General features: G+C 58.4%; 53 protein-coding genes and 2 tRNA genes. 31 read left to right on the top strand and 24 right to left on the bottom strand.

Features of this window, described 5'->3' with window-relative positions:
* Positions 1-102 precede the first annotated feature (102 nt).
* Positions 103-441 carry a hypothetical protein gene (locus HKD28_RS15035; protein WP_194269025.1) on the bottom strand — a complete coding sequence of 113 codons (339 nt, stop codon included), beginning with the start codon at positions 439-441 and terminating at the stop codon, positions 103-105.
* Positions 442-710: 269 nt separating this feature from the next.
* On the opposite strand from HKD28_RS15035, the gene HKD28_RS15030 reads away from it, so the two are divergent.
* From HKD28_RS15030 to HKD28_RS15020, 3 genes are all read left to right on the top strand, one after another.
* On the top strand, positions 711-1,229 hold the full coding sequence (locus HKD28_RS15030; RefSeq protein ID WP_194269024.1) for a hypothetical protein: 519 nt from the start codon (positions 711-713) through the stop codon (positions 1,227-1,229).
* Between the two features lie 112 nt (positions 1,230-1,341).
* On the top strand, positions 1,342-1,701 hold the full coding sequence (locus tag HKD28_RS15025) for a hypothetical protein (protein ID WP_194269023.1): 360 nt from the start codon (positions 1,342-1,344) through the stop codon (positions 1,699-1,701).
* 22 nt (positions 1,702-1,723) lie between these two features.
* Positions 1,724-2,203, top strand: coding sequence for a hypothetical protein (locus HKD28_RS15020; protein WP_194269022.1), 480 nt, complete (start codon positions 1,724-1,726; stop codon positions 2,201-2,203).
* A 32-nt stretch (positions 2,204-2,235) separates the two neighbouring features.
* On the opposite strand, the gene HKD28_RS16080 is transcribed toward HKD28_RS15020, so the two are convergent.
* The 4 genes from HKD28_RS16080 to HKD28_RS15000 are packed head-to-tail and all read right to left on the bottom strand — an operon-like array spanning position 2,236 to position 5,939.
* Positions 2,236-2,562: an HNH endonuclease gene (locus HKD28_RS16080; protein ID WP_194269021.1), complete on the bottom strand. Its 327-nt coding sequence runs from the start codon at positions 2,560-2,562 to the stop codon at positions 2,236-2,238.
* Positions 2,555-3,094, bottom strand: a complete 540-nt coding sequence (locus HKD28_RS15010; RefSeq protein WP_194269020.1) for a hypothetical protein — start codon at positions 3,092-3,094, stop codon at positions 2,555-2,557. Before HKD28_RS15010 ends, HKD28_RS16080 begins: the two co-directional genes overlap by 8 nt.
* Positions 3,094-5,193: a phage tail tip lysozyme gene (locus tag HKD28_RS15005; protein ID WP_194269019.1), complete on the bottom strand. Its 2,100-nt coding sequence runs from the start codon at positions 5,191-5,193 to the stop codon at positions 3,094-3,096. The genes HKD28_RS15010 and HKD28_RS15005 overlap by 1 nt, the downstream gene beginning before the upstream one ends.
* A gap of 2 nt (positions 5,194-5,195) precedes the next feature.
* A complete protein-coding gene (locus tag HKD28_RS15000; RefSeq protein ID WP_268898573.1) occupies positions 5,196-5,939 on the bottom strand; it encodes a DNA circularization N-terminal domain-containing protein in 744 nt (247 codons plus the stop codon).
* A gap of 117 nt (positions 5,940-6,056) precedes the next feature.
* On the opposite strand from HKD28_RS15000, the gene HKD28_RS14995 reads away from it, so the two are divergent.
* The 8 genes from HKD28_RS14995 to HKD28_RS14965 all read left to right on the top strand — a co-directional run bounded on the left by HKD28_RS14995 (position 6,057) and on the right by HKD28_RS14965 (position 9,175).
* Positions 6,057-6,494: an HNH endonuclease signature motif containing protein gene (locus tag HKD28_RS14995; RefSeq protein ID WP_194269017.1), complete on the top strand. Its 438-nt coding sequence runs from the start codon at positions 6,057-6,059 to the stop codon at positions 6,492-6,494.
* A complete protein-coding gene (locus tag HKD28_RS14990) occupies positions 6,491-6,694 on the top strand; it encodes a hypothetical protein (RefSeq protein ID WP_194269016.1) in 204 nt (67 codons plus the stop codon). The genes HKD28_RS14995 and HKD28_RS14990 overlap by 4 nt, the downstream gene beginning before the upstream one ends.
* 630 nt (positions 6,695-7,324) lie before the next feature.
* Complete coding sequence (locus HKD28_RS15975; RefSeq protein ID WP_268898572.1) at positions 7,325-7,459, top strand: hypothetical protein; 135 nt, start codon at positions 7,325-7,327, stop codon at positions 7,457-7,459.
* A gap of 2 nt (positions 7,460-7,461) precedes the next feature.
* Positions 7,462-7,875 (top strand): hypothetical protein, encoded by a 414-nt coding sequence (locus HKD28_RS14985; protein WP_194269015.1) that lies wholly within the window; start codon positions 7,462-7,464, stop codon positions 7,873-7,875.
* A gap of 95 nt (positions 7,876-7,970) precedes the next feature.
* Complete coding sequence (locus HKD28_RS14980) at positions 7,971-8,330, top strand: hypothetical protein (RefSeq protein WP_194269014.1); 360 nt, start codon at positions 7,971-7,973, stop codon at positions 8,328-8,330.
* The gene (locus HKD28_RS14975) at positions 8,323-8,595 is read left to right on the top strand and encodes a hypothetical protein (RefSeq protein ID WP_194269013.1); all 273 of its coding nucleotides are present in this window, start codon (positions 8,323-8,325) and stop codon (positions 8,593-8,595) included. Before HKD28_RS14980 ends, HKD28_RS14975 begins: the two co-directional genes overlap by 8 nt.
* Complete coding sequence (locus tag HKD28_RS14970; RefSeq protein WP_194269012.1) at positions 8,585-9,049, top strand: phage GP46 family protein; 465 nt, start codon at positions 8,585-8,587, stop codon at positions 9,047-9,049. Before HKD28_RS14975 ends, HKD28_RS14970 begins: the two co-directional genes overlap by 11 nt.
* A gap of 50 nt (positions 9,050-9,099) precedes the next feature.
* Positions 9,100-9,175 (top strand) — tRNA-Thr (locus HKD28_RS14965).
* A 4-nt stretch (positions 9,176-9,179) separates the two neighbouring features.
* Here HKD28_RS14965 and HKD28_RS14960 read toward each other — a convergent pair.
* The 3 genes from HKD28_RS14960 to HKD28_RS14950 form a co-directional block, all read right to left on the bottom strand.
* Entirely contained in the window at positions 9,180-10,451 is a 1,272-nt protein-coding gene (locus HKD28_RS14960; RefSeq protein ID WP_194269011.1) for a site-specific integrase, read from the bottom strand.
* A gap of 245 nt (positions 10,452-10,696) precedes the next feature.
* Positions 10,697-10,867 (bottom strand): hypothetical protein, encoded by a 171-nt coding sequence (locus tag HKD28_RS14955; protein WP_194269010.1) that lies wholly within the window; start codon positions 10,865-10,867, stop codon positions 10,697-10,699.
* Positions 10,864-12,063, bottom strand: coding sequence for an Mrp/NBP35 family ATP-binding protein (locus HKD28_RS14950; RefSeq protein WP_194269009.1), 1,200 nt, complete (start codon positions 12,061-12,063; stop codon positions 10,864-10,866). Before HKD28_RS14950 ends, HKD28_RS14955 begins: the two co-directional genes overlap by 4 nt.
* Before the next feature lie 125 nt (positions 12,064-12,188).
* Here HKD28_RS14950 and HKD28_RS14945 point away from each other — a divergent pair, with 125 nt between their 5' ends.
* From HKD28_RS14945 to HKD28_RS14935, 3 genes are all read left to right on the top strand, one after another.
* Positions 12,189-13,751, top strand: a complete 1,563-nt coding sequence (locus tag HKD28_RS14945; RefSeq protein WP_194269008.1) for a Do family serine endopeptidase — start codon at positions 12,189-12,191, stop codon at positions 13,749-13,751.
* A 25-nt stretch (positions 13,752-13,776) separates the two neighbouring features.
* Positions 13,777-14,844, top strand: coding sequence for an FUSC family protein (locus tag HKD28_RS14940; RefSeq protein ID WP_194269007.1), 1,068 nt, complete (start codon positions 13,777-13,779; stop codon positions 14,842-14,844).
* Positions 14,845-14,990: 146 nt separating this feature from the next.
* Positions 14,991-16,448: a mannitol dehydrogenase family protein gene (locus tag HKD28_RS14935; protein ID WP_194269006.1), complete on the top strand. Its 1,458-nt coding sequence runs from the start codon at positions 14,991-14,993 to the stop codon at positions 16,446-16,448.
* Between the two features lie 57 nt (positions 16,449-16,505).
* Here the strand turns inward: HKD28_RS14935 and HKD28_RS14930 are convergent, their stop codons facing one another.
* A complete protein-coding gene (locus HKD28_RS14930) occupies positions 16,506-16,658 on the bottom strand; it encodes a DUF3309 family protein (RefSeq protein WP_077803360.1) in 153 nt (50 codons plus the stop codon).
* 74 nt (positions 16,659-16,732) lie between these two features.
* Positions 16,733-17,563 carry a TerB family tellurite resistance protein gene (locus tag HKD28_RS14925; protein WP_194263170.1) on the bottom strand — a complete coding sequence of 277 codons (831 nt, stop codon included), beginning with the start codon at positions 17,561-17,563 and terminating at the stop codon, positions 16,733-16,735.
* Between the two features lie 170 nt (positions 17,564-17,733).
* On the opposite strand from HKD28_RS14925, the gene HKD28_RS14920 reads away from it, so the two are divergent.
* On the top strand, positions 17,734-18,051 hold the full coding sequence (locus HKD28_RS14920; RefSeq protein ID WP_235993554.1) for a hypothetical protein: 318 nt from the start codon (positions 17,734-17,736) through the stop codon (positions 18,049-18,051).
* Here the strand turns inward: HKD28_RS14920 and HKD28_RS14915 are convergent.
* Together HKD28_RS14915 and queG are read right to left on the bottom strand one after the other, a co-directional pair.
* On the bottom strand, positions 18,048-18,278 hold the full coding sequence (locus HKD28_RS14915) for a ribbon-helix-helix domain-containing protein (RefSeq protein ID WP_194269004.1): 231 nt from the start codon (positions 18,276-18,278) through the stop codon (positions 18,048-18,050). The two genes, HKD28_RS14920 and HKD28_RS14915, sit on opposite strands and share 4 nt — an antisense overlap.
* Positions 18,275-19,333, bottom strand: coding sequence for a tRNA epoxyqueuosine(34) reductase QueG (queG, locus tag HKD28_RS14910; RefSeq protein ID WP_194269003.1), 1,059 nt, complete (start codon positions 19,331-19,333; stop codon positions 18,275-18,277). The genes HKD28_RS14915 and queG overlap by 4 nt, the downstream gene beginning before the upstream one ends.
* Before the next feature lie 157 nt (positions 19,334-19,490).
* On the opposite strand from queG, the gene HKD28_RS14905 reads away from it, so the two are divergent.
* Genes HKD28_RS14905 through HKD28_RS14895 form a run of 3 tightly spaced genes read left to right on the top strand, consistent with a single transcriptional unit; the run spans position 19,491 to position 22,996 of the window.
* A complete protein-coding gene (locus HKD28_RS14905) occupies positions 19,491-21,029 on the top strand; it encodes an adenosine deaminase family protein (RefSeq protein WP_194269002.1) in 1,539 nt (512 codons plus the stop codon).
* Complete coding sequence (locus HKD28_RS14900; RefSeq protein WP_194269001.1) at positions 21,026-22,102, top strand: purine nucleoside permease; 1,077 nt, start codon at positions 21,026-21,028, stop codon at positions 22,100-22,102. Before HKD28_RS14905 ends, HKD28_RS14900 begins: the two co-directional genes overlap by 4 nt.
* A gap of 3 nt (positions 22,103-22,105) precedes the next feature.
* Positions 22,106-22,996 carry a DUF817 domain-containing protein gene (locus HKD28_RS14895; RefSeq protein WP_194269000.1) on the top strand — a complete coding sequence of 297 codons (891 nt, stop codon included), beginning with the start codon at positions 22,106-22,108 and terminating at the stop codon, positions 22,994-22,996.
* Here HKD28_RS14895 and HKD28_RS14890 read toward each other — a convergent pair.
* From HKD28_RS14890 to mazG, 5 genes are all read right to left on the bottom strand, one after another.
* A complete protein-coding gene (locus HKD28_RS14890) occupies positions 22,969-24,018 on the bottom strand; it encodes a purine-nucleoside phosphorylase (protein WP_194268999.1) in 1,050 nt (349 codons plus the stop codon). The two genes, HKD28_RS14895 and HKD28_RS14890, sit on opposite strands and share 28 nt — an antisense overlap.
* Positions 24,019-24,150: 132 nt before the next feature.
* Entirely contained in the window at positions 24,151-25,296 is a 1,146-nt protein-coding gene (tgt, locus tag HKD28_RS14885) for a tRNA guanosine(34) transglycosylase Tgt (RefSeq protein ID WP_194269028.1), read from the bottom strand.
* A gap of 29 nt (positions 25,297-25,325) precedes the next feature.
* Positions 25,326-26,369: a tRNA preQ1(34) S-adenosylmethionine ribosyltransferase-isomerase QueA gene (gene queA, locus HKD28_RS14880; protein ID WP_194268998.1), complete on the bottom strand. Its 1,044-nt coding sequence runs from the start codon at positions 26,367-26,369 to the stop codon at positions 25,326-25,328.
* An 85-nt stretch (positions 26,370-26,454) separates the two neighbouring features.
* Entirely contained in the window at positions 26,455-26,718 is a 264-nt protein-coding gene (locus tag HKD28_RS14875) for a hypothetical protein (RefSeq protein ID WP_174694489.1), read from the bottom strand.
* 157 nt (positions 26,719-26,875) lie between these two features.
* Entirely contained in the window at positions 26,876-27,679 is an 804-nt protein-coding gene (gene mazG / locus HKD28_RS14870; protein WP_194268997.1) for a nucleoside triphosphate pyrophosphohydrolase, read from the bottom strand.
* 147 nt (positions 27,680-27,826) lie between these two features.
* On the opposite strand from mazG, the gene argC reads away from it, so the two are divergent.
* The 7 genes from argC (at position 27,827) to HKD28_RS14835 (ending at position 35,123) form a co-directional block, all read left to right on the top strand.
* Complete coding sequence (gene argC / locus HKD28_RS14865) at positions 27,827-28,726, top strand: N-acetyl-gamma-glutamyl-phosphate reductase (protein ID WP_194268996.1); 900 nt, start codon at positions 27,827-27,829, stop codon at positions 28,724-28,726.
* 77 nt (positions 28,727-28,803) lie between these two features.
* A tRNA-Leu gene (locus tag HKD28_RS14860) sits at positions 28,804-28,887 on the top strand.
* A 54-nt stretch (positions 28,888-28,941) separates the two neighbouring features.
* Positions 28,942-30,099 carry a phosphoserine transaminase gene (locus HKD28_RS14855; RefSeq protein WP_194268995.1) on the top strand — a complete coding sequence of 386 codons (1,158 nt, stop codon included), beginning with the start codon at positions 28,942-28,944 and terminating at the stop codon, positions 30,097-30,099.
* Positions 30,096-31,235 carry an ATP phosphoribosyltransferase regulatory subunit gene (locus HKD28_RS14850; protein ID WP_194268994.1) on the top strand — a complete coding sequence of 380 codons (1,140 nt, stop codon included), beginning with the start codon at positions 30,096-30,098 and terminating at the stop codon, positions 31,233-31,235. The genes HKD28_RS14855 and HKD28_RS14850 overlap by 4 nt, the downstream gene beginning before the upstream one ends.
* Positions 31,236-31,293: 58 nt before the next feature.
* Positions 31,294-32,583 (top strand): adenylosuccinate synthase, encoded by a 1,290-nt coding sequence (locus HKD28_RS14845; protein ID WP_194255840.1) that lies wholly within the window; start codon positions 31,294-31,296, stop codon positions 32,581-32,583.
* 89 nt (positions 32,584-32,672) lie between these two features.
* Positions 32,673-34,643 carry a serine/threonine-protein kinase gene (locus HKD28_RS14840; RefSeq protein ID WP_194268993.1) on the top strand — a complete coding sequence of 657 codons (1,971 nt, stop codon included), beginning with the start codon at positions 32,673-32,675 and terminating at the stop codon, positions 34,641-34,643.
* A 9-nt stretch (positions 34,644-34,652) separates the two neighbouring features.
* The gene (locus tag HKD28_RS14835) at positions 34,653-35,123 is read left to right on the top strand and encodes a hypothetical protein (RefSeq protein WP_194268992.1); all 471 of its coding nucleotides are present in this window, start codon (positions 34,653-34,655) and stop codon (positions 35,121-35,123) included.
* A 30-nt stretch (positions 35,124-35,153) separates the two neighbouring features.
* On the opposite strand, the gene ftsY is transcribed toward HKD28_RS14835, so the two are convergent.
* Genes ftsY through dapF form a run of 3 tightly spaced genes read right to left on the bottom strand, consistent with a single transcriptional unit; the run spans position 35,154 to position 38,149 of the window.
* The gene (gene ftsY, locus HKD28_RS14830; RefSeq protein WP_194268991.1) at positions 35,154-36,116 is read right to left on the bottom strand and encodes a signal recognition particle-docking protein FtsY; all 963 of its coding nucleotides are present in this window, start codon (positions 36,114-36,116) and stop codon (positions 35,154-35,156) included.
* A gap of 60 nt (positions 36,117-36,176) precedes the next feature.
* Positions 36,177-37,379: a MiaB/RimO family radical SAM methylthiotransferase gene (locus tag HKD28_RS14825; RefSeq protein WP_194268990.1), complete on the bottom strand. Its 1,203-nt coding sequence runs from the start codon at positions 37,377-37,379 to the stop codon at positions 36,177-36,179.
* Entirely contained in the window at positions 37,376-38,149 is a 774-nt protein-coding gene (gene dapF / locus HKD28_RS14820; RefSeq protein WP_194268989.1) for a diaminopimelate epimerase, read from the bottom strand. The genes HKD28_RS14825 and dapF overlap by 4 nt, the downstream gene beginning before the upstream one ends.
* Before the next feature lie 85 nt (positions 38,150-38,234).
* Between dapF and HKD28_RS14815 the strand changes: the two genes are divergently transcribed.
* Positions 38,235-38,885, top strand: coding sequence for a class I SAM-dependent methyltransferase (locus HKD28_RS14815; protein WP_174694291.1), 651 nt, complete (start codon positions 38,235-38,237; stop codon positions 38,883-38,885).
* A gap of 127 nt (positions 38,886-39,012) precedes the next feature.
* Positions 39,013-40,830 (top strand): DEAD/DEAH box helicase, encoded by a 1,818-nt coding sequence (locus HKD28_RS14810; protein ID WP_194268988.1) that lies wholly within the window; start codon positions 39,013-39,015, stop codon positions 40,828-40,830.
* Between the two features lie 65 nt (positions 40,831-40,895).
* On the opposite strand, the gene HKD28_RS14805 is transcribed toward HKD28_RS14810, so the two are convergent.
* Genes HKD28_RS14805 through HKD28_RS14795 form a run of 3 tightly spaced genes read right to left on the bottom strand, consistent with a single transcriptional unit; the run spans position 40,896 to position 43,631 of the window.
* The gene (locus HKD28_RS14805) at positions 40,896-41,999 is read right to left on the bottom strand and encodes a glycosyltransferase family 61 protein (protein WP_194268987.1); all 1,104 of its coding nucleotides are present in this window, start codon (positions 41,997-41,999) and stop codon (positions 40,896-40,898) included.
* Between the two features lie 8 nt (positions 42,000-42,007).
* Positions 42,008-42,886: a polyphosphate kinase 2 family protein gene (locus HKD28_RS14800; protein ID WP_194263148.1), complete on the bottom strand. Its 879-nt coding sequence runs from the start codon at positions 42,884-42,886 to the stop codon at positions 42,008-42,010.
* Complete coding sequence (locus HKD28_RS14795; protein WP_194269027.1) at positions 42,876-43,631, bottom strand: SDR family NAD(P)-dependent oxidoreductase; 756 nt, start codon at positions 43,629-43,631, stop codon at positions 42,876-42,878. Before HKD28_RS14795 ends, HKD28_RS14800 begins: the two co-directional genes overlap by 11 nt.
* A gap of 143 nt (positions 43,632-43,774) precedes the next feature.
* Here HKD28_RS14795 and HKD28_RS14790 point away from each other — a divergent pair, with 143 nt between their 5' ends.
* Both HKD28_RS14790 and grxB read left to right on the top strand, forming a co-directional pair.
* The gene (locus HKD28_RS14790; protein WP_194268986.1) at positions 43,775-44,401 is read left to right on the top strand and encodes a YqgE/AlgH family protein; all 627 of its coding nucleotides are present in this window, start codon (positions 43,775-43,777) and stop codon (positions 44,399-44,401) included.
* Between the two features lie 30 nt (positions 44,402-44,431).
* Complete coding sequence (grxB, locus tag HKD28_RS14785; protein WP_194268985.1) at positions 44,432-45,085, top strand: glutaredoxin 2; 654 nt, start codon at positions 44,432-44,434, stop codon at positions 45,083-45,085.
* 63 nt (positions 45,086-45,148) lie between these two features.
* On the opposite strand, the gene HKD28_RS14780 is transcribed toward grxB, so the two are convergent.
* Positions 45,149-47,356: a S9 family peptidase gene (locus tag HKD28_RS14780; protein WP_194268984.1), complete on the bottom strand. Its 2,208-nt coding sequence runs from the start codon at positions 47,354-47,356 to the stop codon at positions 45,149-45,151.
* A 198-nt stretch (positions 47,357-47,554) separates the two neighbouring features.
* On the opposite strand from HKD28_RS14780, the gene HKD28_RS14775 reads away from it, so the two are divergent.
* Positions 47,555-48,634: an aldo/keto reductase gene (locus HKD28_RS14775; protein WP_194269026.1), complete on the top strand. Its 1,080-nt coding sequence runs from the start codon at positions 47,555-47,557 to the stop codon at positions 48,632-48,634.
* 91 nt (positions 48,635-48,725) lie between these two features.
* Positions 48,726-51,326: an ATP-dependent chaperone ClpB gene (gene clpB / locus HKD28_RS14770; protein WP_194268983.1), complete on the top strand. Its 2,601-nt coding sequence runs from the start codon at positions 48,726-48,728 to the stop codon at positions 51,324-51,326.
* The last annotated feature ends 144 nt before the right edge of the window (positions 51,327-51,470 follow it).

Here is a 51,470-nt window from a genome sequence, read left to right as displayed (position 1 = left end):
CGCTACGCTCACGCTCTGCGCTCCGTAAGGCTTGCGGCGCAGCCGCATTAATCGCTCGCGCTGAGCGCAGGTAAACCGGGCCACCCTGAATAATGACTTCGATTATCTCTTTTTGAAGAACCAATCTCGAGGAATAATAGTGACCCAATCTTGGGGTACTCTTTCCATAAGGTCTGGGCCTTCTAGGTACGCCTTAAGGATACTGTAGGAGTTATCCCGCTCATATTCATTCCTGATATATTGGAGGAATTCTATCTGGTAGCATGTTTCAAATTGCTCATTTATCAACTCATCCAGAATTTCATAGTCTTCTCTCCCACTTTCTTTCGCCTTATCTTTGCAATAAGCCAAGGTACCAGCCTTAAGGATATTGTTTAACCTGATGGCCTCTTTGTCGAGTTTCTCCATCATGCGGAGAAGGCTTTCATATTCTTCGCTCATAGACCCTCACAGAAGCCCAAAGGGGCAAGATGGACCTGTCTAGTACGGCCAGCATTTCGAAAGCGTTAAAGCTGGTGTTTCACCAGTCCATATCTGTTTGGGGAGGTAGGCTGGAAACACTATGTCACAAATATATTCTGGATTCGCGGATGGGTTCTGGTCTATATAGCAATCAACGGGCCGCATTTTTGCCTGAGATCGAACCACTGCGCCGACCATAGCGCGTTCGCCTGAACCCATAAGGGCCAGGAATCTCATTAGGCAAATTTATGCACTTCAATCCTAAGCTATTCGACAAAGTTAAGTTCCCATGTCCCGCTGATCGTATCGAGTGGGACAAGCCCTTGCTGCTCCCCACCGAAGATAATAACTTTTTTCATTATCGGGGACGGGTTAACGGGGAACGGTCAGTCTCTATGGCCATCCAATATTGCCCGCGGCTCTTTGCTCGTATGCCCGCTTTTATTAACTGTAGTCTCTACAGTGATGGTGCGGCGGGGATAATGTTCGGCCGGAAGTTCACCCTTAAGCCGGATGGCAAGTTTAGCCTGATGGTGGAGTGGATGGATTTTGTTTTGGAAGATAAGGGAATCACCAAAGCCCGGAAGGGTAAGAGCCTTCAAGGTTTAAAGACCAACAAGTGGCGTCGAGCCGCTAATGTTGATAGTTTCTACAGCGGATCAGTTGCCGAACCGGATTTTATCCGTAATTGCCAGCTTATTGGTATTCCGCCTGCTCCCGAATGGCAAACTCCTGATGAGCAGTTGCTCTACAAGCTGACCTTCTAACAGGAAGCCCTCAGAACGTCATACAGACGGACTGGGGGCTTTTTGCTTAACTTGTATGCGTGAGCAGAGAAGTCCTCTGTACGAGCTTATTCCAGCCCCAATAAATACCCGTATGGATATTATCGTACCAACACTCCGTCTGGATCAGGATGATCTGAAAGCTGCATTGAAAGAATGCGGTAAGGTATTCGTCATGGAAGCACGTTTGCTCCTGAACCAAGGAGGAAGCGATATCCCGCATACGGAGACTGGCTTGCTGGAACGTAAGCTCAAATGGACAGTTAGAACCCGTGGTAGTGTTTTGACATTGGTTGCTAAGGCAGACGTCCGATATGCAACAGCCCTATTCATGGGGAGTAAGAGGGGAGGGCATGTTGTAAAACCCAGACCCCTATTCGATGTCGCAATGGAACGCTGTGAGCCGAGATTCAAAGAGATAATCGCAAAGCATTTGAATATCACAATCGAATGATTTCTGTTTACAAGACGGATAAATGGTGACCTATATTCTCATGAAGGAGAATATCATGTCGTTCAGTTTCCTCGACCAGATCGAGTTTGTTCCTACGAGTGATAAGCCGAAGGGCAAGTCGGTCCGCGAGCAGTTTATCGCAAAGCTAGATGATCAGATTAAGCACTTCGAAGAAGAGGCCAATGGTCGCGAGTATGTCTTTACCCAAGGCGGTAAAGAGCGGACTGTTCGCCCTTGGTTCAGAAGCAAAGACAAAGAAGTTTTTGTTGGCGATTTGCGCTTTGGCGGTATGAAGATCGAACTGCCAGGGCAAAAGCAACAGTCCATCCGGGTTGCAGGTGGCTACGCGGGTATCGTGATGGTTCTCGAAGCCGTCAAGATTGACGCTATGAACGGAGCGTTCGACACTGAACTCGGACGCCTTCATGCCGCTATCAAAGCACGACGCGCACCGGTCGAAGCACCCGCACCCAAGAGACGGCGCGTCATACGTAAGGTTTAATCCCAAGGCGTATGCAATGCAGCCCCGAGCCCCTAGAACCTCTCTACGGGGCTCTCAGGGGCATGTAAGGTCTCCTTAGCTGTCTTGATCCCATGATGGCGACGGCAAAGAGATTGCAGGTTTTCTAGATCGTATTTCCTGTCTGGGGCTTTCTCCAACGGAACAATATGATCGACGTGGATATCCTTGCTGTTAAAGAGACCTTCTTCACGGCACTCCACGCAAAAGGGATTCCTCTTCCGATAGTTAGAAGAGAACTCCCGCCAAGTATTATCGTATTTGGCGGTTCTCTTTTGTGTGTGAGTTCGGTTGTAATGATAGTTCCTCTGCTGGCTGGAAGATTGGATACGATCAGCCATTGTCGATAATCTCAAGCGTGGTGTTCACGAACAGGGGATGAACAACCGTACTGTTGTTTCTCAAAAGTATCTCGTCCGACCTGCTGCCGTCTTGATAAATGTACTGGGCTAGGACCGGCAACGGAATGTCGTCGCTTGGGTCAACATAGAAGCTGACCACCTGCGGCAAGGTCGAGCCACGAGAGCTAATATCGGCCACTATCTTTCCGAAAAGCCTCTGTAGGCGATTGAAGCCATTCGCATCCAAGGTCTTATCTGTCATCTGGGCATTGAACAGCGGTCGGAGTGTGGACAGCAGGCTATTAGCTGAACTCGATGAATCAAATTCCACCTCACTGACTGCCGCTGACATATAGCTCAAGAGCATAATACGGAGACTTGTTGCCGTTGCCTCGTTCGCAGTTGGTACCAATACCCTATTATTCGGGTCATATCCCACTGATGCGAACATAGTTATCATAATGCTTATTCTCTGAACTGGGTCAGGGTATAGGCTTACGATGTTATCAAATACGTTAATGATACTTTCCATTATCTGCCTCCAATACGCGGCTGCGATGTTGATTGTGTTTTAATGTCTTTAATTTTTGGATTAACCGGCAATGTATGCGAATCAATGCGGGCTGACGCCTGACCCTTGTGATCAATAGTCACGCTTAGATTCAAATCACCTGACACATCCGCTTTCGCTGGAGTGTTGCTGTTCGATGCCAACATTGTATTGCTAGGAGCCGGGTTCTTATATTCAGGTAGGGTAGGGGCTTTCCCTGTGAAGTCCTGATATTGAGCTAGGGCCAACTGGGCGTTCTTGGTTCGGTTTGCGTACTCGGAACCAGCCGCACCGTTCTGGATATATTCGGCAGGACGTTCGGTATCGAGGAACCTCTTGCTGGCATCCCCGACATCATTGGACTTGAGGAAGCCTTTGGATTTTTCGGAGGTGCTTTGTTCCCAGATAGAAGCATCCAACTGCTCCTGCCATGTCATCTTATCGAGGCTCTTGCCGAACTGCTTTTCGATGGCTTTCTCGCGTGGTCTTTGTTCCTGCAAGATGCCGTATGCGTGACCATGATCACCTATGGCCTTTTCATTGAAGCCGGACTCTTGCTGGACATTGCCGACCATAACAGCCGCTTGTTCTGGCTTGAGACCTTTCTGTTTCACCAGATAGTCCATCATTTCCATCTTGCGCTCTTGCTGCTCTAGATGGGTGAAACGACTGCTGGAATGAAACTGGTGGTCAATCTTCAACTGCTTCTGACGGTTCTCGATAATTCCGTCTTCGCTGTGATCATGCTTGTATGTCTTGTAGAGTTCGTGGCCAGTGTAACCTGCTGCTAGTCCGGCTATGGCAACGCCTGCTGCTGCGCCACCTATTGCAGCGCCACCTGTTGTTGCTACTGCTCCTCCGACTTCTGCTGCCGTCGTGGTTGATCCTCCGACTTCTGCTGCTGTCGCAGTTGATCCACCGACTTTGAGGGCCTTGGCGGCGTTACCGGCTGTAGTCATAGCAGTAAATGCCTTGGTGATCTTCGCAATATCAGAAACAACCGTAATAGCCCAACTCGTAAAGCTAATAGCCTTTAGGGCAACGAAGATAGTTAAGAGCCCTTCAACTCCCCCGAGCTTGTCGTATAGTTTTTTGGCCTCTTTGAAGAATTTAGCGGTATCATTCGCGACAGTTTTCCAGTCGATATTCCTGATAGCGGTAGCAACGTCATTCGCTACTTCCTTGATATCGTCCATAATCGCATCGACGTTCTTGCCGTCTTTTGACCAGTCAATGAAAGCGTCCAGAAGTGAATCAACCGCAGGGGCTAGGGCTGCCTCCAGTTTGGTAGCGAGAACACCCACACGTCCTCCGGCGATATGAAACTTGTCCGATAGGTCTTCCGCCTGTTTGATAAACGGAGCCATTTCATTGGCGTTGTCTCGTGCGGCCTTCTGCATACGCTCGAAGCGAGCAATATCCTGATCCATAAGGGCAGGGTCCAGACCGGCAGCACTCAAGAGGTTACGACCACCGGCTTGATTGACCACGCCTTGACGTTGAAGTTCCTGAACCTTCTTCATTGCCTGCAACTGCGCGTCTTCGAATTTCATGTTCGGGTTGATACCGAGCATGTTGTCCGCGAACTGCGCTTGTGCGTTCATACCGGACGCGGCCTGAGCCTGCGTGTCCTGATAGTTCTTGAGGCCGCCAATCTGGTCCAATCCGGTCAGTTTGGACATCTGGTTCAGTTTGACTACCTGATCCCCTGCAACGCCTAAGAGAGCAGAAGCGTTACGGATCTCCTGACCCCAGTTGGCAAAGTTCTGTGTGAGTTTGACCACCCCCATGACAGAGCCGAGGCCGACAACTCCCATGAGGGTTTTACCCAATCCCGCGACGGGACCGATGACACTACCTACTGAACCCTTGAGGGAAGAGAAGCCCTTCTTCATGTCCGCCAGGTGTTGTTTCCTAGCCTTCATGGCATCGTCATAGCCGGACAGTTTATTGTACTGGGCTAATTCACGCTGGTACGCCTTCATAGGTGCTTGTGCAGCGCGAAACTCCTTGTTGAGTGTTTTGAGCTTTGCAGTGGCTTCATCCACCAGTTCGATTTTTGTTACGAATGATCCGGCCATGATTAGCCTCCTAGTTCTGCGTTAGCGGCAGCTAGTGAGGTGTTCAGGTTCGCCTTTGCCGTATTAACTGTGGTGATGGTTAGGGATTGTGCGGAATTGAATATCTGCTGATCCGTTGAGCCAGATACCTTGCTAATGACCGTTGATGTCGTCGAGAAAGGGCTCTGTGCATATCGGCCCAGTGTCGAATGGCTCATCACTGAATCAATGCCCGAAACTGCCGCTGTGGTAGCTGCTGTAGTCGCCATACCGACCATGCCATTGAGCAGCCCGTTAGCCGTATCCCCTAGGCCGAAATCAAGATCATCGAGCCCGCCCATTGCTTCTCCGAGCAAATCCCCGGCTGTGTCGATTAGACCTAAAGGCGTCATGGGAACTTGAGGCAAGAGTGTTGCAGCAACGAACTCCATCTCGACTTGGATTGGTCCCTTCTCATTCATCTTCTCTGAGAACTCGGCAAAAATGCAGGCCGCACGGAACATGCCTCTGCTCGGATGGAGCAATTCCCCAGTGCCTTTGGCTCTTAATGCAGCTTCAAGAAGGTCACGGCTCATATAGAGGTTGGAATTGTTTTCAACGAAGCCAGTAAATCGGAACCTCAATGTATTAGTTCCCATGTCTTCGATGTAGGGATTTTCCTGTTGTGGGAACTCATGAACAATAAAGTTTCGGTTCATACCGCTATCAGAGAAGTCTCTGATATGAAATGGCACACCCCTGAATGATCCAATCGGACTGATTGACATATTAATACCTCATAGAAATAACGATCGTATGGGTATTTAGTGCGGTATTTTCGGTCATTCTCATAAATAGAATGCGAATAGATTTGTATAGCTATTCGACATTTAAAGGAGATGGAAATGACTCGCAAAAAACTAACGGTCATTGAAAAGTTCAAACAAAGAACAGTTCGAAATACTGACACGCTTATTATTAACGGACATCATTGCTTGGATTATACAGGCGGATATTCAAACGTCGGATACGGATGGGTTCTCGACGATGATAACGTGATGAAACTAGCCCATCGCAAATCATACGAATTGCATTGTGGTTCGATCCCAGAGGGCATGTTGGTTCTTCATGCGTGTGATCGACGTTCATGTGTAGAGCCTAGCCATTTGAGAGCAGGCACCCAGAAGGACAATGCAGCAGATCGGAAAGCACGTCCGAAAACTATTCTAACTGACATTCAGAGAAACGAGATCAAGTTAGATATGGATAACTACAATGTTATTGCTCGTAAATACAACATCACAAGAAGCGATGTGAAATCAATTAAAGGAATTACAAAATGACAAACGAAGAGATTATTGGCCTGTATGCAACTGGCAGATTGGCGAAGGAACTATTCGTCAATATCCTCAACTTGAAGATTATCCTAGCCAGCATTGATAACGGCGCTGGTATCAGTAGCGAACATATCACTGCCCTAGTTAGCCGCCTGTTTCCAGAACCCGAAGCAAAGGCAGAAGTGAAGGGTAAAGGTAATGGATAAAGAGAAGTTCGATGAATCCTTAAAAGCATTCATTGAGTTTTGCCGTAAGGCAACAGAGGAACTTAAAGGAAAATAATATGGACTCTTATCAAATGCTATGCAGGAAAATAGACCGTCTTATGGAGGAACATGCCGAGTTCGTTTGGAAGAACACTCTTACGGAGAAAGAATTCAATAGTCGTAACAATGACCTTCTAACACGATATGTTCTCTTAAATGAACTGCGTGAGCGATATGAAGAAGACCAGTCCATAGATATCCTATATGAAATACTGCTCATACCTTAATAGGCTTAGGAATATTAAAAGTCAGAGCATATAACACAGATATTCAGAAGGAGAGTTATATGCTTTATCTAGTAGACCATGTGGGTATCTACTTTTTTATTATGATGTGTTTTGTGCTATTCGTCGGTGTTCTTATGGCTAGGATATTCGGTCCGATAATGTTGTTCATGTTTCAACATACATTTTTCATACTCGGAATATTCGTCGCATTGCTCACGGGTGGATATTTTTATATTACTTCATAATAGACAAAATCCGATGCAAAACAGTTGAACCCTATGTCGAAAGGCATAGGGTTTCTTTTTGTCCAATAAATACATGGTAACTTAACATGGAGGTTATCATGGAAACTATCGTAATAACGGCGGTTGTCGTCGAAGTTATTAATATCGCTGCTTTCGGAGCGGCTTATTTCTACCGTAAGAAGATCAAAGCAGGCGTCCAGACTGTAGTGGCTGACGTTAAAGCAGGTGCCTGATTATGGCGGCATTTCTATTACCCTTACTTGAGAAATTCGGGAAATGGATTGTCGTCGTTGGTGTGATTGTCGGCCTCTTTGTATGGGGTCGACATTACCAGTTGGATGATCGCCTCAAACAAACCCAACTGGCTCAAGCTAGTCAGACAATATCCCAGATGAAATCCGACTACGAAAAGTATCAAGAACAACAAACGGTCCTGCTGAAGCAAGAGCAAGCCAGACAGGCCAAAACAATAACCATCGTGAAAAGGATTTCAGATGCGAAAGAGACTAAATCCTGTGCTTCCAGCCCTGCTATCTCTGCCGTGCTTGACGGCCTGCGCGAGTCAAATACCGCAGCAGGCACCACTAACACTTCCGGCAAACATGCTGACCTGTCAGGAAGCCCCAATGGTTCCAGTAAGTCCAAATGACAGGGACTTGGCTTATTTCATGCTCGGATTGAGTAACGCAGGGAATGATTGTCGGGACAAACTACAGGCTATTAAGAATATAGAGGAGCCGAGTAATGAAAAGAGATGATTTAGCACTTGCCTTGGGACAACTGATCCTATGTCAGATGGATCATATCCATGAAGCCAATATGATCAACAATGATATCCTGCGTGATCATTATGAGAAGTATGCAGACCAAGTGAGTTCTAATTTAGTCTCCGACCCTTGGAGATATGTCTGTAACATCCAGAACGAATTAACAGAAGAAATGAAAGTCAATACCGAGAAGGCTTTCTTTGATAATGCAGCATTAGATGAAAAGATTGAGCAGTTGAAGGATGCTTATGACGAGCATCTTTTAACAGGTGATGATCTTCTGATGCTCGTCATCAAATACAAATCGCCTTCGCTGGATGACGAGGCTGATGAGTGACCCGCAACGACTGCGATTGCAGCTTCACCAAAGGCGAACAATCCTACAAGAGAAACGAGACTTCCTCGTCAACTGGATCGAGTTACAGGCCACGTCAAGGATTTATACGAAATACCCTAGAGGTGTTGTTGCTACTGTTGTTGGTAAAGTCGGTAAAACTATCGAAGACTTAGATCGAGATATAGAAAAATACCTGTTTATTTTAGGCCATCACGACTCAGAATTATTGATGGCGTATTTGATGTATTGGAGAAATGATGGCTGATTTGAAGATGATATATGATAACGAGAAACAAAGGGCGGATATAGAACTCGAAAGTCTGCTTGGGACAAACATCACTGTTGATGTCCAGACAGGCCATGACCTCGAAACAGCTTGTATGATTTCACTGATGTCTGATCGCGTTGCTGAATCGGATTGGACACTGACTGTTGATCAGAAGGGATGGTGGGCTGATGCTTACCGCCAGCAACCGATCGGTTCGAGAATATGGCAGCTTGGCGTGATGTCTGTCAGTGACCCAAATGAATATCTCATTCGTGCGAAGGCTTATTGCGAAGAAGCATTGCAATGGCTCGTTGATGACCGAATTGCTGCATCCGTATCAGCAACGGCTTATTTTACGGACACAAGCAAACGGAGTCTCGGTTGCGATATCAAGATCACCAAGGCCAACGGGGTTAGTCAGCAGTTCTCCTATGTATGGAATAACGACTGACTATATTGTCTTGACAGGGGATTCCTTGCTGTATAGGAACGGCCCCGAATGCCGGCGTAGCACAGCTGATAGTGCAGTCGATTTGTAATCGAAAGGTCGGGGGTTTGAATCCCTCCGCCGGCACCATTTCTCAATCCCTTCGCGTGACGTTTTTCCATTCGGGTCGCAGTCGATCCTTGATCATCGACAATCTTACGTCGCTGTAGAACTGCTCGATCATCTTCACGCCAGTTCCCATGTTCATCGCAACATCGTTAATGCTGACGTTCGCAAGAAGCATCTGCGTCGCGTAAAAATGCCTAAAGCTATAGGCAGTCCGCTTCATTCCCCGATAGTCAGTTGCGAGTCCTGTTTGCCGTAGCAGTTCCGAGAGGCCCGAACGGAATGTCGTTTGAATGTTGCCTCGGCTGTTGATGAAGATCGACTCGGAGGGCAGGGGATCGCGTCCCAAAACATTGCATTCGATGATCCACAGCATATCGAGAGCCGATTTCACTTCCGGCATGGCTTCAAGGGGTCTGGACTTGCTCTTGCCGTAAACCTTGAACACGATCTCATGATCGAACTTCGGCGGGCTGTTGGGATCGTATCGGTAGCCCTTGATGTGTTCCCATTTCAGGTGCTTGGCTTCTGTCGGCCTCATTCCCGTGTAGGCCATCAGTTCGATGTAGGCATACAGCCGGGCACGATCTTGCCTAACCCTCGGATGGATATCTGGCTCCTGCATTCTTGCAGCCGCCAGGGCGACAAGCTGTCCGTATTCCTCGGCTGATAAAGATGGTCGGGCATTAGGATCGACCTTAACGGCTTCGACCTCGACAACTTCTTTTGTGGAGCCATGCTTACGAGCCCAATCAAAAAAGGCTCGGATGGCCTGCGACTCGTTGGCTTTGCTTGAGGCGCTAGGCGGTTTTCTCGACCGAGGGCTGATTGGCATGTGAACCACTCGGCCCTGACGTTCATAGGATAGTTGCTTAATGGAGGCGCCGGGGCCTTCTGTCCAATAGGTGTCTCGCCAATGCCAGAAGTGGTCGATCTTGCCCGACGTGATCGTCGCAATGTTCTCGTCTTGAAAATATTCTCGGAGATATCGGTCGATGACCGCGTGATGCCTTTTCCGCTGGGTCTCTTTGATTCGCCCGTTGTCGCATCGCTTCTGTAGGTGTTCTAGGAACTCGTCGCAGTATTGTCCGAACTTCTTTTTCTTTGCGCTCAGTCCGATGCTGTCCCGGTGAATGGCCTCGCCATAAACCATTGGCGCTTTGCGATGGGCTTCACGTTCGTCTTTTGTTCCGAGACTCCTGACGATTTGTCCTTGGCCTTTGATCGAGAAGCGAACGTAGAAGTTGCTGCCCCTCGCAAACACCTGATAGGGCGCTATGCTACGCGCCGTAGTGCTCAACCCCACAATAGGTACTCCCTTTGCACTAGCACTGTGTTAGGCGCTTTTTAGCGCATTGCGCTGCTAAAGTGTTGAAAACACTAGCATTAAGGGCATTATAGCAAGGATTGGTGGTAGTTACAAAACCGCTGCACTACCACTGTGCTAACCCGGCATCGGCAGTGCGGCTTTTTCCATGTTCGGGGCTGTCAGGTCAAGCTCCCGAAAACGATTCTCTGTTCGCGTGCCGGATTTTCGTTTGGATTTTAGTGCGGGATAGGCGTGGTCAGATCGGCGGGCGGCGGCAGATGCTGCGAGTCTTTCGTAAAGCCATAGCCGTCGGAAGAAAGCCCCTGATGCGTCACCGTATGGGAGCAGCCAGCCAGCGTCAGGCCTGCTCCTGTCAGGCAGGCGCCGAGGAAAAGAAGACGGATCATGACGGCTCTTTCGTGCTGTGTTCGGAAGACAGGGAACGGGCCACAGCCTGCGCAAGCCGTGTATAGGCCTGAGCCGCTTCGCTATCGGGTGCAGACAGGATGATCGGAGTCCCGTCATCGCCACTGGCGCGGATATCGGCGAGCAGCGGGATCTCAGCGAGGAACGGGACGCCCATTTTTTCGGCCTCGGCCTTTGCGCCCCCGTGTCCGAACAGCTCCGTTCGGTGGTTGCAGTTCGGGCAGCAGAAATAGGACATGTTCTCGACCACGCCGAGGATCGGGGTTTCCATCCGCTCGAACATGGCCACCCCGCGTCTTGCGTCCAGCAGCGCGATATCCTGCGGCGTAGAGACGATGACCGCACCACCCGTCGCAAGTTTGGGGCCGAGCTTCTGGGCCAGCGTCAGCTGCGCGTCGCCGGTGCCGGGGGGCATGTCGATCACGAGAACGTCGAGTTCCCCCCATTCGACTTCGCCCAGAAACTGCGTCAGCGCGCCCATGACCATCGGACCACGCCAGATCATTGCCTGGTTTTCGTCCACCAGATAGCCGATGGACATGCTCTTCAGGCCCCAGGCTTCGATCGGCAGGATCGTTCCGTCCACGACGTCCGGACGGGTGTTGCGTCCCAGCATCCGGGGGAGGGAGGGGCCATAGATATCCGCATCCAGAAGTCCGGTCTTCAGGCCCTCGCGCGCAAGACCGACCGCAAGATTGACGGCCGTGGTGGATTTGCCGACGCCTCCTTTGCCCGATGCGACGGCAATAACGGCCTTCACGCCCGGCAGCAGCGTCTCGGGAGCATGTCGGCTCGCGGCGTTGCGACGTTTGTCGCCCAGATTGAAGGGATGGTGTCCTCCGCCCTGCGCGGGCGCGTTGGCGGCGGTCGGCGTTGCGGGGCGATGAGATGTGAAGGACAGGGTGGCGCCCGTAATGCCTGGCAGGCTCGCAATCGCGGCTTCGACCCGGGGCCGGAGCGGTTCCACGCGCGAAGCATTGTCCCGTGACGTCGCCAGCGAAACATGGGCGTGGCCATCGCGCACCGAGACGCTTTCGAGGGCTGCGAAGGACAGGACGTTCGAGCCCTGACTGTCCTGCTCGGATTTCAGGATATCAGCGATGCGGGTTTCGGCGCTGCGGGCGTCTGTCCCGGGGGAGGCGGGCGGCATGTCGTTGGGGGGCGTTGTGTCAGTCATGCCGGGCTCTCATCAAGGGAATTATTGTATCGGAAAGAGGCATGAGCCTAACATCAATGGTCTGAAAACGCATCCTGAATGGCGGGATGGTGACGAAGGGCCATGTTCTGCGTTAGCGTGGGGGTATGAAAAACCCGTCTGTCCGTCTTTCTGTTTCCGCTCTGGCGCTGTCCCTTTCCGCAGGTTGGGCGCTGAGCGCGGCTCCAGCGCTGGCTCAGGATGCTGCGCCGGTTGCAGGCCAGCCGTCTTCCGTACCGACTCCTGCGCCACGTTCGGTGCCGTCGAGCTTTGCGGATCTTGCAAACAGGCTTCTGCCGTCGGTCGTCAACGTCTCGACCTCCGCTGTGCTCAAGCCTGCGAAGACGGATGATAAAGGCCCCGATTCCAGCGATCCGGACGGCCCGCAGGTGCCCCCGTTCCAGCAGGGCTCACCGCTGGAAAAATTCTTTCATGATTACCTGAAACATAAACCGGCCCCGAACCATCCGCCGCGTCGTCAGCAGGCGCTGGGTTCGGGCTTCATCATTGATGCATCCGGTATCATCGTGACGAACAACCACGTGATTGAAGGGGCAGATCAGGTCAGCGTCACGCTTCAGGACGGGACCGAAATGCCGGCGCGGATCGTGGGAAGAGACAGTCAGGTCGATCTGGCCGTGCTGGAGGTCAAGCCCAAGCGTCCGCTTCCGACCGTCCCGCTGGGCCGGAGCGACAAAGCGCGGATTGGGGACTGGGTTCTGGCGATCGGCAACCCGTTCGGGCTGAACGGAACCGTGACGGCAGGCATCATTTCTTCGCGCGGACGAAACGTCGAACACGGTCTGTATGACGACTATATCCAGACCGATGCCGCTATCAATCGTGGTAATTCCGGCGGTCCGCTGTTCAACCTGTCCGGTGAGGTTATCGGTATCAACACGCTGATTTATGGCGGCTCGGGCGGCGATTCCATCGGGATTGGTTTTGCCATTCCGGCGGATGATGCGCGGGGGATCATCGACCAGCTTCGGCGCACCGGGCATGTCTCGCGCGGCTGGATGGGGCTGAAATTCCAGGATGTGACGAACGACATTGCCGAGACGCTCGATTTCCGCAAGCCGGACGGCTCCAACGGCAAGGGAACGCTGATTTCGGAAATCGATCCGAAAGGCCCGGCTGCAAAAGCGGGTCTTGAGGTTGGCGACATCATCACCCGCGTCAACGATCAGGACGTGACCGGCCAGACCATGCCGCGCATCATTGCCTCCATTCTGCCGGGGACGCAGGCGCAGTTGACGGTCTGGCACAAGGGTGCACTCAAAACGCTGCCGATCACGCTCGCGCAGTCCCCCACGCCGCCGGATATGCCGCCATCAGACACGCACCAGCCTGAACACCGCCATGCGGCTCTGGGTGAACTGGGGGTAACGGTCAGTGCGATCGACGCGGACGCACGCACGCAATATGCGCTGTCTGACGACCAGCGCGGCGTTCTCGTCTCGCGGGTCGAGGCGGGTAGCCCCGCCGCCTCGCGCGGGATTGTGGAAGGCAACGTGATTACGCAGGTCGGACAGGACCAGATCAACACCCCGGACGATTTCGCCAAGGCCGTGCAGGGTCTGCACGAGCGCAAGAAGACGGAAGCCCTGCTGCTGGTGCAGGACGACGATGGGCTGCGCTGGGTTCCGGTGCCCTTTCTGGGGAACTGATTTTCACCTGAACTGAAATGTGAGCATGAATGTTCTGATACGTCTGGGCCGGGCCTGGCTGCCTGCGCCGCCCCGGAACAGCAGTTGGCGCGAAGTCATGCGTCCCGCAATACGCCAGACCATCCGGGTTCTGGTGTCGGTGGTCGTGGCGTGGATCGTCGGATCGCTCATGCATCTGCAGGAAACGATCTGGGCGCTGGTTACGGCCCTGATCGTGACGCAGTCCCGCATCAGCCAGACCATGGCCACGGCCCGGGACCAGATCAGTGGAACGGTGATCGGGGCGCTGGCGGGCGGGTGCGCGGTCGTGCTGGAAATTACGACGGGTCTGCGCTGGGTTCCGTTCTGGATCATGCTGACGCCGCTGGTGTTCCTGACGGCCATTCAGCCGACGCTGCGTTTCGCCTGCATCACGCTGATGATCGTATATCTGTTTCCCAGTCAGGGCAGCCCGTTTTTGCCGCTGGTCACGCGGCTTCTGGCCATTGTCATGGGCGTGGCGGTGTCGATCGTCGTATCATTCCTCATTCTGCACAGCAGTGCGCGCAAGCAGGCATTCCATACCGCCGCCCGTCTGTTACGGCGCATGGACCAGCTTCTTAAAAGTGCGCTCGACCAGAATACGGGATGGACGGCCATCGAGCAGCAGAACGATGACTGTGTGGCCCTGCTGATGGAGCTTGAGGATGCCGTCACCGAAGCGCGGCGCGAGCGGCTGAAGGAACTGGAACAACGTGATCCAGTTCTGGCCGCTCTGCCCCGGCTCATGCGGCGCCTGCTGAATGATACGATGCTGGTCGCGCGGGCCATTGCGACGGGGCGCGCGGCGGGAAATACCGGTCTGATGCCGTTGTACAAGGGGCTGAGCCATGCGCTCCGGGCGCTGGCACATAGTTGTGAAGAACAACTGACCGCGAAAAACAGCCGGCATCCGCGACAGGCGCAGGATGAAGAAATTCTTCATCTCCTACCACGTCTGGAAGAACAGACCCGGCCGGAGATGCGCTTTGTGATGTCCCTTTTCCGGGAAGATCTGGAAAGAGCTGTCGGCGTGGTCATGCGCGAAGATGTGAGTGGCATGAAAGGGCTCTGACGCCTTTTTCCCAGATCTTTGCGGCGGACGGCTCCGGGGGCTGTTGAAACCGTTATTCGGCTTTTGCGTTGTTCGGAGGCTATGATGGCACATGCCCGGCCTTGTCGGTCCCCGTCAGCGACCGGCCCGAAACCACGGAGAAGTCCATGATTACGCGCGAAACCCTCAAATCTCTTCCTGCCAATGTCCAGGCGCCCCCTTACGACATTGACGGTGTGAAACCGGGGATCGTGCATTTTGGTGTGGGTAACTTTTTCCGGGCGCATGAAGCGTTTTATGTGGAGCAGATTCTCGAACACGCGCCTGACTGGGCGATTATCGGCGTTGGTCTGACGGGCAGTGACCGCTCAAAGAAAAAGGCCGAGGAATTCAAAAAACAGGACTGCTTGTATTCCCTGACCGAGACGGCACCTTCCGGCAAAAGCACGGTGCGCGTCATGGGGGCGCTGCGCGATTATCTTCTCGCCCCGGCAGATCCTGAAGCCGTGCTGAAGCATCTGGCCGACCCTGCCATCCGCATCGTGTCCATGACGATCACGGAAGGTGGCTACAACATCAACGAGACAACAGGTGCGTTCGATCTGGAAAATACAGCGGTGAAAGCCGATCTGCAGAACCCGGAAAAGCCGTCCACGGTCTTCGGTTATGTCGTCGAGGCTCTGCGTCGTCGCCGGGATGCCGGACACAAGGCGTTTACGGTCATGTCCTGCGACAACCTGCGCCATAATGGCAATGTCGCCCGCAAGGCTTTCCTCGGCTATGCGAAAGCGCGTGATCCGGAACTGGCGAAATGGATTGAGGAGAATGCGACCTTCCCGAACGGAATGGTCGATCGTATCACCCCGACTGTTTCGGCTGCCATTGCGAAGAAACTGAACACGGCCAGTGGGCTGGATGACGACCTGCCGCTGGTGGCCGAGGATTTCCACCAGTGGGTTCTGGAAGACCAGTTCGCAGATGGCCGTCCGCCGCTTGAAAAAGCCGGTGTGCAGATGGTCCGGGACGTGACGGATTGGGAGCACGTCAAAATCCGTATGCTCAATGCCGGGCACGTCACGCTCTGTTTCCCGGGCATTCTGGTCGGTTATGAGAATGTGGATGACGCCATCGAAGACGGCGAACTTCTCGGCAATCTGAAGAACTATCTCAACAAGGATGTCATCCCGACCCTGAAGGCGCCGTCAGGCATGACGCTTGAAGGCTATCGGGACAGCGTCATCAGCCGTTTCTCCAACAAGGCGATGTCGGACCAGACGCTCCGGATTGCCAGCGATGGCTGTTCCAAGGTTCAGGTGTTCTGGACGGAAACCGTGCGCCGGGCGATCGAAGGCAAGCGGGATCTGTCGCGCATTGCGTTCGGAATTGCGTCCTATCTCGAAATGCTGCGTGGACGGGACGAGAAGGGCGGGACGTATGAATCGTCCGAGCCGACTTATGGCGAAGCCGAATGGAAGCTTGCCAAGGCTGACGATTTCGAGAGTTCTTTGAAGCTTCCGGCATTTGACGGATGGCGCGATCTGGACACGTCCGAACTGGATCAGAAGGTCATCGCGCTGCGGAAGATCATTCGCGAAAAGGGTGTGAAGGCCGCCATTCCGGCCTGAAGACTCCTTTCGGGTCTAAAAAACCGCGCTCTGTGAGGAGCGCGGTTTTTTTTATGCTCAGATCTGTCCCATAAGGACAAGAATCACGACAATGACCACGATCAGGCCAAGGCCGCTGGACGGGTAGTAGCCCCATTTTGAGCTGTACGGCCATGACGGCAGCGCACCGATCAGCAGGAGAATCAGGATTACAAGAAGGATCAGTCCCATGGCACATCTCTCTTGCCGGTTGAGACTGCTTTACGCGCGTTAGTGAATAAAAGTTTCCGCAATATTGCGAAAGATCAAAGCTGCCGGTCGCGCTTGATGCGGTCCCAGGCGGCATTGATGCGGGCAACCTTGTCCTGCGCGCGGCGGCGCTCTGCTTCGGACATGGGTTTTTGCGCCAGAACGTCCGGATGGTGTTCGCGGATTAGAGTCCGCCAGCGGACACGCACTTCGGTATCGGTGGCGGTACGCGTGATGCCGAGAATGCGATAGGCGTCCGGTTCGTTCGAACTGGCAGCGCGGCTGTTGCCACTTTCCGCCCGATCCCACGCCCCTGCGGGGAGGCCGAAGGCGCGGTGGACACGCTGGAGAAAGTCGACTTCCTTAGGGTGCAGCTTGCGGTCTGGTCCGGCATCGGCTCGGGCAATGCGGAACAGGGCCGTCATGAGGTTTTCAAGCGGCGCCGTGTTGTCGGCATAGGCCGCGCCCATTTCGCGGGCATACATCTCGAAGTCGTCCGTCCGGTCGCGGGCGCGATCGAACAGCATGCCGACTTCCTTGACGTTGTCGGAAGGGAACTGGAAGCAGGTCTTGAAAGCGTTGATTTCGTGACGGTTGACCGGGCCGTCGATCTTGGCAAGCTTTGCACACAGCGCAACAAGCCCGATCGCGTAAAGCTGATCCCGCTTGCCCAGCGCTGCCGCAATCTTGGCCGCTCCAAAAAAGGCTGCGCTGTTGGGGTCAGGCCGACCATTTGCCGGGAAACGCTCGCTCCATCCTCCCGTCGAGGGTTTGAGCAGGGAGCCGCTATCGGCGGCATGTCCCAAGGCCGCGCCCATCAGCGCTCCGAAAGGACCACCAACCGCGAAACCCGCGACACCACCGAACATCTTGCCCCAGATAGCCATGAGTTCAGCCTAGCACGCCCATCCTCGGCGGCAAATGACAGATCGTACAGCCGCACGTCACGCGGTCTGAAAGCTTTTGCGTGAGGCGTGCTATGAAAGCGGAATGACGAACCCGGCCCCTCTTCAGGCTTTGTGGTGCTAGGGTTTCAGACTGTTTGACGGATATTTTCATGACTTCTTCGCTGCCCCCTCGTACTGACGATGAACTGATGGAGCTTCTGATCCGCCGGCTGCCCGAGAAGTTGCAGACGGTGCTGAACTGGCTGCGGGAACCGTCGCATAAATGGGTACGGATTCCGGCGGGCGTGCTGTTCATGCTGGGGGGCGTCCTGTCGATCCTGCCGGTTCTCGGATTGTGGATGCTGCCGGTTGGCATCATGCTCCTGTCACAGGATATTGCGCTGTTCCGCCGTTTGCAGGGCCGCGTCCTGCGTTGGGTCGAACGCAAGCACCCCGACTGGCTGGGGCTGCCAGCCGACAACACCTAGCCTGAGGTTTCAATCCGCTTTTGCAGGTGCAGAAGTGCGGCAACCCGAAGCGCAGACGCCAGCGGACGTTCGGGCGGCCGTGTTGCATCCAGCGAGGCGACGAGTGAGGCAAAGCTCTGTTGGCGCGTTGTGGCGATTATGTCCAGAACCGTCCAGAATTCGGGTTCGAGTGCCACGGACGTCCGATGGCCGGACAGGGACAGACTGCGTTTGACGAGATCGCTCATGCCGGATGTTCCTCAAGACGGGTGATGGCCCAGTGCGCTGTTTCGGAAATATCCGGGTCCGGGTCTGCCAGCAGGTCCCGCGCCGCGGGGAGGAGCGACGGATCGGCGGAGTTACCGATGGCGATCAGCACATTGCGTACAAACCGGTTGCGCCCGATCCGCTTGATGGGCGAGCCGGAAAAGAATGTCCGGAAGGTCGCATCATCCAGCCGGACCAGCTCATCAAGTTTCGGCGCCACCAGTTCGGGGCGGGCCTGAAGTTTGATATGCCGCGCGCTCTCGGCAAAGCGGTTCCACGGACAGACGGACAGGCAATCGTCGCAGCCATAGATGTGGTTGCCGATTTTCGGACGCAGTTCGTGCGGGATTGGGCCTTTGTGCTCGATCGTCAGATACGAAATGCAGCGGCGCGCATCCATCCGGTAGGGCGCCGTAAAGGCGTCGGTCGGGCAGGCGGTCAGGCAGCGCGTGCAGGAGCCGCAGCTTCCACCTTTGGGTGCGGAGGGCGCGAGTTCCAGCGTGGTGTAGATTTCGCCCAGAAGCAGCCAGGACCCATGCTCCCGCGAGACGAGGCAGGTGTGCTTTCCCGTCCAGCCGAGTTGCGCCTTCTCCGCCAGTGCGCGCTCAGAAACCGGCGCGGTATCGACGAACACCTTCACCTGCGTCTCCGGTCCGCCCAGCTTCACCACATACTGCGCCAGATGTTTGAGCATGCCCTTGATGACATCGTGATAGTCGCGGTTCCGGGCATAGACGGAAATATTGCCGCATTCGGGATCGGTCGTCGGGCCTTCCGCCGGGGCGTAGGACAGGCCCAGCGAAATCACGCTCCGCACTTCGGGCCACAGCGCCTGAGGATGGGCGCGTTCTTCGATGCGCGTCTCCATCCACTCCATCGTTCCGTGATGGCCCTGAGCGACGAATTCCCGCAGACCCTGCGCGACTTCGGGGCCAAGTTCGGCCTTGCAGAACCCGACCGCATCAAAACCCAGATGGCGCGCATGGTCCGCAATCCGGGTTTCGAGCCCTGTGTCGGCTTTTTGGGACGTGCGCATGGAAGGGAAGGATCTTGCCGGTGAACGGGGGGCCGTTATGCCATCGCAAGCGCGAACGGACCAGCTTTTCTGCTGTTGCGGATGGTGATGTCAGACAGGGTTTGTCACGATCTGAAAATGGCTTGCCACGTCGGGGGCGGAGCGGCATCGTTGAGCGATGCGACATCCTTTCCGCTCCCTTCTGCCCGCTGCTGTTCTGGGCATGACATCCGTTCTGGCACTGAATCCGGTCGCACAGGCTGCCTCGTCCGCCGCGCAGGTTTACGATCACGTCCGGAACGATCCGGTGCGTCTGAACATGTTCCTGCGGGATTTTCCCAAAGGGGCGGATCTGCACAATCATCTGGCTGGCGCGGTTTATGCCGAAAGCATGCTGGACTGGGCTGCGCGCGATGGGCTGTGCGTGTCCCTGACGGAAAAGCGCATTCTTGATCATGCCTGCACTCATCCGGGAGACGGCGAATTTCCTGCTGCCGACCTATCGCACCATGCGGGATCGGAAAATGCGCTGATCGATGCGCTGTCCATGCGCGACTTTGTGCCGTCGCCGGGGGATGCTTCCGGCCATGACCATTTCTTCGCGACCTTCGCACGCTTTAACGCCATCGCTGACGCGCATGAGGGCGAGATGCTGGCTGAAGCCCGCGACCGTGCTGCCCGCGATCATGTGACGTATCTGGAACTGATGATCTCGCCCGGGATTGGTCCGATGATCGGGGCCGGTTTCCATCATCCGTTGCAGGGCGACGACTTCGCTGCTGCGCATCAGGCGCTCGTTCCGGAAATTCCGGCACTGGTGCAGAAAGCCCGAGCCGAGACGGACCGGATGGAGGCCCAAGCGCGGGACGTGCTGAAATGCGGAACACCGCAGGCCCATCCGGGATGCGCGGTCACGGTGCGCTATCTGTTCCAGACCCTGCGGACGTTGCCGCCTCAGGCCGTTTATGCGCAGCTTGATGCCGGATATGCGACCGTGAAAGCCGATCCACGCTTCGTCGGGCTGAATATCGTCGCGCCTGAAGACGATCCGACTGCCATGCGCGACTACGACCTGCATATGCGGATGTTCCATTTCCTGAACGGCGTGTATCCGGGCGTGAAGCTGAGCCTGCATGCCGGGGAACTCACGACAGGCCTCGTCCCGACCGAAGGCCTGCGTCATCATATTCGCGCTGCCGTCGAAGTGGCAGGCGCCAGTCGGATCGGGCATGGCGTGGATGTGGCGCTGGAGGACGACCCTGAAACGCTGCTGTCCGAAATGGCGCGGCGTTCTGTGATGGTGGAAATCAACCTGACCAGCAATGACGAAATCCTCGGCGTCAAAGGTGCGGCCCATCCGTTTTTGCTGTATCGCAGGGCCGGGGTGCCGATGGCGTTGTCCACGGATGATGAGGGCGTCTCACGCGGGGATCTGACGCAGGAATATGTCCGCGCGGCCCAGACCTATGATCTGTCCTATGCCGATCTGAAAACGCTGTCCCGCGCCGGGCTGGACCATGCGTTCGTGCCGGGCGAAAGCCTGTGGTCCGGTCATCAGCCGGGGCAGTTCGTTCCGGCCTGCCGGACTTTGCCCGTCACATCCGCGTCCTGCACGGCGTTTTTGAAATCCAGCGAAAAAGCCCGTCTGCAATGGGCGCTTGAAGAGCGGTTCGGTACGTTCGAAGCTGCTGTCACACATGAGGGTCTCTATCAGTGAAATCTGTCTCAACCGTTTTCGGGGCCGCGCTCCTGTCCTTTTGTGTGTCTGGTCTGGCGTTGGCCCATGCCCCGATCCCCGTTCGGGTCGTGGTCGTCACGACGTTCGAGATCGGCAAGGATACGGGCGATACGGCGGGTGAATACCAGAACTGGATCGAAAAACTGCCCCTGCAGCAGACGATCCCGGCCCCCGGCACCGATCATGACGTGATGCACTACAATCCGGATCTGCATGTTCTGGGCATCGCAAGCGGCGAGGGGCCGGAGCACATGGCCTCGGCCATCACGGCCCTCGTGCTCGATCCGCGGTTCGATCTGCGACATGCCTATTTCGTGCTGGCAGGAATTGGTGGGATTGACCCCAATTTCGGGACCATCGGCTCGGCCGTCTGGGCACCACGCGTTATCAATGGCGGTCTGTCCCATCTGGTGGACCCACGCGAAATCCCCGCCTCCTGGCCGGACGGGTTTACGCCCGTGCAGGGCAGCACTCCGGATGAAAAGCCGCGTCCTGCGCTGCATTCCGGCATGGGGGACATGGAATATACGCTCGACCCGGCCCTCGTGCAGTGGGCCTATGGGCTGACGAAGGATATCGCGCTTCCCGACAATGCCGGACTAAAGGCCTCGCGCCTGCGTTACACTGGTTTTGCCGCAGCCCAGAAACCGCCTTCCGTGCAGCTTGGCGACACGATTTCTGGCGAGACGTTCTGGGTCGGCGCGAAAATGAACCAGTGGGCCGAGCGCTGGGTGAAATACTGGACGGATGGACAGGGCGTGATGGCCACGACGGCGGAAGAAGACGTCGCGTTCTGTCAGGCACTGGCGCTTCAGGGCAAGGCCGGACGCGTTGATCCGAAGCGTGCGCTGATCCTGCGGACGGCCAGCAATTTCGACATGCCCCCGCCGGGCCAGAGTGCGGCGCAGCTTCTGTCGGACGAAGCGCATGAGACGGGCTTTTCAGGATTTCAGGCTTCGGTCGATGCAGCCTATACTGTGGGAAGTGTGGTCGTGAAGGAACTGGCGACGCACTGGGATCGGTACGGCAAGGCCTTGCCGTCGGCGCAATGAAGCATGTCTGATCAGCCGCCTCTCCAGACCGGTGTTCTCGAACGCCGGATGGGGAACTGGGCGCGAAATCGGCTGCCGCCTGTCCTGCGGGATGCTATCCTGTTCGTGCTCAAACAGGGCTGGGCCGCGCTGTTTGGCGGCCTCTTGCTGGGGGCGGCCCTGCTCACGAGCGTTTTCTGGCAGCCCGCATGGCCGGTGCACCGCTATGATGCGCTGTTCGTGTTCGCCATCGTGGTCCAGCTTCTTTTCCTTGCACTGAAGCTGGAAACCTGGACGGAAGCGCGCGTCATCGTGCTGTTCCATCTGACGGGAACGGCCATGGAGTGGTTCAAGGTCCGCGTAGGGGCGTGGGGTTATCCCGAGCCCTGTTTCTTTCGTGTGATGGATGTGCCGCTGTTTTCAGGCTTCATGTATGCTAGCGTCGGCAGTTACATGGCGCGTGCCATTCGGATTTTCGATATGCGCTTCATCCCCTACCCGCCGTTCTGGCAGACATTTGGCTTGGCGCTGCTGATTTACGTCAACTTCTTCTCGCATCATTTCATCCCCGACCTTCGATATGCGCTCTTTATGGGCACGCTCGTGGTCTATGGTCGCACCATGATCCATTTCCGGATCACGCAGCGCGACTGGTGGATGCCGCTGCCTCTGGCGGCATTCCTGTCGAGTATTGCGCTCTGGATCGCCGAGAATGTCTGCACGACGAGCGGCATCTGGCGCTATGCGGGGCAGCACAGGCACCAGATGGTCGGTTTCAGCAAGATGGGATCGTGGTACCTGCTGCTTTACGTCGCCTTCATGACCGTCACGCTGCTGGATCAAAACCGGTTTTATCCGACCGCAAAAACCCGGGCTGCGACCTCTGGTCAGCGTGTCGGAACGTGGTCGCGGTAGCGGTCCCAGTGTGTGGCCAGTTCGCGCACGACCGGCTCTCCAGCGCGTTCGTTGTTGTCATAGGCGACGGCCTGCCCCGGTCCTTCGTCTCCCATGGACGCCGTGACCGAAACGCCGGGCGGGGGCATATCGAAATTGCTGCCTGAGCGCAGGACCATGATCCGCTCTGGATCAACATAGCCCAGTCCTGCGAGCATCCGCATATCGTACTGGTAGTGCTGGCTTTCCTCATTGGTCATGACGAAATGTCCCTGACCTTTCGTCCACATCGTGACCCAGTTCTCGGCCCAGCGGTTGCGTTCCGCGCCATGCCAGTAGCGCTCGGTACCCAGCGTCTCGCCCATCAGCACCATCGGCGGCTTCTGCGCCTGCGGATAACCGGCCCACGCTCTGCGACGTTCGGCAATCACCGGATCATCCGAGAGTTTTACGTTCTGGCTCAGGGCAAAAGCCCAGCGCGCCAGACCACGGTTGAGCGGATAGGCCTTGGTCAACTGCGCCACATCCGTCACGGAGCCATAATGGTTCGGGTTGTCGGGCAGGGTGTCCGGACGGCTCGCACCGATGGCGTAGAGGCCGTAAGGCCAGCCCTTCGGAATGGTGCGGTCGTCGATTTCGCGCACGGCGTCCGCATCCACAACCCATTGCGCCCAGGCCACACTTCCCACTGACGCCATATTCGGATTGACGCCGGAAATGCCAGTGAACAGCCAGTAAGTATGGTGCAGGTCAAAGCGCGGATCGAGCGCCAGTGCATGCAGATCCATATCGCCGTGGCGCAGGACGATGCCATACACGCCGTCCGCATTGCGGCGGAGCTGGTCCGGGACGCCGTGGATGGGAACGGTTTCGTCCAGATGCAGACGTTCCACCCAGTCCTGATATTCGCCGGGTGTGTCACCCGTATCGTGTCCGACTTCGAAGTTCGCCACGACCAGAACGCGGATTTCTTCCGGCGCAGCGAGGGCCGTTCCGGTTGCGAGAGTGGTGCCTAGAATGAAAGCGGAGACGACTTGGCGCATGGGAGGGTCTTTCTGAAGGTGAGGCAGGGCTCTGTCCTGCACCCGGAAGGGGTCTTGATCCCTTCACCCCAATTTATAAATCGGGATCAAAGGGACTGAGGCCCTTTGTGGGGTCTGGGGCAAAGCCCCAGCTTACAGGGCCAGATCCGGCATGGGCCATTCGTCTTCGGTCCAGTCGCCTTTGGCCCAGTCTTCGCGCAGCTTTACGGCCAGAGCATCCAGCGTGCCATCCACGATGGCGGCGCGGATCTGGCGCATCAGGCGCTGATAATAGGCCAGATTGTGCCATGTCAGCAGCATCGGGCCGAGCATTTCGTTGGCACGGAACAGATGATGCAGATAGGCACGGCTGTAGCGCCCAGCAACCGGCGTGTCGTCATGAGGCGTCAGCGTGCGGGTGTCTTCGGCGAAACGGGCATTGCGCAGATTGATGGCGCCGCGCTCGGTATAGGCGCGGGCCGTGCGACCGGCGCGGGAGGGCATCACGCAGTCGAACATGTCCACGCCGCGCATGACCGCGCCCAGAAGATCGTCCGGCGTGCCGACGCCCATCAGATACCGCGCCTTGTCCTGCGGCAGCATCGGCGTGGTGAAATCCAGCGTTGAGAACATCAACTCCTGACCTTCGCCCACGGCCAGACCGCCGATCGCATAGCCTTCAAAGCCGATCTCGGTCAGGGCCTTGATGGAATATTCGCGCAGATCACGCTCGGTGCCACCCTGCACGATGCCGAACTGACCATATCCTTCACGCGCGACAAACGCCTCGCGGGAGCGGGCGGCCCAGCGCATGGACATTTCCATGGATTTCCGCAGGGCTTCAGGTGTGGCGGGCAGGGCCGGACATTCGTCGAACGCCATGGTGATGGTCGCATCGAGCTTGAACTGGATGTCGGTCGAGATCTCCGGCGTCAGGCGGTGCTTGCTGCCGTCGATATGTGAGCGGAACGTCACGCCGTCTTCGTCGAGTTTGCGGAGCGCGCCGAGTGACATGACCTGAAACCCGCCGGAATCAGTCAGGATCGGGCCGGGCCAGTCCATCATTCTGTGCAGGCCGCCCAGTTTCTGCACGCGGTCCGCCGTGGGGCGCAGCATCAGATGATAGGTGTTGCCCAGAACGATGCCCGCACCCGTTGAGCGCACGGCGTCCATTGTCATGCCCTTGACCGTGCCGACGGTGCCGACCGGCATGAAGGTTGGGGTCGGGACTGTGCCGTGGCGGGTGTGCAGATGGCCCGCGCGCGCCATACCGCAGGTTGCTTCAGGCACCCAGGTCATTTTGGTGGCGTGATCGGTTTTGTGGTCGCTCATGGTGCGCGCTCCAGCAGGCAGGCATCGCCATACGAATAGAACCGCAATCCGTTGGCGATGGCGTAGGCATAGGCCTCACGCATGGTCTCGGTGCCGCTGAACGCGCAGACGAGCATGAACAGCGTCGAACGCGGCAGATGGAAATTGGTCATCAGGACGTCCACCGCCTTGAAGCGGTATCCGGGTTTGATGAAAATGGAGGTTTCGCCACGCCATGAGGCCACGGTCCCGTCTTCGCGGGCCGCGCTTTCCAAAAGTCGAAGTGACGTTGTGCCGACGGCTACGATCCGACCGCCGCGGGCGCGGGTCTCGTTGATGGCGGCGGCGGTTTCGGCGTCGATCTCACCCCATTCCGCGTGCATCTTATGCTCGGCAATGGTGGAGCGGACGGGCAGGAACGTGCCCGCGCCGACATGAAGCGTCAGGGTCCGGCGCTGGATGCCTTTTGCGTCCAGTGCTGCCAGTAGTTCAGGCGTGAAATGCAGGCCCGCCGTGGGGGCTGCCACAGCGCCGCGATACTGCGAGAAAATGGTGCGGTAATCCGTATCGTCCTGCTTCGTCGGGCCGAAGGGGCGTTCGATATAAGGGGGCAGGGCCAGCGCGCCGACCCGTTCCAGAAATGCGTCGAACGCATCGCCTTCAACCGAGAAGCGGATGCTGACCGCGCCATCGCCTTCATTTTCGACAACGGTGGCCGTGACGGGATCGTCTCCGAAATGCAGGATATCCTGTGGTTTTAACTTGCGCGAATTGCGTGCCAGGGCATGCCAGCTTCCATCCGCCAGAATACGGTCGAGCGTCAGGCCGATCTTGGCTTCTCCGCGCGTAGCAGCAAGCTGGGCGCGGATGACGGCTGTATTGTTGGCAATCAGCAGATCGCCTTCTCGCAGGAAATCCGGCAGGTCGCGGATCACATGCGGGTCAGGCGTCAGACCGGGCCGGACATGCAGCAGCGTTGCACTGTCACGCGGGCGTGCAGGTTCCGTCGCGATGTGATCGCGGGGGAGTTCGAAATCGAAGGGGGCGAGATCGTCCGTCATGGGAACGTTCTCTAGCAGGTTCGGCCCGCATGAAAACGTCAGACCCGCGGGCCTGACGTATCTTTTTGTGTAGCAGGTGTGCGTTTCAAGCCGAAACGCTGAGCAGATGGCTCGTATCGCTGCTGGAGCCGGAGTTCGAAGAGCCGCCGGAGGTCGTCTCGGAAATGATGTTTCCCTGGGCGTCCTCGACGATGGTCGTCGTGGAGCCGTCGGCATTCAGTTTGGTTGTCGTGGTTTCCTGCGTGGAGGAACTGCTGCTGGACGATGAGGATGCGCTGGAAGACGACGCGCTGCTCGCGCTGTAAAGGCTGCTCATGGCGGAAGAGCCGATGGAAGAAATGCCTGTCATGATGAAAAGACTCCGTTGGGAAGAAACGAAGACCAGTTTCGGATGAGAAGGTTAAGAAAGGATAAGGGCTCCTGTAACCGAGTGATACGGAGTGTATTCGGTTATGGTATTCGCGACGGTTTCATTCGCAGGGAAGGCATGATCTGTAATCAAGATGTCATTTCATGCCGGGAAGTGTCTTTGCTTCCTGCCAGAGTGCTTCCATGGTCGGCAGATCCTGCTCGGCCATGGTTTGCCCTTTCCGCGCAAGCATGGCTTCCATCGCTTCAAAGCGGCGGGTGAACTTGGCATTGCTTCGGCGCAGGGCCGCTTCGGGGTCGATATCCAGTTTGCGGGCCAAGCTTGCCACGGTGAACAGAACGTCGCCCAGTTCGTCTTCGATGCGGTCCCGGTCCCCGCCGAGTTCGGCTTTCAGTTCGTCGATCTCTTCATGAACCTTATCGAGAATGCCGGTGGGGTCGTCCCAGTCGAAACCCACGCGGGCGGCGCGTCGGCTCAGTTTTGCGGCGCGCATCAGGGCGGGAAGGGGGAGGGCAACACCGGCCAGTGCGCCGTATTCGGCCTTGCGCTGGCGTTCGGCGTCTTTTTCCCGCTCCCAGGAATCGTCATCCAGAGCCGCATCGCCGAAAACATGCGGGTGACGGCGCACGAGCTTGTCGGCGATCAGTCCTGCCACGGTCTCGAAATCGAAGTGACCTGCTTCCTGCGCCATCTGGGCCTGAAAAACGACCTGAAGCAGAAGGTCCCCGAGTTCGTCGGGGATGGCTTCGCGGTCGTCACGGGCGATGGCGTCCATGACTTCATAGGCCTCCTCGATTGCGAAAGGGGCGATCGTGGCCGGGGTCTGTTCCACGTCCCAGGGACAGCCGCCTTGCGGGTCCCGCAGGCGCTTCATGATGTCCAGCAGGCGGTCGATCTGCCGTGGGGACGGCTGGGAGGACGGCCGGTTGGACTGGGGCATGGGAAGATCCTGCTGTTATCGTGCTCAGAGGTTCATAGCCGTGCCGCCTTATGGATGAAAGCGCCGGATGCGCCCTGCGCGTGACAGCCTGACATTCCCGACGTAAAACGTCTGCCGGAACGGATTTGCAGACGGGGTTGCTGGCGCATGGCACGCATTTTCATTGACGGGGAAGCAGGCACGACGGGTCTGGGAATCCGTCAGCGGATCGAGGCGCTTCCGGCGTCCTATGGTCTGGAAATCCTGTCGATTGCGCCGGATTTGCGCAAGGACAAGGCCGCCCGTCGTTCCATGCTTGAACAGGCCGATGTCGCCATCCTGTGTCTGCCGGATGAAGCCGCCTGCGAAACCGTGGCGCTGGCCGAAGGGCTGGATGTCCGGATTCTGGATGCCAGCACCGCGCATCGGATCGCGGATGGCTGGATTTATGGCTTTCCTGAAATGGATGCGGAACAGGCGGCTGCGATCAAGGGTGCGCGGTTTGTCGCCAATCCCGGCTGCTATCCGACGGGCGCCATTGCTCTGATGCGTCCTCTGGTCGGGGCAGGACTGCTTCCGGCCGATCATCCCGTCTCGATCAACGCTGTTTCGGGCTATAGCGGCGCAGGGCGCGTAGCGATCGAGGAGCATGAAAAGAACGGCGGTCCGGCGTTTTTCCTGTATGGGCTCAATCTCAAGCACAAGCATCTGCCGGAAATCCGGCACTATTCCGGCCTGACGCGCCAGCCGATTTTCGTGCCGTCGGTCGGGCATTTCCCGCAGGGTATGATCGTGTCCATCCCGCTGCATCTGAACGACCTGCCCGGTCAGCCATCGGCGGCCGAGATCGAAGCCGTGCTTCAGGACGCCTATGCCGGATGCACGCATGTGCGTGTTGTGCCCGCCCAGACGCAGCTTGTGGCGGACACGCTGGCTCATACCGACGATATGGAACTGCGGGTGCATCATAACGGCGAACAGGTCGTTCTGACTGCGCGGCTGGACAATCTGGGCAAGGGGGCTTCGGGCGCGGCCATCCAGAACCTGCTGTTGATGCTGGGTCTGTAAGGCACGTTATTTCACACGGCCCGGATTTTGCACTCTGGCCCTTTTGCGGGGAATGCATTAGGGTCCGGGCTGCCCGCGCGAGAGTGGCGGAACGGTAGACGCAGTCGGCTCAAAATCGACCGCCGAAAGGCATAGGGGTTCGAGTCCCCTCTCTCGCACCATGAACGGTCATTTTCTGCCGGAATGACCTCAGGACCGATCAGCCCGGAACGTGCATGTCCAAGCCGACTGTCAAACCCTCTCGCCCGTTCTTCTCCTCAGGTCCCTGCGCCAAGCGTCCCGGATGGACTCTGACTGGTCTGGATCAGGCTCTGCTGGGCCGATCGCACCGTGCGCCCGAGGGCCGTGCGCGCCTTAAAGAGGTTATCACCCGTTCCAAAGACCTGCTCGGTATTCCGTCGGACTGGCGCGTTGGAATCGTTCCGGCCTCCGATACGGGGGCCGTGGAAATGACTCTGTGGGCTCTTGCTGGTGAACGCGGAATCGACGTCCTGTCCTTTGAAAGCTTTTCTGGAACCTGGGCGCAGGATCTGCGCGATGTTCTGAAAATTGAAGATCTGCGCGTTCTGGACGCGCCCTATGGCGAACTGCCGGATCTGACAACCGTGGACTGGAGCCGCGATGTCGTCCTGACATGGAACGGCACGACATCGGGTGTCTGCATTCCCAACGCTGACGCCATTCCGGTCGAACACGAAGGTCTGGTCATCTGTGACGCCACGTCTGCGGCGTTTGCGATGGATCTGCCGTGGGATCGGCTCGATATCGTGACATGGTCCTGGCAGAAGGCACTGGGTGGCGAGGCTGCGCATGGCATGGTGGCGCTCAGCCCGCGTGCCGCTGCCCGTCTGTCGCAACCATCCCTGCGTCCGCTGCCCAAGATTTTCCGTCTGGCTAATAAAAAGGGTCTGATCGAAGCCATTTTCGAAGGCGATACGATCAACACGCCGTCCATGCTCTGCGTCGAGGACGCGCTGGATGGTCTGCGCTGGGCCGAACAGATCGGCGGTCTTTCCGCCCTGAAAGCCCGCTCGCAGCAAAATCTGGCGGCTGTTGCCCAATGGATCGAAACGGCGGAATGGGTGTCCTTCCTCTCTGTTCGGGAAGAGACCCGGTCCAGCACGTCCATCTGTCTGAAAATCACGGCACCGTGGTTTGAAAGCCTGTCTGACGAGGCGAAGGGCAAGGCGGTCAAGCATCTGACCGGGCTCGTTGCAAAGGAAGATGCCGGTTACGATCTGGCCGCCTATCGTGATGCGCCCGCCGGTCTGCGGATCTGGGGTGGGGCTACGGTCGAGACGGCTGATATCGAAGCGTTGCTGCCCTGGCTCGACTGGGCGCATGAACAGACGCGTCTGGAGTTTTCGGCATGAGTCTGTATTCCGAAAGCCCAAGTTCCGCCCTGCTGCCGTCCGGTTTTGCAGACCTGCTGCCGGGTGAGGCCGAAGCCGAAGCCCGTGGCATTGCCAGCGTGATGGAAGCGTTTTCCCGTCACGGCTATCAGCGTGTCCGGCCGCCTCTGCTGGAATTTGAAAGCTCTCTTCTGGGTGGTTCGGGGGAATCCCTCGCTCCCCAGACCTTCCGCCTGATGGACCCGAACTCGCATCGTATGATGGCGCTGCGTCCGGACATGACGACGCAGATTGCCCGGATCGCGAGCATCCGTCTTCAGGACGCGCCCCGTCCCCTGCGCCTGTCCTATTCGGGAAGCTGCATCGTTGTCGGCACGCCGGGCCGCGAGGCTGACCGTCAGGTCTCGCAGGCCGGCATCGAACTGATCGGCCCGGATAGTGCGCAGGCCGATGCGGAAGTTATTGCGCTCGGTGCAAAGGCGCTTGCGGAACTGGGGATCGAGGGGGTGTCGTTCGATCTGTCCATGCCCGCTCTGGCGCTGGGCCTGATCGAAAGGGTTATTTCCGAAGCCGACCGCGAGCCCCTGCTCCATGCGCTGGACCGCAAGGATGCCAGTGCGGTGGCGGAACTGGGCGGCCCAATTGCCGGGATGCTGGCCGTCATGCTGCGCGCTGCCGGTCCCGCCGACCGTGCGCTGGATCTGCTGGCTGAACTGGATTATCCCAAGGATATTGCCGGACATTTCGAACGTCTTGCAGCCTCCGTGGCAGCGATCCGCGAGCGCAGCCCCGATCTGCGCCTGACGATTGATCCCGTGGATTTCCGGGGCTGGCGCTATCATACCGGTCTTTGCGTAACGGTATTTTCGACCAGTTCGCGTGAGGAGTTGGGGCGCGGTGGACGCTATCTGGCTGGGCAGGAGCCTGCCTGCGGTCTGACGCTCCGCCCGCAGGCCCTTTTGCGTGCAGCCCCGGTGCCTGCGTCGCGCCCGCGCTGTTATGTGCCTGTCGATCTGGACGCATCCCGTCTTTCAGGCTTGCACAAGGCCGGTTATGCCACGGTGTCCGCCCTGTCTCATGACGAGGACGCGCTCGCTCAGGCGCAGCATCTGCGTTGCACCCATGTCTGGAAGGACGAGGCGGCCCAGCCGCTCTGACCTTGCCGGTCCCTTTCGTTTCTCCCGTCTCGTATTGTCAGTTCTAGGAAGTCAGCTCATGTCCAACGTCACCGTGATCGGAACCCAGTGGGGAGACGAGGGTAAAGGCAAAATTGTCGACTGGCTCGCCAGCCGTGCCGATATCGTTGTCCGCTTTCAGGGTGGCCACAATGCCGGTCACACGCTGGTCGTGGGTGAGCAGGTCTACAAGCTGTCCCTGCTGCCGTCCGGTCTGGTGCGCGGCAAGATCGGCGTGATTGGCAATGGCGTCGTCGTGGACCCGAAAGCCCTGATGACCGAGATCGACCGCGTAACCGCACAGGGCCTCGTCGTAACGCCCGAGACGCTGTGGATTGCCGAGAACGCTCCGCTGATCCTGCCGGTTCATGGTGCGCTCGATCGTGCGCGTGAAGCTGCCCGTGGTGAGCATAAGATCGGCACGACCGGTCGTGGCATCGGCCCGGCCTATGAAGACAAGGTCGCCCGTCGCGCCATCCGGATCTGCGATCTGGCCGAGCCCGAGACGCTGGACTGGAAGCTGGACGAACTGCTCCTGCATCACAACACGCTGCTGGCCGGTCTGGGTGCCGAGACGTTTACGAAGGAGCAGCTCAAGGACTTCCTGACCGAGATCACGCCGCGCCTTCTGCCGTTCTCCTGCCAGGTCTGGGATCGTCTGGACGAAGCCCGTCGTGCCGGTCGCCGCATCCTGTTCGAAGGTGCGCAGGCTGTCATGCTGGACGTCGACCACGGAACCTATCCGTTTGTCACGAGCTCCAATACGGTTGCGGCTGTTGCAGCATCGGGCAGCGGTGTCAGCCCGTCTTCAGTCGGTTTTGTGCTCGGAATTGCCAAGGCTTACACGACCCGCGTGGGCGAGGGACCGTTCCCGACCGAACTGCACGATCAGACGGGCCGGACCCTCGGTGAGCGCGGCCATGAATTCGGTACCGTCACAGGCCGCCCCCGTCGCTGTGGCTGGTTCGATGCGGTTCTGATCCGTCGCGCCGTCCGCGTCGGTGGCGTCAGCGGCATCGCCCTGACGAAGCTGGACGTTCTGGACGGTCTGGACGAGATTTCGATCTGCGTGGGTTACGAACTGGACGGGCAGAAAATTGAAACGTTCCCGTCCGCTCCGGGCGCACAGTCTCGCGTCAAGCCGGTTTATGAAACGATGCCGGGCTGGAAAGAAACGACCGCTGGCGCACGATCCTGGGCCGAACTGCCCGCCCAGGCCATCAAATATGTTCGTCGTATCGAGGAGCTGATCGAAGCCCCGGTGACGCTGCTGTCCACCAGCCCGGAACGCGACGACACTATCCTGATGCGCGATCCGTTCGAAGACTGATCTCTCACGACCGGAATCGCTTTCCGCATTAACGAAGTCTCAATCCCTGTCCGGCACAAAAGACCGGACAGGGAAACAGCGGGATTTCGATGGCCGACACGCAGGCAGATAACAGCCAGGAACTGCTCATTGCCGAGCGGTATCTGATCAGCCTGGATCACAAACAGCCTGATTTTGGTGGCTGTACGACATATGGCGCGCAGGACATGACGGCTTCCGGGGCGTCCTATCTTGCGCTGGCTCCCTTTGTGCCGTCGGCCCGTCTTTCAGAATTCATGTTCTTTCGTCATGAGAGCGTGATTCCGATTCAGACCCATGAATATTGTCAGGGTGCTTTATGGGTTCTCTGTCCCCATCCTCCAGGCCCATCTCTTGCGGAAAGTCTCGGTCTATGGACCGAAAGCCAGCTGATTGATGGCGTCATCCGCCCGTTTGCCGGGCTTCTCCAGAAGTTGGAAGCGGCCAATCTGACATGCCGCAGCATCCGCCCGGACAACATGTTCGTCGGGCAGGGGCTGCACAAAGTCGTGCTCGGGCCGTTGGGCGTTACGGCGCCTGCTGAAAAACAGCCTGTTCTGTTCGAACCCCTGTCTTCGGCGGTCTGCCGTCCGTCTGCGCGGGGCGAAGGGACGACGGATTGCGACATCTTCTCGCTGGGTGTGATTATCCTCGCGCTTGCGATCGGAAAATTACCTCTTGAAGGACTGTCCGACGCGGAGATCCTCAAACGGCGCTTCGAGATCGGTACGCCTGCGGCTTACATGCAGGACCAGAAAGTTCCTGTCGGGCTGCGGTCCCTCCTGACCGCCATGCTGGCGGATGATCCGCATAATCGCCCTTCTCCACGCGATCTGGTGACGATAGCGCCGAGCAAGGTTTTTACGGTCCGCCCGGTCGTTCCCGCCCGCATTCCGCTCATGATCGGCGGAAACGCCGTGCATACGCCCCAGGCCCTGGCATGGTACGCGGGGCGTCATCCCGCCGAATTTTCCGCGCTGCTGCAAAGGAAAGTCGTCAGTAACTGGCTCCATGGGGAGCTTGAGCTCTCCGTGATGGCGAGCCTGATCGAACAGGCCAGCGCTTCGTTTCTTCCCGCGGGCGGAAGCAAGGCGGTCGATCCTGCGACGATGGTCATCACACACGCAATTTCCGTGCTTGATCCCGCTGCGCCCATGTTTTGGGGAGGAATATGGTTCTGGCCGGAGGCGCTGCCACAGATGATGGTTCAGGCAACCGTTCGGCCTGATAACCCGGACGATGAACGAACGGTCCGCAATATCCTGAGCTTCATGGCGGGTAACCCGGATGCCTTCCTGTCGGCCCATCTTCCGCAGAGACAGGGGCGGCAGATCACGGCGTTGTCGGCGGCAGCGCGGCGGATAGCTCTTAAAGGAGCGGAACTGGTCAGGCGTTTCCCTTATGAGATGAACAGTTATCTTCCGTGTCTTTCAAAAAAATGTCTGGATGCGCGGATCTCCGTGCCGGAAGGGCTGTTGCAGTGGCTGAACCGCCATGTGGGCATTGAAGACCTGCCGGATGATATGCTGGGGCGAAGCGGTTTTCTGGATGATCAGATGCGCTCTTTCCTTGAGGCGCATTGCGCGCGTCAGGGAGTTGTTCCTTTGTCGCAATCACAGAAAGCCGGGTTGCCAGGCTGGCTGGCGGATGTGACCCTGCTCGCAGCAGTTCAGAGGAAATTCGACACCGCGCCACTCAGCTTTCTGGCGCAACGGGCTTTGCCTCTGCTTGAGGCGGAGCTGCGCCAGTGGCGGAGCAAGAGTGCGCGTGCCCGTCGGCGCGTGCGTCTGGGAAAGGCAGCCGAAAACGGAAATCTGGGCGTCTTTCTGGCAACGGTCAACGATCCAACGGGTCTGCGGTTGGACCAGAGGCAGGCTCAGGAAGCCGAAGCCGAAATCAGCAACCTGATGCGTGTTCTCGATGAAGCGCCTGAACGCAAAGCCGCCAATGATCGCGAGGCGCGAAACTCCGGTGAGTTCTTTTCTCTTCTGACAGGCATCGCGGTCGCAATGGCAAGTATCTGGCTGGAATTCTGCCAGTGAGGAAGATTTATGGCGTCTGTTAGGTCGGCAGAAGCGGGAACGCTCCGTGCTCCGGGATTTCGGTGGTGGCACGGAATCATCATTGGCTTGATGCTGTCCTATGTGCCCGGAAGTCTGCTTGTTGCCGGTGTGCTGCTGTTGCCTCTGGTGGCTCTGAAACTGTTTGATCCGAACGCTGATGGCCAGCGTCTCATGATCGTTCTGTTTTATGTTGGCGCGGTCATGGTACATCCCCTGCACGAAGCCTGGGCGGCCAACGGCGATTGGGAGACCTGCATCGCGCAGATTACCCAACCCGTAACGCTGGCGCTGGACTGGCTGGCGGCTGGTGCGGCGTGGCTTGTGGCGGAGGCTTCAGCCATTGGTGGGCGACTCTGGAATGCGGAAGTGGCACGACGCGAGCGCAAATCCATCGAAAAACGGATCGCGTATCTTCAGGACGAATGGATGTCTTCGGACGAAGATGCTCCTGCGAACTGAGCCATCCTCCAGATCGCAGAGCCTGACGTCTTATTCGACTGCGGACGTATCTTCGACCGAGGTTTCCATCAGTCTTGATGCCAGATCGTTCGAACCGCCGACCAGACCTTTGGCATAGTCCTGAGCCGAGAAGGGGCGGAGGTCTTCAGCCTGTTCCCCAACGCCGACCATATGAACCGGCAGCTTGAACTGTTCGGCAAGGGCAACGACGATGCCACCGCGTGCGGAGCCATCCAGTTTGGTCACGATCAGGCCGGTCACGTTGACCAACTCCCGAAACACGCGAACCTGTTCGACGGCGTTCTGACCCGTCGTGGCATCCAACACCAGCAGCACGGAATGCGGTGCCGTTTCGTCGAATTTCCGCATGACGCGGATGACCTTGGCCAGTTCCTCCATCAGCGCGCCCTTGTTGTGCAGGCGTCCGGCAGTGTCGATCAGAAGCAGGTCGGTTCCGGCTTCCGTTGCGCGCTTGAGGCCGTCATAGGCTAGTCCCGCTGCATCGGCACCGTGCTTTCCGGCAATGACCGGCACATTGGCGCGTTTGCCCCAGACTTCGAGTTGTTCGACAGCGGCGGCGCGGAAGGTATCTCCCGCAACCAGCATCACGGATTTGCCTTCTTCAGTATAGAGGCGGGCCATCTTGCCGATGGTCGTGGTCTTGCCGACGCCATTGACCCCGACCACCAGAACGACATGGGGCTTTTTCGCCGGATCGGGCTCGAAAGGAACTGCAACCGGCTCCAGAACACGGGCGATTTCGGTCGCGAGGGTTTCTCGGATTTCGTCGCTGGTCACGTCCTTGCCGAAGCGCGTGCTCCGGAAGCTTTCGATCACGCGTTCGGCGACGGCGGGGCCGAGGTCTGCCGCGATCAGTTCGTCCTTGAGTTCCTCAAGAGCCGTTTCGTCCAGCTTGCGATGGGTGAAGACGGCGCCGAGACGCGAACTCGAGCGTGAAAGACCCTGTTTGAGTCGTGAGAAAAATCCAGCCATGCATGGGAGTTCGGACAGGTCGGGCCGGACGTCAAGAGCACAGGAAGACCTGAATGTATTTCAGGTGCGGATTTCTGCCAGAAGTGTTCCGTTTTCGAGCCCGGTAGCCCGGACGGGGACGAAACTGCCCCGCACTGGCGCAGGCGCGTCGCCGACGAGGCGGATGGCGGCGAATTCGGGGGAATGGCCGCTATCGGCCGTTTCGGCGAGAATATCGAAGTCCGTGCCGATGAGGCGTTCGAGAAAACGGTCACGGTTTCTATCGCCCACGTCGCGGAGTCGGGCCGCGCGTTGCTGGCGTTCGGCGTTGGGAACGGCGGGCATCCGTGCCGCAGGGGTGCCGGGGCGTTCGCTGTAGGGAAAGACATGTAGGAAAGGGATCTTCTGCTCTTCGATGAAGGCGCGCGTTTCTTCAAACAGAGCCTCCGTTTCTGTAGGGAACCCCGCGATCAGATCGGCGCCGACGCCTGTTTCCGGACGCATGGAGCGGACACGGCGCAGTGTGGCCGCAACGCCAGCGGTGTCGTGGCGGCGTTTCATGCGCTTGAGAATGAGGTCCGACCCGGCCTGCAGGGAGAGGTGTAGATGCGGCATCAAGCGGGGTTCGTTTTCCAGCAGCCACCACAGATCCGCATCGCCCGTCTTCACATCCAGAAGAACAGGGTCGATGGACGACAGGCGCAGACGTCGGACACCTTCAACACGGCGCAGCAGTTCGCGGCATAATGCGCCCAGCCCCTTGCCTGCGGTGTCTTGCCAGGAGGCAATGTCCACGCCGGTCAGGACGATTTCCTGATGACCGGCTTCGACAAGGGCTTCGGCGCGGGCGATGGCATCCTCAATGGGCGTGGAGCGGGAATCGCCGCGACCATAGGGAATGATGCAGAATGTGCAGCGATGATCGCAGCCCTGCTGAACCTGAAGAAGGGCGCGGGCGTGGCGTGACGGGGGTAGTCCTGTGCCGTGATCGCCCCAGATGGCGGGTTTGAGCTTGTCTTCGTTGGGGACGACGCGAACCACGCCCGGCAGTTCGGCCCAGCGATCCGGTGCGATGTCGGAAGCGCAACCGGTCACGACGATTTTGGCATCCGGATTTTCGCGATGCGCCCGACGAATGGCCTGTCGCGCCTGCCGCTCGGCGGTGGTTGTCACGGCGCAGGTGTTGACGATGATGGTGTCGTTCTGGCCGCGCGCGTGATGGGCCATGCCATCGCTTTCATGCGCGTTCAGGCGGCAGCCGAAGGTCAGGACGGAGGCGGTCACGCCGTTGTTCCGTGGAAAACCGTGACGGCGGGGCCTGTCATCAGGACGTGACCGTCCGCGCGCCAAGTGATTTGCAGGTCGCCACCATCCATGGTGACAATGCAGGTGCGCTCCGTGAGGCCGCGACGCACGGCATTCACGACGGCCGCGCAGGCGCCGGACCCGCAGGCGAGTGTCAGGCCGGCACCACGTTCCCAGACCCGCAGGCGCATATGGGTCGGGGAGAGGATTTGTGCAAAGCCGATATTGGCGCGTTCGGGGAACAGCGCGTCCTGTTCGAGCCCGGCGCCCAGTGCTTCTGCGTGGGAGGCATCGCCAAAGATCGTGGCGTGGGGATTGCCCATCGAGCAGGCCGCGGCGTCATGCAGGGGGAGATGCAGCGTGTCGCAGGCCTGCGAAAGCGGTACGTCCTGCCAGTCCAGGCGGGGCATACCCATATCGATCGTGAAAAGATCGCCGTCGCGTGCGGTGGGAAGAAGACCGGCAGCAGTCTGGAGTGTGGGCGTGCCTCCGACGAATTTTGCCACGCAGCGAGACGCATTGCCGCAGGCTCCGGCTTCAGAGCCGTCGGGATTAAAGAATCGGACATGCACGTCCGCACCGTCCAGCGTTGGGACAGTTAAGAGAACGAGCTGGTCGCAGCCGATTCCAAAGCGCCGGTCGCACAGATGGCGGATGGTGGCGGTGTCGAGCGTGGGATCGTTCTGGCGGGCATCGATGACGACGAAATCGTTGCCCAGACCGTGCATTTTCGTGAAGGAGAGGCTCATGATAGCCTTCCTCATAAAGCATCACGCGGGTTGACGCACGGGGAACATGCCCTCATGTCCGCTGCTGGATCAGCAAGGAGTGGATATGAGCGGCCCGGAACAGCTTGAAGGAATGCACGTTGCGGCGTTCACGCGTGCCAACGACGAGCCTGACACGATCTTCCATGCACAGCGCATCCCGGATTCGCTGATGGACATGGGCGCGCAGACAGCCGTAACGGCCCTGTATCAGACCGCTCTGCCGGTTGGGGGCGCCGTGCTGGATCTGATGGCCGGAGCGTTGAGTCATTATCCGAAGGAAGCGCAGTTTCAGCGCGTGGTCGGGCTTGGCGTTGCGAAAGCGGCTCTGGAGGCCAATCCGGTTCTGAGCGAACGGGTCGTGCAGGATCTCAATGACGAGCCGACCCTGCCTTTTGAAGATGACAGCTTCGATGCCGTGACGCTGTGTGACGGGTTGGCCTATCTGACGCAGCCTTTGGCGGTTCTGATGGAAATCGTGCGTGTGCTCAAGCCCGGTGCGCCGCTGATCCTGACATTTTCCGACCAGTTTCATGCGGCGAAGGCCGTTGCGATCTGGCAGGCGCTGGAGCCTGCGGACCGCGTGCGGCTGGTCAGTGTTCTTATGTCCCGCACCGGTCTGGCGGAGCTGGATACGGGCGAGGTCGTCCCCCCGGAAGACCTGACGGCGTGGCGCGATACGGTTCATGCCGTGATTGGCCGCAAGCCCAGAACCTGAGCTGCAAACACAAGAAAAACCTCGGCATACGTTCTTTCTGGTATTTTGAAGCGGAAGTCTTTATGCAGCGGCATTCCAGCCGCCGCATCCTGTCGTCGGCGTGACGTTTGCCGAGTGTTCATAAAATATGCCTTTTCCCGATACCCATCCTGCCCTCAAGCGCGCCCTTGAGGCACGTGGCTACGAACAGCTGACTCCTGTTCAGGAAGCCGTTCTGCAGCCGGGGCTGGACGAGCGCGACCTGCTGGTTTCCGCGCAGACGGGGTCGGGCAAGACCGTCGCCTTCGGCCTGGCCATCGCTCCGACCCTGCTCGGAGACGCCGATCGCCTTCCGCCGTCCCCTCAGCCCATGGCGCTCGTGATCGCGCCGACGCGTGAGCTGGCGCTTCAGGTCCAGTCCGAACTCAAATGGCTTTATGCCGAAACCGGTGCCCGCATTGCGAGCTGCATTGGCGGCACCGATGCCCGCAGCGAAGCCCGCGAACTGAGCCGTGGCGTTCATATCGTTGTCGGCACGCCGGGCCGTCTGTGCGACCATCTGTCGCGCGGCTCCCTCGACCTGTCCGCTCTGCGCTGCGTCATTCTCGACGAAGCTGACGAGATGCTGGATATGGGCTTCCGTGAAGAACTCGAGCAGCTTCTCGATGCTGCTCCGGCCGAGCGTCGCACCCTGCTGTTCTCCGCTACGATCGCCCGCGAAATCGCGTCCCTTGCGCGTCGCTACCAGAAAAACGCCGAGCGGATCGACACGGTGTCGGGTGCGAAGCAGCATTCCGACATCACCTATCGCTGTGTTGTCACGCCGCCGCAGGAAATCGAGCGCTCGCTTGTCAATGTGCTTCGTTTCTACGAGAGCCCGACGGCGATGGTGTTTTGCAACACCCGCATGATGGTCAATCAGGTTCAGGCAACCCTGCTTGAGCGTGGTTTTGCATCTGTCGCCATTTCCGGCGAGATGGGTCAGAACGAGCGTAGCCGCGCGATCGAGAGCCTGCGTTCCGGTCAGGCGCGTGTCTGCGTTGCAACCGACGTTGCAGCCCGTGGTATTGACGTCCCGGCCCTGAACCTCGTGATCCATGCCAGCATCCCGACGGCTGCCGAGACCCTGCTGCACCGTTCGGGCCGGACAGGTCGTGCGGGCCGCAAGGGCACCAGTGTTCTGATGGTTCCGGTGAGCCAGCGTCGCAAGGCTGAGCGTCTGCTTCAGATAGCCAAGATCCAGGCGGAATGGGAAGCTGTTCCGACCGCTGCGGCGATTGCCGAGCAGGACAAGACCCGTCTGATGGACGATCCTATCCTGACGAATGCCGTGGACGACATGTCCGACGAACTGGTCAACCAGCTCGCCGAGAAATACGACGCCACGAAGCTCGCGGCTGCGCTGGTGGGTCTGTACCGTGCGCGTCTGCCGAAGGTCGAGCAGGTTCGTCCGATGTCTGTCGAAGCCCCGCGTCACACAGAGCGTGGTGAGCGTGCGCCGCGTGAAGAGCACGTCATGGCGGGCGAGTGGTTCAAGATGAGTGTCGGCCGGACCGAGCGCGCCGATCCGAAATGGCTGATCCCGCTGATCTGCCGTCTGGGTGGTGTGCAGAAGCGCGAAATCGGCAGCATCCGCATCGATCAGGAACAGACCTATTTCCAGATCGCCGATGAGAGCGTTGCGCGCTTCAAGTCCTGCCTCGCCGGTGCGGACGCTGATGAAGTGACGATCGAACCGTCTGAAGCGCCTGCTGGCGGCATGGGCCCCCGTGGTCGTAACCCCGGTGAAGGCAAGCGTTTTGGCGGCGGTGGCCGTTCGGGCGGCGGCTTCAAGGGCGGCCCGCGTGGTGGTGCTGGCGGCGGAAGCGGCTACAAGGGACGCGGCGGTTCCGGCTTCAGCCGTCAGAAGCCTGCAGGCGGCGATGGCCCGCGTGGCGATGGTTCGAGCCGCAAGCGCCGTTCCTGATCCTTCTTTCAGGATCTGAGTGACGTAAAACCCCGCCGGAGCAGGTCTTCGGCGGGGTTTTGTTTTTAGGTCTGAGGCAGGCGGGCGGTTAGATCCCGGACGCGGTCAAGGATATCTGTGACGGGGAGCGGGATTAAAGCATTGTCTGTATGGTTTTCCTGTGCGGCACCCGTCTGAAAGACATCGGCCCAGTAGCGCAGGCCACCCTGTGTCGCCATCGCGGCGAAACACGGGTTGACGTGGTGGGACGGAACGAGTTCGTAAACGAGGGTTCCCGGCTGACACCAGGCGATATTGGCCATCCCGGCGCCGAGCATGCCCATAACCATTTCGGCTTCGCTGAACAGACGGATCTGTTCGGTCAGGGACAAGGTTTCGGGGCGGACAAGCTCAAAACCGAGTTTTTCCAATGCGTCCGCCATTTCGGCTTCGTTGGGAACATGCCGGTTGGCCGAGGCTCCGCGCTCGATATACAGCCGCCGACCCGTGGATTTGCCTGAGACGCCCACGGCCTGTCGAAGACGGGCATAGGCGGCACGTGAAAGGTCCGAGATGGCAAAATCCGCGCTTCCATTGACGAAGGTGATGTAATCCAGAGTTTTGAACGCGTACTGGTGCCCCTGTTGCAGGCGGATATGGGCGTCGGATGTCAGGCCGAAGAGCTCCAGCGTCTCGAACTGCCAGCGGTGCATGTGTTCGGGCAGGACAAGGCGAACGGCCTTATCCTGTAGGGACAGGACGTGCAGGGTCGGGATCGTATGGGCGACCCAGTGATAGTAATTCGAAGCCCAGTGATCGACGCAACTTGCCGTAAGGCCCTTGAAAGACGGGCAGCTTATCATGTCGGCCGGGCGCAGCGTCAGGGCGCGGACAGCATCCGGGGGCTGGACATAGGCTGTGTCGGAGACGGGGTGGCCTGCATGCAGCAGGGTCATCAGGGGTTGGTCCAGCACGATATTGCGCAGAGCATAGTGCTGGACCGTGACCGGCATGCTCTCCCAGTCCCGAAACGGATTTCGCTCCGGATGGGGAAGGTCGGACAGGCCCGACGAAGAGACGCACTTCACCGGGCAGGTTTCGAGCATGGTCACGCTTCGGGCAATCTCCGCCAGACCGGAGAGTCCGGCTGGTGGAGGTAGAAAGCGCCTGAAACGGGAGAAAATCTGCATGGTCTGGCTCAGACGGTTTTGGCCGCACCTTTGAGCAGGGCCTGTTGGGCATCGCGGAGGGAATCGGAGAGTTTCTGTTCCGGTTCCTTCAGATGCAGGCTTTCGAGTGTGTCCAGCAGCGCTTCGGCCACGAGCACGCGGGCAAGCCATTTATGGTCCGATGGAATGACGATCCAGGGAGCTTCCGGCGTTGAGGTCGCGCGGATGGCCTCTTCGTAAGCGGCGGTATAATGCGGCCAGAACTCACGCTCCTTGATGTCGGAAGGACTGAATTTCCAGCGTTTTTCCGGATGGTCCAGTCGCTTGAGCAGCCGAAGTCGCTGCTCTTCCGGCGAAATATGGAGGAACAGCTTGAGGACGATGATGTTTTGCCGGTGCAGATAGCTCTCGAAGTTCCGCAGATCCTGCAAACGGTGGTCCCAGAAATCCGGAAGATCCGGATTGAGCCCGCGGGCCCGGACCATGTCCGGATGAACGCGCTCCACCAGAACGTCTTCATAATGGCTGCGGTTGAAAATGCCGATCTCGCCGCGTGACGGGACGGCGAGATGGATGCGCCACAGATCGTCATGGCGTGTCGAAATTCCGGCAGGGGCCTTGAAGGACGTAACATGCACGCCCTGCGGGTTCAGGCCCGAGAATGCGTGCCGGATCGCGCCGTCCTTACCTGCAGTGTCCATGCCCTGAAGAACGACGAGGATGCCATGCGTCGCATAGGCCGCGAGACGCTGTTGCAGGACGGACATCCGGTCCACGCAGTCGCGGATACGGGTACGGGACTCGTTCTTCTGACGACCGAGTTTGTCATTCGTCGGTATGGAGGACAGGCGGAATTTTTTCCCGTCCGTAATGCGAAGCTGTGGGGGGAGGCCGATTTCAACCGACATGACGGTTGACCGCAAGACCGCCCGAGGCCTGACAGACCGGCATCATTTCCAGATAATTGACATTCACATGCCACGGCAGACCAATGAGCCAGGAGACCGTTCCGGCAATGTCTTCCGGGGTCAGGGGCGTTGTGTCCTTGTAAACGGCTGCTGCCTTGGCGTCGTCACCCAGACGCACGTTGCTGAATTCGCTACCCCCACACAGGCCAGGTTCGATATTGGTCACGCGGATGCGGGTGCCGAGCAGATCCGTGCGGAGATTCTGGGTAAACTGGTGAACGAAGGCTTTGGTCGCGCCATAGACGTTCCCGCCGGTATAGGGATAGGTCCCGGCCGTGCTGCCCAGAGCGATGATGTAGCCCGTATTGCGCTGGACCATGCCCGCCAGAAGCGCCCGGGTCAGTTCGACAACGCCCGAAACATTGGTGGCGATCATGGATTCCCAGTTGTCGGGTTCGGCGTCCTGTGCCGGTTCCATGCCGAGGGCAAGACCGGCATTGTTCACCAGAACGTCGATATCCTGCCAGTCCTCGGGCAGTGCGGCGGGCAGGGCACGCAGGGCGTCACGGTTGGTCATATCGAGCGTGAAGGGCAGAACGCTCTCGCCCAGTTCGTCCTTGAGGGCTTCGAGCCGCTCCTTGCGGCGGCCGGTGGCGATGACGCGATGGCCTTCGCGGACAAGCCGTGTTGCAATGGCATGGCCGAAACCTGCGGTGGCGCCGGTGACGAGGACGGTGAGAGGCATGACAATCTCCAGACGGACAGTCCGCACCCGGCAGGGGCGGTTCGTGGGCGGTACGGGGCTCAGGTCAGTGACATTGGATGTCATTAACACTCCTGAAGGCAAACGCTTGCAATACAGGAAGGGATGCACCCATGTTGGCAGGCATGAAAAAAACACTCGATGGACGCAATGACAACCTGACGGACCCTGCTGTGACAGCGATGGGCAAAGAGGCAGGCCTTACGGGGCAGTTGCTCGTGGCGGCACCTGCGCTGGCGGAGACGTTTTTTGAGCGGACCGTGATCTATCTCTGCGCCCATTCGGAGCAGGACGGGGCGATGGGGCTGATCGTCAACAAGCGTCTCGCGCAGCCGGGGCTGGACGATCTGTTCGCGCAGCTTGGAATCGATCCCAATCCGCCGGAACGCCGGATCGGCGTGTGTATGGGCGGTCCGGTCGAGCATTCACGCGGTTTTGTCCTGCACTCGGCGGACTGGGCAGGGGAGGGCAGTCTGGCCGTTGATGGGCACACGACTCTGACCGCCAGTCTGGATATCCTGCGCGAAATCGCTGCCGGACGCGGACCGAAACAGGCGATGCTGGCCCTCGGACATGCGGCCTGGGCACCGGGCCAGCTTGAACAGGAAATCCTACGGGACAGTTCGTGGTTTGTGGCACCGGCAAGCAATGAGATCGTGTTTGGCGCCGACCATACAAAGAAATGGCGACAGGCTCTGGACGCCATCGAGATCGACCCGCTTCTTTTTTCTTCATCAGTCGGAGAAGCCTGAGAAGGCAGCCGTCAGACACAGGAAGGCAGCATGAGCGCACCCTATATCCTCTACATTTATGAACATTGCCCGTTCTGCACGAAGGCGCGGATGATCTTCGGGGTCAAAAAGATCCCCTATGAAAAGCGCATCCTGCTGAATGACGATGTGGATGGTCCGGTCCGTATGGTGGGTCGCAAGGTCGTTCCCATCCTAGAAGAAAACGGACATTCCATGCCTGAAAGCATGGATATCGTTACGCATATCGATGGGATCGGAACGCCCGTTCTGACGGGAGACACGCGTCCGGAGATTACGGCCTGGCTCCAGAAGGCCGCCGCGCCCCTTTATCGCCTGTTCCTTCCGCGCGCTGCCGCCGCCCCGCTGCCGGAGTTCGGCACCACCTCCGCACGCGCCGGATTTATCCGCCGCAAGGAGCCTTCCGTCGGCGCCTTCAGCGCACTTCTGGAAGAGAAGACTGAAGAACTGACGCAGCTCAATGCACTGCTGAAAGATCTGGCGCCGCTGATCCGTTCGGCCGAGGCCGTAAATGGCGAACTCTCCACGGACGATATCCATCTGTTCGCGCATCTGCACAGCCTCTCGCTGATCCGTGGGGTGGTTTATCCCCCTGAGATCGAGGCCTACCGACAGGCCATGGCAGTACGGTCCGGTGTGGAACTGTTCGACGATATTGCCGTCTGAGCGCAGCGATATTTCCATAAAAAAGGGCCGGATCGCGTGATCCGGTCCTTTTTTATGTCGTGATTATTTTCCGGGCTGAAGAACCGTGTGCAGGAACTGCTCACGTCGCTGGGCTACGCGGGCGCGAATGACGGGGTCGGGCAGCATATGCGTGCCCGGTAGCAGCAGCAGGTCATAGGGCTTGCCCGCGTGGAGCAGGGCCTGCGTCAGCTTCATGGTGTTCTCAAAATAGACGTTGTCATCCGTGATGCCGTGCATGAGCAGAAGCGGCTGTTTAAGCGTATTGGCGTAGGTCAGGACATTGCTTTTGCGATAGCCTTCCGGGTCATGCTGCGGGGTGGCGAGATAACGCTCGGTATAGGCCGTGTCGTAATCCGCGAAATCGACCGGCGGTGCGCCCGCCACGCCGACCTTGAACACATCCGGACGGCGGATGGTCGCCATGGCGGTGAAATAGCCGCCAAAAGACCAGCCATGCACGCCAACGCGGGAGAGGTCCATTTCATGATGGCGCTTGCCGAGCGCCTGAAGACCATCGATCTGGTCCTGAAGCGGCAGGTCGATCAGGTTGCCCTTGATGGCCCGCTCGAAATCATGATCGCGCCCCGGCGTTCCACGTCCGTCGAGCGTGACGACGATATAGCCCTGATTGGCGAGGCACTGGTCATCAAGATAGGAGGTTGGCGTGTCGTGAACCATTTTAGATCCCGGCCCGGCATAGACGGACAGCACGACCGGATAATGTTTTGAAGGGCTGAAATTGTCCGGCCGGATGATGGCGGCGTCCAGATCACGCGCCCCTGCGGTCGTGAACTCGACATGAACCGGAAGTTTTGGGGGCTGGGCCACGCCCGGAAGTGTCGCCACGACATGACCTGCCGTATCCCGCACCAGCGTTTGGCGCGTACCGGCGGCACTGGCGAACGTATCCACCATGGCCGTGTGCGTGCCGTTGGTGACATGGATGTTGTGAATACCGCGCTCCGTCACGAACGGCGTGACGGCCCCGGTTTTCAGATCGATATGCACGACTTCGTTGTCCAGCCGGTTGGCGCGGACTGTGAGCGTGAGGGCGTTGTGTTCAGCGTCGTAGTCGTTGAGGGCGATATAGGACAGGCCGGGTGGCGTCAGGACACGCTCGAGCTTTCCGTCCGGGGCGTGGAGTTCGAGCTGCCAGTCCTTGCCGCGGTCCGCGGCCCAGAGAAAGCCTGCGTTGTTGTCAAGGAAGACCGGCAGGTTGTGGCCGCCGGATGCGGCGCGCGGGTCCAGTTCAATCCAGGCCGGGTCGGACTGTTCCAGGAGGACATGGGTGTTGGTGGTCGCGGGATCGATCGTGAGAAGCTGTTCTTTCGTCTGTTCGCGGTTGAGCAGGACGATGGCGAGGGGGGCATTCTTCCGCCAGACGACGCGACCGAGATAGGGCCATGCGTCGTGGTCCCATGAAATCCAGCGGATCGGGCCACCTTTGGCGTCCACCAGGCCGAAGCGCGTCTTGGCGTTGTTCGTGCCCGCGCGGGGATAGCGGAAGATGACGGGTTCGGCCTGCGGGGTTTCGGGGTCGGTGATGTAGTGCTTTTCGACGTCGCTGTTATCGGCTTCCTCGAACAGGATGGTCTTGCTGTCCGGCGACCACCAGGCACCGTCTGCGCGTTCCAGTTCCTCGGCTGCGGCGAATTCGGCGAGGCCATGGCTTAGAGTGTCACTACCGCCGGTTGTCAGGCGCGTTTCACGTCCGCTGACCAGATCGACACTATAAAGGTCATTATCCCGCACTGCGGCGAGGCTCAGCCCGTCCGGCGAGAGGCGTGGCGCGATCCATTGCCCCTCGACCGGTGTGACGCGGCCGTCATCCGTAGCGATGCGTTCGAGCTGCCCACCTTGTGAGGCGAGAACCGTGCCGCCGTCTTCGCTCATCTGATAGTCGGTGATGCCGGACATACTCTGGCGTGCCCGTTCGCGCCGGGCCTTCTCTTCGACCGACAGATGTTCCGGCCCCGATGCCGGGGCAGCCAGTTCATGAATGGCATGATCCGGCAGGTCGTAGCGATAGAGATGCAGATGCGTGTCGAAAGGTCCCGAACGCAGGAACAGGACGGAGTGACCGTCCGGCGTGATTTCCGCGTGGTTCGGCAGGCCAAGCGTACCGTTCCGGGTCTTGGCGAGATCGAGCATGCAGGCCGCGGGATCGGCGGCATTGGCAATTCCGGCGGACAGCACTGGAGAGATGAGGGCGCAGGCCATAAGGGCGCGACGAAGGGGATTTGAGGGCATTGCATCTCCAAAAGAATGACGGCGGGCAGGATTTTGACGTCGATCATGGACCGGGGCGTCGTTTGTGAACAGGGTGTGCGGAAGGGATCTGCGCAACCCTCTCACGTTTTCGAGAGCGGGGGCGATTTTACCGGGACCGATTCCGGGTTCGTGTGTTCTGCATTGCACTACGTCTCAGCAAGAAGGAGCCTGATGGATATGCAGTATCGTCAGCTTGGTCGCTCGGGCCTCAAGATTTCAGCACTCAATTTCGGATCGGTCACATTCGGCGGGCAGGGCAATTTTGCCGCCACCGGTAAGGTGGACGTCGCAGAAGCCACGCGGATGGTGGACATTTGCGTCGAGCATGGCGTGAACATGTTCGATACGGCGGACGCCTATTCCGGCGGTGAGGCAGAGGAAATCTTGGGGCGGGTCCTTCAGGGACGCAGCCGCGAACTGCTCGTGACCTCCAAGGTGCGTTTTCCGACGGGGAAGGGACCGAACGAACAGGGCCTGTCGCGCCATCACATTCTTAATGCCTGCGAAGACAGTCTGCGTCGTTTGGGGCGCGATCATATCGACCTTTATTATCTGCACGAATGGGACGGCCTGACGCCCGTTGAAGAAACGCTTGAGGCGCTCCAGACCCTGCGCGATCAGGGCAAGATCCGGTATGCGGGCATTTCCAATTTTGCAGGCTGGCAGGCCATGAAGCTGCTGGGCGCTGCCGAGCGGGACCGTCTGATCGCCCCCGTCAGCCAGCAGCTCTATTATTCCCTTGAAGCGCGGGATGCCGAATATGAACTTCTGCCGCTGGCGGTGGATCAGGGGCTGGGCGTTCAGGTCTGGAGCCCGCTCGCCTGTGGCCTGCTGACGGGGAAGTACCGTCGCGGTAAGACTGCGCCTGAAGATTCCCGCCGCATTTCCGGCTGGCCGGAGCCGGAAGTCCGGGATCTGAAGAAGCTCTACGATACGGTGGAGGTTCTGGTGCAGATTGCGGAAGAGCATAGTGTTTCCGCGGCCCGCGTGGCGCTGGCCTGGACGCTGCACAAGCCGGGGATCACGTCGCTGGTTCTGGGCGCGCGCAAGGAAAGCCAGCTTCTGGACAATCTCGCTGCCGCGTCGCTTCGTCTCACGCAGGAGCAGGTCCGCAGGTTGGACGATGTGAGTGCGCCGGACCTGATCTATCCGTACTGGCACCAGAACCGCAACGCGTTCGATCGTCTTTCGAAGGCGGATCTCGTGTTGCAGGGGCCGGCAAAACGTCTCCGCGAGGCTCTTGAAACGAAAAAATGACTGCCTAAATATTAGTCACAGGCCGCTGCCTCCGGGGGCGGCCAAGAACATCAATGCTGCCGCAACGGGGCATACGAGGACTTTAAAGACTATGGACATTCAGAATTTTACCGAACGCAGCCAGGGCTTTCTTCAGGCCGCACAGACGATTGCGCTTCGGGACTACAACCAGCAGCTGACGCCGGAGCATCTGCTCAAGGCCCTGCTGGACGATGAACAGGGCGCGGCCTCCGGTCTGATCCGCGCAGCGGGTGGTGATCCGAAGGTGGTCCAGACCGCCAATGACGCCGCGCTTGCAAAGTTGCCGAAAGTACAGGGTGCCGGTGCGGGCCAGCCCCAGATGACGCCTGATCTTGCCCGTCTGTTGGATGGTGCGGAATCCGCTGCAAAAGTCGCTGGCGACAGTCATGTGGCGCAGGACCGTCTGCTTGTGGCGATTGCCGCCAGCAATACGGCTGCGGGCAAGGCGCTTGTCGATGGCAAGGCCAGTGCCGGGGCGCTGGAGCGTGCTGTTGCGGAAATCCGCAAGGGGCGCACCGTTACGAGCGCCTCAGCGGAAAACACGTTCGACGCCTTGAAGAAATACGCCCGTGACGTGACGGCTGTCGCGCAGGCTGGCAAGCTCGATCCGGTTATTGGCCGTGATGAGGAAATCCGCCGGACCATTCAGGTTCTGGCCCGTCGTAGCAAGAATAATCCGGTTCTGATCGGTGAGCCGGGTGTGGGCAAAACGGCCATTGTTGAGGGTCTCGCGCAGCGGATCGTCAATGGTGACGTGCCTGAAGCTCTGCGCAACAAGAAGCTGATGTCGCTCGACATGGGCGCGCTGATTGCCGGTGCCAAATATCGCGGTGAGTTCGAGGAGCGTCTGAAAGCTGTTCTCAAGGAAATCGAGACGGCTGAAGGCGAGATCATTCTCTTCATCGACGAGATGCACACTCTTGTCGGGGCCGGTCGGTCCGATGGGGCGATGGACGCGTCCAACCTCATCAAGCCGGAACTGGCGCGCGGCACTCTGCATTGCGTGGGTGCGACGACGCTCGACGAATACCGCAAGTATATTGAGAAAGACGCGGCTCTGGCCCGTCGTTTTCAGCCGGTTTTCGTGGGTGAGCCATCTGTGGCCGATACGATCTCGATCCTGCGTGGCATCAAGGAGAAGTACGAACTGCATCACGGCGTTCGTATTACGGACAATGCCATTGTTGCGGCCGCAACCCTCTCCAATCGCTACATCACGGATCGCTTTCTGCCGGACAAAGCGATCGATCTGATCGACGAGGCAGCCAGCCGTTTGCGAATGCAGATCGACAGCAAGCCCGAAGCGCTGGACGAACTCGACCGCCGTATCATTCAGCTCAAGATCGAGCGGGAAGCCATTCGCAAGGAAGACGATAACGCCTCGAAGGATCGTCTGGTCGCGCTGGAAGCTGAACTTGCCGATCTGGAAGAGCAATCCGATGCGATGGGCGCCGAATGGCATGCCGAAAAGGATCGGGTGAATGCGATCCAGAAGCTGAAGGAACAGCTCGATACGGCCCGTTCCGATGTGGAGGTCGCGCAGCGTCAGGGAAATCTCGGTAAGGCGTCTGAGCTCATGTACGGCCTGATCCCGAACCTTGAGACCCAGATCGCCAAGGCGCAGGAAGAAGAGGACGCCTCGTCGAAAAGCGGACTTTTCGCTGATACCGTGACAGATCAGGGGGTGGCCTCGGTCGTGTCCCGCTGGACGGGGGTGCCGGTGGACCGGATGCTTGAAGGCGAGCGCGCCAAGCTGATCCGCATGGAAGACACGCTGCGTGATCGTGTCGTCGGGCAGGAGCAGGCTCTTGTGGCCGTGTCGAACGCCGTCCGCCGGGCCCGCGCGGGGCTTCAGGATCCGAACCGTCCGATTGGTTCGTTCCTGTTCCTCGGCCCGACGGGTGTTGGCAAGACCGAGCTGACTAAGGCTCTGGCGCAATTCCTGTTCGATGACGAGAAGGCCCTGCTGCGGATCGACATGAGTGAGTTCATGGAGAAGCACGCGGTCTCCCGTCTGATCGGCGCCCCTCCGGGCTATGTCGGTTATGACGAGGGCGGTGTGCTGACCGAGGCTGTGCGCCGTCGTCCCTATCAGGTGATCCTGTTTGATGAGGTGGAGAAGGCCCATGAGGACATCTTCAATATTCTGCTTCAGGTTCTCGATGACGGACGTCTGACAGACGGGCAGGGACGTGTGGTAGACTTCCGCAACACGATCATTGTCCTGACCAGCAACCTTGGCTCTGAAGTCTTGGCCAATCTGCCGGACGGTGAATCCGTGGATGAGGTCCGTCCGCAGGTCATGCAGGTCGTACGGAATCACTTCCGGCCCGAGTTCCTCAATCGTCTGGACGAGATCATCCTGTTCTCCCGCCTGCAGCGCAAGGACATGGACCGGATCGTCAAGATTCAGATCAGCCGTCTCCAGAAGCTGCTGGAAGATCGCAAGATTGATTTGGAACTGGACGAGAAGGGAACTGAGTGGCTGGCCGCAGAAGGATACGATCCTGTCTACGGTGCCCGTCCGCTCAAGCGTGTCATTCAGCGCAGCCTCCAGAACCCGCTGGCCAGCCTGCTGCTTGAAGGAAGCATCCACGATGGTGAAGCCGTAAAGGTTTCGGCCACTGACAAGGCCCTCACGATTGATGGAAAGCCCGTTTCAGCGGGCTGACCACGATAAAAGTGGGTTTGAATCGAAAAAAGCGCCGTAAAGGCGCTTTTTTCATGTTTTCTTCATTTCGGATTCTCAATGGATTATGGGGATAAGTGGTTTTTGTGAGGGAATTCAGGGTATTGGCTGTGTGAGTAAGTGCGA

The organism is Gluconobacter cadivus, from assembly GCF_015244745.1.
Classification (GTDB): Bacteria; Pseudomonadota; Alphaproteobacteria; order Acetobacterales; family Acetobacteraceae; genus Gluconobacter; species Gluconobacter cadivus.
The sequence above is the reverse complement of the archived record's forward strand: the minus strand, read 5'-3'. Positions and strand labels throughout refer to the sequence as shown.

Excerpts from the sequence above, each read along its gene's own strand:
- HKD28_RS15035 (WP_194269025.1), bottom strand. The coding sequence starts at position 441 with ATGAGCGAAGAATATGAAAGCCTTCTCCGCATGATGGAGAAACTCGAC.
- HKD28_RS15030 (WP_194269024.1), top strand. The coding sequence starts at position 711 with ATGCACTTCAATCCTAAGCTATTCGACAAAGTTAAGTTCCCATGTCCC.
- HKD28_RS15025 (WP_194269023.1), top strand. The coding sequence starts at position 1,342 with ATGGATATTATCGTACCAACACTCCGTCTGGATCAGGATGATCTGAAA.
- HKD28_RS15020 (WP_194269022.1), top strand. The coding sequence starts at position 1,724 with ATGGTGACCTATATTCTCATGAAGGAGAATATCATGTCGTTCAGTTTC.
- HKD28_RS16080 (WP_194269021.1), bottom strand. The coding sequence starts at position 2,562 with ATGGCTGATCGTATCCAATCTTCCAGCCAGCAGAGGAACTATCATTAC.
- HKD28_RS15010 (WP_194269020.1), bottom strand. The coding sequence starts at position 3,094 with ATGGAAAGTATCATTAACGTATTTGATAACATCGTAAGCCTATACCCT.
- HKD28_RS15005 (WP_194269019.1), bottom strand. The coding sequence starts at position 5,193 with ATGGCCGGATCATTCGTAACAAAAATCGAACTGGTGGATGAAGCCACT.
- HKD28_RS15000 (WP_268898573.1), bottom strand. The coding sequence starts at position 5,939 with ATGTCAATCAGTCCGATTGGATCATTCAGGGGTGTGCCATTTCATATC.
- HKD28_RS14995 (WP_194269017.1), top strand. The coding sequence starts at position 6,057 with ATGACTCGCAAAAAACTAACGGTCATTGAAAAGTTCAAACAAAGAACA.
- HKD28_RS14990 (WP_194269016.1), top strand. The coding sequence starts at position 6,491 with ATGACAAACGAAGAGATTATTGGCCTGTATGCAACTGGCAGATTGGCG.
- HKD28_RS15975 (WP_268898572.1), top strand. The coding sequence starts at position 7,325 with ATGGAAACTATCGTAATAACGGCGGTTGTCGTCGAAGTTATTAATATC.
- HKD28_RS14985 (WP_194269015.1), top strand. The coding sequence starts at position 7,462 with ATGGCGGCATTTCTATTACCCTTACTTGAGAAATTCGGGAAATGGATT.
- HKD28_RS14980 (WP_194269014.1), top strand. The coding sequence starts at position 7,971 with ATGAAAAGAGATGATTTAGCACTTGCCTTGGGACAACTGATCCTATGT.
- HKD28_RS14975 (WP_194269013.1), top strand. The coding sequence starts at position 8,323 with ATGAGTGACCCGCAACGACTGCGATTGCAGCTTCACCAAAGGCGAACA.
- HKD28_RS14970 (WP_194269012.1), top strand. The coding sequence starts at position 8,585 with ATGATGGCTGATTTGAAGATGATATATGATAACGAGAAACAAAGGGCG.
- HKD28_RS14955 (WP_194269010.1), bottom strand. The coding sequence starts at position 10,867 with ATGATCCGTCTTCTTTTCCTCGGCGCCTGCCTGACAGGAGCAGGCCTG.
- HKD28_RS14950 (WP_194269009.1), bottom strand. The coding sequence starts at position 12,063 with ATGACTGACACAACGCCCCCCAACGACATGCCGCCCGCCTCCCCCGGG.
- HKD28_RS14945 (WP_194269008.1), top strand. The coding sequence starts at position 12,189 with ATGAAAAACCCGTCTGTCCGTCTTTCTGTTTCCGCTCTGGCGCTGTCC.
- HKD28_RS14940 (WP_194269007.1), top strand. The coding sequence starts at position 13,777 with ATGAATGTTCTGATACGTCTGGGCCGGGCCTGGCTGCCTGCGCCGCCC.
- HKD28_RS14935 (WP_194269006.1), top strand. The coding sequence starts at position 14,991 with ATGATTACGCGCGAAACCCTCAAATCTCTTCCTGCCAATGTCCAGGCG.
- HKD28_RS14930 (WP_077803360.1), bottom strand. The coding sequence starts at position 16,658 with ATGGGACTGATCCTTCTTGTAATCCTGATTCTCCTGCTGATCGGTGCG.
- HKD28_RS14925 (WP_194263170.1), bottom strand. The coding sequence starts at position 17,563 with ATGGCTATCTGGGGCAAGATGTTCGGTGGTGTCGCGGGTTTCGCGGTT.
- HKD28_RS14920 (WP_235993554.1), top strand. The coding sequence starts at position 17,734 with ATGACTTCTTCGCTGCCCCCTCGTACTGACGATGAACTGATGGAGCTT.
- HKD28_RS14915 (WP_194269004.1), bottom strand. The coding sequence starts at position 18,278 with ATGAGCGATCTCGTCAAACGCAGTCTGTCCCTGTCCGGCCATCGGACG.
- queG (WP_194269003.1), bottom strand. The coding sequence starts at position 19,333 with ATGCGCACGTCCCAAAAAGCCGACACAGGGCTCGAAACCCGGATTGCG.
- HKD28_RS14905 (WP_194269002.1), top strand. The coding sequence starts at position 19,491 with ATGCGACATCCTTTCCGCTCCCTTCTGCCCGCTGCTGTTCTGGGCATG.
- HKD28_RS14895 (WP_194269000.1), top strand. The coding sequence starts at position 22,106 with ATGTCTGATCAGCCGCCTCTCCAGACCGGTGTTCTCGAACGCCGGATG.
- HKD28_RS14890 (WP_194268999.1), bottom strand. The coding sequence starts at position 24,018 with ATGCGCCAAGTCGTCTCCGCTTTCATTCTAGGCACCACTCTCGCAACC.
- tgt (WP_194269028.1), bottom strand. The coding sequence starts at position 25,296 with ATGACCTGGGTGCCTGAAGCAACCTGCGGTATGGCGCGCGCGGGCCAT.
- queA (WP_194268998.1), bottom strand. The coding sequence starts at position 26,369 with ATGACGGACGATCTCGCCCCCTTCGATTTCGAACTCCCCCGCGATCAC.
- HKD28_RS14875 (WP_174694489.1), bottom strand. The coding sequence starts at position 26,718 with ATGACAGGCATTTCTTCCATCGGCTCTTCCGCCATGAGCAGCCTTTAC.
- mazG (WP_194268997.1), bottom strand. The coding sequence starts at position 27,679 with ATGCCCCAGTCCAACCGGCCGTCCTCCCAGCCGTCCCCACGGCAGATC.
- argC (WP_194268996.1), top strand. The coding sequence starts at position 27,827 with ATGGCACGCATTTTCATTGACGGGGAAGCAGGCACGACGGGTCTGGGA.
- HKD28_RS14855 (WP_194268995.1), top strand. The coding sequence starts at position 28,942 with ATGTCCAAGCCGACTGTCAAACCCTCTCGCCCGTTCTTCTCCTCAGGT.
- HKD28_RS14850 (WP_194268994.1), top strand. The coding sequence starts at position 30,096 with ATGAGTCTGTATTCCGAAAGCCCAAGTTCCGCCCTGCTGCCGTCCGGT.
- HKD28_RS14845 (WP_194255840.1), top strand. The coding sequence starts at position 31,294 with ATGTCCAACGTCACCGTGATCGGAACCCAGTGGGGAGACGAGGGTAAA.
- HKD28_RS14840 (WP_194268993.1), top strand. The coding sequence starts at position 32,673 with ATGGCCGACACGCAGGCAGATAACAGCCAGGAACTGCTCATTGCCGAG.
- HKD28_RS14835 (WP_194268992.1), top strand. The coding sequence starts at position 34,653 with ATGGCGTCTGTTAGGTCGGCAGAAGCGGGAACGCTCCGTGCTCCGGGA.
- ftsY (WP_194268991.1), bottom strand. The coding sequence starts at position 36,116 with ATGGCTGGATTTTTCTCACGACTCAAACAGGGTCTTTCACGCTCGAGT.
- dapF (WP_194268989.1), bottom strand. The coding sequence starts at position 38,149 with ATGAGCCTCTCCTTCACGAAAATGCACGGTCTGGGCAACGATTTCGTC.
- HKD28_RS14815 (WP_174694291.1), top strand. The coding sequence starts at position 38,235 with ATGAGCGGCCCGGAACAGCTTGAAGGAATGCACGTTGCGGCGTTCACG.
- HKD28_RS14810 (WP_194268988.1), top strand. The coding sequence starts at position 39,013 with ATGCCTTTTCCCGATACCCATCCTGCCCTCAAGCGCGCCCTTGAGGCA.
- HKD28_RS14805 (WP_194268987.1), bottom strand. The coding sequence starts at position 41,999 with ATGCAGATTTTCTCCCGTTTCAGGCGCTTTCTACCTCCACCAGCCGGA.
- HKD28_RS14800 (WP_194263148.1), bottom strand. The coding sequence starts at position 42,886 with ATGTCGGTTGAAATCGGCCTCCCCCCACAGCTTCGCATTACGGACGGG.
- HKD28_RS14795 (WP_194269027.1), bottom strand. The coding sequence starts at position 43,631 with ATGCCTCTCACCGTCCTCGTCACCGGCGCCACCGCAGGTTTCGGCCAT.
- HKD28_RS14790 (WP_194268986.1), top strand. The coding sequence starts at position 43,775 with ATGAAAAAAACACTCGATGGACGCAATGACAACCTGACGGACCCTGCT.
- grxB (WP_194268985.1), top strand. The coding sequence starts at position 44,432 with ATGAGCGCACCCTATATCCTCTACATTTATGAACATTGCCCGTTCTGC.
- HKD28_RS14780 (WP_194268984.1), bottom strand. The coding sequence starts at position 47,356 with ATGCCCTCAAATCCCCTTCGTCGCGCCCTTATGGCCTGCGCCCTCATC.
- HKD28_RS14775 (WP_194269026.1), top strand. The coding sequence starts at position 47,555 with ATGCAGTATCGTCAGCTTGGTCGCTCGGGCCTCAAGATTTCAGCACTC.
- clpB (WP_194268983.1), top strand. The coding sequence starts at position 48,726 with ATGGACATTCAGAATTTTACCGAACGCAGCCAGGGCTTTCTTCAGGCC.